The organism is Paraburkholderia nodosa DSM 21604, assembly GCF_000519185.1.
GTDB lineage: Bacteria > Pseudomonadota > Gammaproteobacteria > Burkholderiales > Burkholderiaceae > Paraburkholderia > Paraburkholderia nodosa.
Genome location: NZ_JAFA01000034.1, coordinates 1 through 55,995 on the forward strand (window position 1 = coordinate 1; position 55,995 = coordinate 55,995).

Consider the following 55,995-nt stretch of genomic DNA (forward strand, 5'->3'; position numbering starts at 1 on the left):
GTCGTCTTTCCTGAAGCCGCGCGCGGCACGGGGGAGGGTCACTACGCGTGGGACCTCGGCCCGAACAGCACGATGACCAACGCGAATGTCGATACTGTCGTGCAGGGCACGGAAGGTCGCAATCTGAAGCTGTCGTACAAGGGCGGCAGCAATGAGGTTACGGTGCCGCCGAATGTCCCGATCGTCACCTTCGTGCCGGCTGCTCGCTCCGATCTGGCGCCAGGCAAGCAAGTCTTCGTGGTTGCGAAACCAGCGTCACAGGGTACGTATGCCGCGCAGCGCCTGGTGGTCGAAAAGGACGGGGTCGTTCCGCCAATGTAAGAGGAAGCGTTCGGATTCTCCAGAAGTCCTTCGGAATCACGATCCACGTGCCGGACCGGGGCGCGGACACCCATCCCGGTCCGGCGCGTGGTGTCCTCTCTTCCCTGGCGCCAGCGGCGCGAGCGGGAAATTCCGCTGCCACCGAATGTAGTAGCAATGTCTATTGCCCAGTGCTTCACGAACGCGTGCGGAGTGCTTGCGATCAACAATCCTGATCACACGGCGATCATTCACGATCCTGAGGTGACACGCGCCAGCGCGCTGCTGACGCGCGTCTTCCCATCCCACAATGGCTACTACTTCGGCGGCACTACCTGACCGCGGATCTCGCCGTCCGGGTGGTCTTTCGTGTGGACATTGATGTATAGATCGCCCGCGGCGAATTCTTTCGCCTGATCTGGCGTCAGCGTGCTCTCGCCCTTGAGGGGGCCCTCAATGGGGGTACTGGTGCTACCCACTTTCGTCAGCCAGACGACAGCGTTGCCATTCTTTCCCGCTGGCCCGACGTGGAAGTGCGCCATCGTCACCGGACTCGAGAGGTCGCTGTACGTTACGTTCCAGGTGACCTGGCGTGTGTCGGGATCGTAAGTGAGCCTGGCGTCTCCTGTGCCCCTGGTTTGTACCGAAGGTACCTGCTCCGATCCGTTGAGCGGTACGGAGAATGACACGGGCGCGGCAAGCGCCACGTTAACCGCTCCGGCGCATGTGATGCCGGCAAGTGCGAGTATGGCGCGCCGTAACTGGAATGCACCCATCTGCTATCTCCTTTCGGCTACCCTCGGCCGGACGCCTGGCCATGCAAACCATCTGACACGAGAGATCAGCATTCAAAGGTGGGTCGTTGCCGAGAGCACTGGCACAGGGTTTGCCGGTCGACGGAGACTTCCGTACAACCGATGACACCCGGAGTCCGGCGAACGAACGGATTCGCAAACATGCAACACGCGGCGGGTTGCGCGGAGAGCTGGGCCACGTGCTGCGCATTACCACCTGCCGCGCTCAGTAACCACCGCCTGACGAATTGGTCGAAGTGCTTGACGCGCCATTGCCGCCTTGATTCATATCGCCGCTCGCGGCCACGGATCCAGAAACCGCGGCCATTCCGAGGCAAACGAGACATACAAGGACAATCCGAAGCCGCTTCATGATGATTTCCTCCTGAGGAAGCTCGTTGGATGTTCCGCTGAGGGGTATCCAGCGAGGCATGAGTTGCGCAATTACCGACGACGCCGAACGTCGCATGCGGCGCGGACGCGTCACGCGGTTCATCGCGAACGCATGCGCCTGCACAATCATAAACGCGGCGCACGGACGCCTTATTCCTTACGCGCAACAACGATGCCCGTTTGGTTGAAGGGCCGCACCAATGCGGATAGATCAACCGGCGTCGGCGCATGGCTTCTTCTTGCCGTCTTTCGAGCTTTTTGCTGACTCACCGGGCGATCTACGGCGCCACGACAAGCGCAGTATGCATTCCCGCTGCATAGTGTCCCGGCTTGTTGCAGATCAGCGCGTAGTGGCCGGGCGCGAGCTTGAACGACACGCGCTTGCTCTTGCCCGGCGCGATGTCTTCGACTTCGCCGATCTTTTTCAGCTTGCGCTCCAGCACCAGTCCCTTATTGACGGGGAGTGCATCGTCCGCGAGATCCGTCTTGAGCACGACGAGTTCATGTTCCATGTTGTTGTCCGCAGCATTCCTGACTTCAAGCGTGATGCGACCCGCCTTCACGTTGTGCGTTCCGAGCTGGATCGAGTTCGATAGCAATGTCGCGTTGACGGTTTGCTCCGCCCAGCTTGCATGCGATGTCATCCCGAGTGCGATCACACTGGCGAGGACGGTGATTCGGTAAGTGGCAGTCATGGCGGCCTCCTTTGCATCGGCGTATCACGTCTGGCTGGCGTCGAGCGATTGGCACATGTCATTCGGTGCGCACGCAATGGCCCTGCCTGTGAGAGGGCATGAACGCTTCCTGCGGCGCGATACGTGCAGTAAACGTGCGCGGTGGGAGGCATATTCCAGGAGGCCGTCGTCAGATCGCGCTCGTTGCCGTACACACCGCCGCGGCCGCGATGCCCTTCGTCATGACGGGACTGCGCGGGTGACACGGCAGCGTGATGGTTCAAGGATCCGCGCGTTCCTGCACAAATTCGGCATGGATCCTCAAGTGCACCTCGTCCCCGACAGCGCGCGACCACTTCGACAGCCCGAACGCCGCCCGGCTAAAGTGGCCGTCCGCGGAAAAAGCCAGCGTTTGGCGGGCGCCCGGTGGATCGTGCGGTTCTTCGTCGAACGCGACAGCGAGCGTGACCGGACGCGTCGTCGTGCGGATCGTCAGATCGCCCGTCAAGAGGCCGGTAAATGTACCGGTTCGGACAAAGCGGGTGCTGGCGAAGCGAATGGCCGGAAAATGCGCCACGTCCAGCATGTCGCCGCTTTCGACGAATCCGGCGACAAATGGTGTGTTCGATTCGAGGCTTGTCGCGTCGATCGTCACCAGGACGCGGCCCACGGCAAAGCCCTGGAATCCTTCAAGCTGGGCACCTATGCGGCTGAAGCGCAGCGTGAGGTTCGAGTGCCAGGCGTTCGCGACATCGAACGTGACACTCGAACGGCCTGGATCGAGTCGATACTGTGCCAGCGGCGCAGACGTGTCGATCGGATCGGCACTGGCCCCGGCAACTGCGCAGGCAGCGCAGACGCCGAACATTGCGATCGCGCTAACGCGCGCTTCGAGACGACGCATGGCCGCGACTCGTCGACGGATGGGGCTGCGATCGGGCACGCTTCTACCTCCACCGTTCGGGATGGCCGCCAAGCTCGCTGCAGACGTCGACAGCGATCTTGCGCAATTGACTCTCCGCCATCCGCCCGGAGAGCGCGTAGCTCATGTGGCCGTTTGCCCAGCTGAACGTGCGGCGATCGCCTGCGCGCAGGACGCGGATCGCCGTTTCGCGTTGCGAGGCCGGGCTCACATAAAGCGCAAGCCGCGCGCCGGCCGCGTCTTCGTACATGAATTGCGCGGCTGGCCCGGCTGCGCCCGGCAGCAGCCGCCCGCCCAGCAGTACATATCCGTACGCCCGTAGCGACGGCACGGAGAGCGGACGATTCAGGCGCTTCGAGAGCCAGTCGACGAGCGCCCCCTCACGCGCTGCCGTCACCTCGACCGGATGACGCCGCTCAGGCGCGTAGACCACGTAAGCGAGGTCGGCCTGCTCGGCGAATGTCATCGGCGGCGATGGCGGCGCAACAGGCGACGAAATTATGCCTGCAAGCCCTGCGAGTGCGGCTCCGGCGGCGAGCGCGCTTATGGCGAAAGCCGTGCGACGCCGCCAGTTCATGCGCGTGCGTAGCACGATGCACGACGTGGTCGCTTGCGCGGCAGAATCAGCGAACAGCACACGCAAGGCGGCCCGCTGCGCGCGATAGCGGCCGAGGAGTTTCGCAGCACGCTGGTCCACGGCCAATCGGGCCCCCAGCGCCTGGCGTTCAGCTTCCGTCAACTCGTTGTCGACGAATGCCGAGAGTGCACGCAACTCAGCCTGGCTGAAGCCCGACGTTGCAGTGGGATCGAGGTCGTCTCTCATTGGATTAACAGAACGCTGTCAACGACGCAGCGCTGTGGAGTTGTGTGCTGCGAATATGGAGGACAACGGGAAAACGTTCCGCATGCGCCCATTATTCCGCGATTCGTGAAGGCAAAATTTTCCGCAAAGTGATCGGCACTCGACGACCGGCAGGGCACTTTATGCAGGGAGTGCCGCGAAAAGCAATCGAGGTTGAGTCACCCTTCAGTAGATTAGGACATCTTATATAACCAGAGAGGGAACACGAGGGACGACACTCCAGTTTGGGTTGCTTCTCATCTGCCCCTGCAGAGCTCGCGTTGATACCCGCTTGCCGCTTGCGGCATCCGGGTTTACCTCGAATCGATAAATTCAAATCATTCGAATGATTCGATTGACATGGATAAAACGCGGTTCTAGACTGCCTTCATCGCGGGACCCAACCTGCGCGCCATCAACAGGAGATATCAATGCCGAATTTCATCAAGCACATCGCGTTCAAGGTCGAGGACGTCGAGAAGGAGCGTGCGTTCTACGAGAACGTGTTTGGCTACAAGCACGTCAACACCGTGCGCCGCAAGGGCGTGAACGGCGATCACATCTCGCATCACCTGAGTGACGGTTACATGGACCTGACCCTGATCCATTACGAGTCGTCGAATTCGGACGAAGCGGATTTCGCTGGCCCGGCGCCGTGCATTCATCACATCGGCATGGAAGTCGAAGACCTCGACGCCTTCATCGAACAGATCAAGGCCAATGGCGGCCAGATTCTCACCGAGCCCGGGCATTTGCCGGTCAAGTTCCGCTCGCCGAATGGCCCCGTCGCCGAGGTCGTGCCGATGCAGCGTTGGGAGAAGGACACGCTCGCGGCTGGCGTGCACGGCGAGGTGCTCGAATAGCAGCGGTTTTCCGGCGTGCTGGCTCGCGTCACAATGGCACTGAAGTCAGCACGTAGCCACAACGACGCGTCCTCAAGAAAGGGCGTGCGGGCTTTGCATGGGACAGGACTCGAGCACTGAAGCGCCAGGTCCCATCGACAGGAGACAAACGATGGCATCCACCCGTTCCACGAAACGGTTGAGCGCCACGAACGGTGTATTGTTCGTGCTGTGCATCATGTCGTTCCTGATGTACGTGGACCGCACCAATATTTCCACGGCAGCACTCTCGATCCGGCGCGATCTCCAACTGAGCAACGTCCAGCTCGGGCTCGTGTTTTCCGCGTTCGCGCTGACTTACGCGGTCGCGATGATCCCAGGCGGCTTCATCGGCGACAGGCTCGGGGCGCGCAAAATGCTCGCGATTTGCGGCGTACTCTGGGGCGTCGGCACGTTGCTCACGGGTTTCGCCGGCGGCTTTTTCACGCTGCTGTTGGCACGCTTCGTCGTTGGCATCGGCGAAAGCCCAATCGTTCCAGCCTCCGCGCGCGCGCTCACCGCGTGGATGAAGCCCGATCAACGCGGCTTTGCGCAAGGCGTCACGCATGCCTGCGCGCGTCTTGGTAACGCCTCGACGCCCGTTCTCGTCGCCGCCCTTATCGGCGCATTTTCATGGCATGCGGCATTTGTGATTCTCGGTGTGGCGAGTCTGGCGTGGGTCGTGCTCTGGATCTGGTATTACCGTGATAATCCCGCCGATCATCCCGCCATTACGGCCGAGGAAATCGCGCGGCTACCTGTCAAGGTCGGCAAAGCGCGCGTGCCGATGCGCTGGAAACCGCTGTTGCGCGCGCTTTGGCCCGCGACACTCGTGAGTTTTTGCCACGGTTGGATCCTGTGGTTCTTCCTGAACTGGATGCCGTCGTTTTTCGCGCAGGCCTATCATCTGAACGTCCGCCATTCAGCGATCTTCAGCTCCGGCATTTTTCTGAGCGGCGTGGTCGGTACGACGCTCGGCGGGACGCTGAGCGATTGGCTGCTCAAACGTACCGGCAATATCCGGCGTTCGCGGCAGACAGTGATCACAATCGGCTTTCTCGCACCGATCGTGTTCTTCGTGCCGATGTTTCTGCATCCATCGGCGACGGCCGCCGGCCTTTCGCTTGCCACCGCGCTGTTTCTCTCCGAACTCGTGACGGCGCCACTGTGGGCCGTAGCAATGGACCTCGCGCCGAATCACGCAGCCACGTCGAGCAGCATCATGAATACGGGGCTCGGCATCGCGGCGTCGGTTTCGCCGCCGCTTGTCGGCTGGCTTGTCGATGCGACGCACACGTGGCAGCCGGTGTTCGCGCTTTCGATGTTCTTCCTCGCGCTCGGGCCGATTGCCGCGAACTGGATTCGTCCTGACCGTCCGTACCTCGGTGAACCAGGGGCCGCAAACACGGGGCACGAGCCGGTCACACTCTCTCCGCAGATGGATGCGTCGTGACACGGTTATCCTGGCGACGGCGGGCTCCTAGTCCTGCAGTCCGCGAGTGTTGCGATAGACACACTGGCTCGATTCGACGTAGCGCACGCGGTATTCGACCGGCTTGTCTTTGAATGTGTAGGCAGTGCGCTCGATGCGCAGCACGGGCGTGCCGGCCCGCACCTTGAGCGCGAGCGCGATCGCCTCGTCGGCGATCGCGCCGCCGAGGTCTTCGACCACGCGCACGACGGAAATGCCGAAATTCTCCTGATAGAAGCCGTAGATCGATCCACGACGCGCGGCGAAAGCCTCGGCGCTCAGACCCGGGAAGACTTCCAGCGGCATCCATAGATGATCGAGCATCACAGGCACGCCGTCGCGCAGGCGCAGGTTCTGGACGCTCGCGAGCCGCGCGCCGCGTTCGAGATTCAGGACTGACGCGAGGGCGGGCGTTGCGCGTTCCTTGCCGAAGTGCAGCAATTGGGCAGTGACGTGCACGGGGTTGCCGCTATGATCGACGAAGTTGAAATATTGATCGAACGCGTGTTCGTCGGCGAATTTCGCGACGATCGTGCCGCGCCCCGCGCGCCGGATCAGCAGGCGCTCAGCCACCAGTTCCTCGACCGCGCGCCTGATAGTGCCGATGCCGACGCCAAACGCCTCGGCCAACTGCGGCTCGGTGGGGATTTTCTCACCGGCCGCCCATTCGCCGGTGCGTAGATGCTCGAGAATGCCTGCGCGGACGATTTCATACAGCGGCTGGTCGCCTGAGTTGCGAATTCCTGGCATGGGCTTGGTGGAAGAGGGCTTGGGTCGATGAGCGCGCTGCGGGCTGGGCGCGCGCGTAAATGTCGGAAGGATACAGGATTGGAGCGGCGGCCCCAAATCGGGCGGCGCCATTGGAGCCATCTCCTGAAAATAAGCTGCCTTCCGATCTCCCTCGTTCCTGCCAACCTACTTTGCACCGGAGCCGAACGATCAGCGTTTAACGCTGCTCAAGCTACACCGGTGCGAAAAGCCGATGCGCATGGATGCCGAGACCCGTAGCCACGCTGGCCAACCTGTCCCCGAACACTCGTTGCGCGCCAGGAAACTGCGCGGCAATCGCATCGGTCAGGAATGACAGGCCAGTAGAGCCGCCGGTGAAGAATACCGCGGTGACGTCGCCGGGCGCGACGCCGGCAAGACGGACCGTTTCGCGCGCGGCCGCGACGATCTGATCGCGCTCGACAGACCCCGCTTCGGTCAGGCCTGTGTCGTCGAAAGCAAATTCGAGTTCCGGCTCCACGAGATCCAGTTCGATGACGGTTTGCCCGCCGCCGGCCACGGCAATCTTTGCTGTTTCCGCCCGCGCCGCGAGCAGGTGGCCGAGGCGTCCGCGTCGAGCCGCGATTCGTAGTCGAAGGCGGCGGCGATTGGCTCGTACTGGAAATGGATGTCGTCGAAACCGACCGACCGCGCTGCCTCTTCGAGCTGCCGTTGCGCGAGCGCATCGGCGCGTGGGTCGCCGTCCACGAAGAACACCGGCCGACCGAGCACCGCGCGCCTGAGTGGGCCGTCTGCCTCGCGTTCCGCATGACGCTTCAGCCAGGACAGGAACAGCGCGATCACTTCGAGGTAGCTGACCGCCGAGCCATTGCCGATGTCTGTGCTCGCTTCGGCAAGCGGGGAGCCGAGGATGCTCTTGATCGAACGCATCAGCCTGCCATCGAAGCCATCGATGTAAGCCGAAATCGCGCGGCGACCGAACGCCTGCGAATGGTCGTCGACGTTGAAGAACACGGCGGTAGGCAGCGTTGTGTGGCCGTCTTCGACGTCGGCGAGGCGCATGCCGGCGCTCGTCGCGACGGCTACTGCGGAATTCGACGTGCCGAAGTCGATCGCGCAGAAACTCATGATCCTGTATCCGTAGCGTGTTGATAGCGCCGTAGACCAGCATGGTGACTCGACCACCAGGCAAGTGCTCGCACTTTTCCTGCTCGTTAATTTGGATTGCGAAATTATCCAGCCGCGCGCCGAAATCTTTGTGGCGCGGTTGGATCAATATGATTAGTCGATGTCGGCCCTGACCTTGCGTTCATCTACTTCGCCGCCGGTCTTGGCCATAGAGTCAAACGCCTGCAGCATTCGCTGCTTACCCTTTGACACATGGCTGAAGCTCGTGTCGTAGCTCAGGTCGACGTTGCGTGACTTCAGGGCGTTCACTATTTGCCGATGCTCTTCGTTGGACTCCAGCAATGCACCGCGCTGAACGAGTCCATGCACGCGGAAGAGATGGAACTCCTTCACGAAAGCACGATAAACCTTGATGAGACGGGAGTTGCCAGTCGAGCGAACGATGAAATCGTGAAACTCCTGGTTCATGTGATCGAACCGGGCGAAGTCACCCTTTTCAGCGGCCTCCTGCATCTCATCGACGTAGCCGTCGAGCTGCTTTTCCATCGACGTCGTCAGAACCGGAGCGAGGAGGGAGGCAGACAACGCGGTGAGTCCCGCGCGCAGGTCATAAACCTCGATTGCGTCGTCGCGAGTCACACGCTGGATAAAAACGCCGCGCTGCGGAATCAAATAGACGAGCCCAAGTTCGGCCAGCGTCCGACACGCCTCACGCACGGGACCTCGACTCACACCGAGTTTGTCGGCGACGGCTTTTTCGTTGAGTCGCTGGCCAGGCTTTAGCTCACCGCTCAGAATCATTCTCTCGATCTCGTGCTGCACAACGCCCGTCAACGTGTGCGCCCGGAAATCGGCGAGAGAGACAGTACCTGAAGAGTTTTCGATATCCATAGGCGGAGTTTATGGGCGCACATGGAAAATGTCAACACTTTACTTTTCTGCCTGTCTTGCTTGAGCTGGCTTCCCACACCAGGCAGGACAAGCCCGACGGGCGGCCCCCGCGCGTCGCAGCGGTGATCGCCCCTGCAGTGTGGCGATGCAAAGCTCCGCTCGGTGTTGCCGGATGCTACGTGTCCAGGTGGGCACGTAGCATTGGCCAGTTACGGGCGCGGTGCAGAGGCGTCGATCATTGACCTGTTACGCCACATTAAAACTTCGTTGTGTACCCCAACATAAGGACAATCTGATTCGGCGTGCTCGAACTTGAATTGAGGTCGCCAACCGTGCCGCCAGCGGCAACAAGGCTATTGCCGTCTTCGCTAAACGTAGTGCCATGCGCGTGCGAATACGCGCCGATCGCATAAATCAGGGTGCGTTTGGACAAGGAATACTCCGCACCCAACGCGACGTTGTTATAGGTTGCCGAGGAACCGCCACTCGATTTTGTGTATGTGTACCCAGCCAACATTGCGAATGCCGGGGTCATCTGGTAGGCGAGCGACGTCGCCGCTGTATTGAACGTCTGCGTTCGATTGAATGCCGCATAGGTCACGTAGGGCTTCCACTGGGCGTTGCTATAACGAGCGTTGACGGTGAATTTGCCGAACTCATACTGCGTTGCGGCGTGGACGATCATCCGCGAACCGACAAACGGCGTGTCGCCGAAAAGTGGCGTGACTGAGCTGTTCTGAGTCTGGTCCGCCGTGCCTGCGCCGCCCGGTCCATCATTACGCGCATAGACATAACCCGCCGCGGCGCCAAAGCCCCCGTTTGTATAGGCCACGGATGCGGACGATGAACCTTGCGACGTGAAATCGCCTGCTACGCCGCCTAATGCATACATCAACTCGAACTGAAGGCCGCGATAGGTTGGGCTGGCATATTTGATCGAGTTTTGAAGACGAAAGGAATTATCGTTGTTGTCGGCGTCGCCCGGCGTGGTAAATGCCGGGCCATAGTTGTCGGCCGTCAGCGGCTGGACAAGATCGACGGTCGTATCCAGTTGTCGGCCCATCGTCAGGGTCCCGAGGCTGTCGCTAGCCAACCCAACCCAGGCTTGTTTCCCGAATAGCCGCCCGCCCTGGCTCGATTTTCCCGTATTGATGTTGAAGCCGCTTTCCAGTCTGAAAATCGCCTTCAAACCGCCGCCGAGGTCCTCCTTGCCCTGTATCCCCCACTTGTTGGAAGTCAGATTTGCGGCCTGCAATTCAACCAGGGAATGATTTCCGACATTGTTGTAGTAGGTTAGCGCATCGTCGAGTTCTCCATACAGCGTGACAGTGCTTTGCGCGTGAGCGCACGGAGCAAGTGTCAGCGCTGGAACAACGGTCGCAATGCCTGCCCAAATTTTCTGGCGGTCCATTGTGTCTCCTGTATATGTTTTGTATTACTAAATGTCATGCTGAAAATTATGCGGGTTCGAAAACGGCAACCTTGTTACTCGAATCCAGATACACGAAGATCCGGTGTGTGCGAGGATCGACCGTCAAGGTATGCGTGTCCTTTTCCGCGGGCAGGTGATCCACAACCTGGTTCGTGTCGAGGTCGATGACTTCTAGTTGGCCGGATTTGTCCCCAAGGAAAATGCGTCGCGCGCTTACGTCTATCGCGATCTGATCGATATTGCCGCCGTCAAACGGGATGCTGGAAACGAGCTTTCCATCAGGGTCGGCAACGAGGATCTTTTTGTCGCGGCTGCCGATGATGAGGTGTTTGCCCTGGGTGTCGTAGACCATCGGCTTGGCCTCTTTCTTGAGGTTGAAGTCCCAGACGGCTTCTACTTTTTGCGTTTTCGGATCGATCACGTCGACGACGTTGTCAACGGGTTGATAGACGCGAGAGAGACTCGGCACAAATAGATTGACGTCAGGTCCATGTTTCGCAGGATTGGGCGTCAGCGCGATGTCGCCGATTTTCTTGAAGGGCGGTCGATCCATGAATACCGACTCGGTATCGCTGTCGTCATTGCCCACGTAGACGCGACCGGCATGAGTGTCAACGCTCACACCGTCGGAGCCCTTGCCGCCTGTGTCGACGCTTGCCACTTGTTTGTAGGACGTCTTGTCGATCACTACCAGCTTGTTCGCTGTCGCGTCAGCGACGAACGCGTAACGGTCGTTCAATGCAATGCCGTTACCGTCTTCTATGCCACCAATAGTGGCTTTCACTTTGAGATCGTTTGCGTCAATGACCACCACGGAATGATTAGGTCCTTGCGCCAACCAAACCTTATTGAAAGCTGGGTCGTACACGACCCAATCGCCGTGGCCGCCTTTGCCAGGCAGTTCGATGGTCTTCACGAGTTTGTAGTGCGATTGCCCCTCTGCCTTCGCAATTCCAGACAAGGTACAAGCCGCTACGACGGCAAAAAATCCCATCCGCAAGAAAGGTCGCATGCTGTCTCCAATGTTCTCCAAACGTCGAATCAGAGCGATCCCGTCTCGGCATCGGTGATTCGTGTCTTTTTTCACGGCTAACCAGATGGCCCACACCAATTAATTCGTACTACGAATTCAGGCAGTATTTGCTGCACGAAACAGCGTTGCTGGGGGCACCTGAACCCGAACAACTCCCTCAAGTTTCGATGCGGCAATGTAAAATGCGATACGCTAACTGTCAACATTTTTCTTTTTTCAGGGCGCGTCACCCTTTGGTGCAGGTAGTGGGGTGGGCGGACAAGGCTTTTAGGCAGGCGAAGATCGCAGGCCTGATATGTCACTTTTTAGCGGCCAGCCCACCGGATGGGCGACCGCGCGAGAACTCGCGTGATGAGTTAGCCAATACGTCGCACAGTGACGAGCGCGTCCTGATCAGGGCTTGGGCGTCCAGGCACTCGACGACGCACCGCATCGCTTGGGGAAGACCCTATGGTCAAATGAAAAGTGTTGACAGTTTTCATTCGGCAATTAGAATTTGCACATGGACACTGAACTGAATGCTTCCTCCGTCACCGTTGCCGAGTTTCGTGCACATACGCTCACGGGCGTCGTGCAGCGCGAAATCGAACGGATGATTCTGAGTGGCGAACTCGCGCCAGGACAACGTCTGAACGAAAAAGTTGTTGCGGACAAGCTTGCAGTGAGTCGCGGTCCAGTGCGCGAAGCTTGTCGTGCCCTTGCCGAACTCGGTCTCGTCTATCTCGTTCCGAATCGCGGCGTATTCATCAAGCGCGTGACGCGTGATGACGCCATCGAGGTCTACGACCTGCGTACTGGTTTGACTGCACTGTCGGCTTCGCTGCTTGCGCCGATGCTGACGCAAGCGATGATCGACCAACTGGAACGCTACGTCGACGATATGCAGGACGCGGCTGAGAAGGGCGACTTCGCGCGCTTCGATCCGCTCAACCTCGAATTCCATGACTACATCGTGCGCTCGACTGGCAACTCCCGGTTGATCAGGCTGTATCGTGGTTGCGTCAAGGAGTTTCATCTGTTTCGCGTTCACGGGCTGGTGCAGCGCGGCGCGCTGCTGGAGTCGAATGTGGAGCATCGTGAGATTGTGGCCGCGCTCAAGGCAAAAGACGCCGAGCTGAGCTACCGCACGAGCTTTGGCCACGTCTCGCGGGGCAAGGAGCGCATGCTCGTTTCGCTCGACGGCATGACGAAGAACGCCGAAGGCGGCAGCGAGGCAGTCGGCGAAGTCGCTTAGCAGTTGGACTGCGCGCCGCCGTTCAGAGGGGCGCACACTGAGCGGATTGGAAGGTCCCTGGATGGAGCGCGGACCCGGTCATTTGCTTCGTAGTACAAAAGAGAAATTCTATGCATGCCCGGGTTACGAATCGGACATGTCAACGCACCAGGATCGCTACTTTTCATCTCTTATGCTTGAGCTATCGTTAGCATGCCAAAACACTGATCGTAGCCGCGCATTGCTCGACGGCCGCGTGCGGATCGAGGGCTGCCGGATCAACTTTATCGACGGCCCGGCGGAAGCGCTGTTTCAGCGCGCTTTTCGCCACGAAGAATTCGATATTTCCGAGTTGTCGCTCGGTACGCACATCCTCACGACGTCGCGTGGTCAGAGCCGCTATATCGGCATTCCAGTGTTCCTGTCGCGTTCGTTCCGACATTCGGCGATCTATGTGCGCAGCGACCGCGGCATCGATTCCCCCAACGCGCTCAAGGGACGCCGGATCGGCGTGCCCGATTTTCAGCAAACCGCGGGCATCTGGGTGCGGGGCATGCTTGCCGACGAATACGGCTTCGACCGGCGCGATGTGACGTGGGTGATAGGCGGACTCGAGCAGACCGGTCGACAGGCGCGCATGCCGGTGAATCTGCCACCCGAGTTGAGCATCGAACCGGTTGGCCTCGACCAGACGCTTGCCGCGTTGCTCGATGCGGGCGACATCGACGCCGTGGTCGCGCCGCGTCCACCGTCGTGCTTCGGCCGCAATGCGAAGGTGCAACGCCTGTTTGGCGATTTTCGCGCGGCGGAGGAAGCGTGGGCTCGCAAAACGGGGCTTTTCCCTCCGATGCACATGGTCGGCATTCGTCGCGCACTGGTCGAGCAGCACCCGTGGCTGCCCGTCAACGTTTTCCAGGCGTTTCGCAAGGCACACGAGATCGCGATGCAGGAGATCGTCATCACCGACACGCTGCGTGTGATGCATCCATGGATCGTGTCCGAAGTGGAGCGCGTGAAAGCGGTGATGGGCGACGACTACTGGCGCTACGGTATGGCCGGCAACCGGCACGACATCGACACGCTGCAGCGCTACGCGATCGATGATGGTCTGATCGCCGGGGCGGTACCGATTGAGCAGTTGTTTGCCGTCAGCACCTTTGACGGATTTAGTTTCTAGGGCCCCTCGTAGTACCTCTCGCAGCATGCATTACGCAAGACAACACAAAATTGGAGACGATCGATGACAAAGAGGTTTGCTTCATCTCGCGCCGTACTCGCAATGTGCACCGCGTTGCTGGGTTCGCAAGCGTTTCCGGCCCTCGCGGCCGACGCCTGGGAGCCGCACCGGCCGATCGAGATCGTGGTGCCGAGCGCGGCGGGGGGTGGCCTCGACCTCGTGGCGCGCACGCTGCAGAACGCCATCGTGCAGGAAAAGCTGTCGAGCAAGCCGGTCACGGTACTGAACCGTCCTGGCGGCAGCGGCACGGTCGGTCTCGCATACATCAACAATCACCACGGCGACGGTCACTACGTCAGCGTTCAGGCGTTGCCGCTCGTCACCAACCAGATCACCGGTCTCTCGAAAGTCGGCCTCGGCGACGTGACGCCGCTCGGCATGTTCGTGACTGAACAGGTGGTGTTTTCCGTGCCCGCATCGTCGCCGATCAAGACCGGCAAGGATCTCATCGCGATGCTCAAGCAGAACCCTCAAAACGTGACGATCGGCGTATCGAGTTCGCCTGGCGGGCAGAGCCACGACGCGGCAGCGCTCGTGGTCAAGGCGGCCGGTCAGGACCCGAAGAAGTTGAAGATTGTGTTCTTCGATTCGGGCGGCGAAGCGGTGACCTCGCTGATGGGCGGCCACGTGACCGTGACGGCGACGCCGGCCGGCACGGTGGTCGGACCGAGCCAGTCGGGCAGGACGCGCATGATCGCGATTGCCGGCGGAGAGCGCGAAGGCGGTGCGCTCGCCAACGTGCCGACCTGGAAGGAGCAGGGGCTCGACGTGGACTTCACCACCTGGCGTGTGCTGGTCGGACCGAAGGGCATGAGTGCCGACGAGATCGCATGGTGGGACAACGTGTTGCAGAAAGCGACCTCGTCGCCCGAATGGGTCGAGGCGGTCAAACGCAACGAATGGACGGCTGCGTATCGCAACAGCGCGCAGACCAAGCAGTTTCTCGACGATGAAGCCGGACGCCTCGGCCCGCTCATGGATGAGTTGGGTCTCGCGCGGAACTAGTCGCCTGGGAATGGACTGGCCGGCTCGCCGGCCGGTTGGGCAGTCGGGCCCGGCTGCCGCCGATTTCGGTTTTATCTTTTCATCGCTGTAAATATAGACCTGGAGAACCCTATGTCCCGCATCGTTCACCTCGCCGTCAAAGTCGACGACCTCGAGGAGGCCACCCGTTTCTATACCGAGGTGTTCGGCTTCACGGAAGTCAAGACAGGCCGTAATCGCCAGCATATCTCCCGTCACATGACCGACGGCCATATCGACTTCACGCTGATGAAGTACGACAGCGAAGATTCGCACGAGGCGCAACTGGCCGGTCCTGGCCCGCGTCTGCATCACTGGGGCGTGACGGTCGACGACCAGGAGGTGACCGCCGAAAAGATTCGCCAGTACGGCGGCGAAATTCTCTCGGCCAAGGGCGAAGGTGCGCTGAAGTTCCGCGCACCCGACGGCACGATCGCCGAGGTGGTGAAGCCCGGTCGCTACAACGAGAAGTAAGTCGGACGACGCCGGGACGAACCGCGCCATGATGGCAGGGCTCGTCTCCGGCACCCGCGCCGCGCGCTGCGCGGTCGTAGAACTGGAGGAGACATGAAAACTATCAAGGGCGACGTAGGCCTCGCTGTTTGCGTGATCGCCTTGGCGGTGGGCTATCTGGTGCTCAACATGCAGCTGCCGGAAGTCAGACTGAGCGATCCGCTCGGCCCGAAAGCTTTCCCCGCACTCGTCGGCGCGGGACTGATCGCGTCGGCATTGCTGTTGCTGCTCGAAACGCGTAGCAAGCGCAAGACGCGGCCCAATAGCGAGGCGCGCAAAGTTGCCGCGCACGTCGAACCGGCACCCAAGGTTCAGCCGATGGTGCTGATCGGGATGATCGTCTGGGCGCTCATCTATTACACGTGCTTCGAGCCGGTCGGCTATCTGATCTCGACGAGCGTGTTCCTCCTCGGTCTGCTCAGCTACTTCAACCGCAAGCGTCACCTGACGAATGTGATCGTGGCCGTCGGCGTGGCGCTGGCGTTCGACCTCGTATTTTCCAAGCTTCTCGGCGTTCCGATGCCGACGGGTTTACTGTCATTCTGAGGCCCGTATGATGGATAGTCTGCAAGGCATTCTGCATGGATTGTCGATCGCCGCAACGCCGACCCATTTGCTCTACACGCTGATCGGTGTCTTCATCGGCACGATGATCAGCCACTTGCCGGGAATCGGGCCGTCGGCCGGCATCGCGCTGCTGATTCCGGTGACGTTCGGCATGGACCCGACTTCGGCGTTGATGATGCTGACCGGGATTTACTACGGCTGCATGTATGGCGGCGCGGTGACCGCGATCCTGCTCAACACGCCCGGCGACGCCGCGGCGGTGATGACGGTGCTCGACGGTTATCCGCTAGCACGAAAGGGGCGCGCGGCCGCCACGCTCGCAATCGCCGCGACCAGCTCGTTCATCGCCGGCATGATCGGCGTCACGCTGCTGTCGTTCGTGGCGGCGCCGCTCGCGGCCGTCGCGCTGCATTTCGGTCCGACTGAATACTTCGCGCTGATCTGCTTCGCGCTCTCGACGGCGAGTGCGCTCACGGGCGAGTCGCTTGCGAAGGGCATGATTTCGGTGTTCCTCGGTCTTGGACTCGCCACGGTCGGGATCGATCTGCAAAGCGGCCTACCGCGCTTCACGCTCGGCTTCACCGAACTGCAGGACCGCATCAACTTCCTCGTCGTGGTGGTCGGCCTGTTCGCGATCTCGGAAGTGGGCCGCATGGTCGAGGGGACGCTCGGCGGTACGCTGCACACCGTGCGTGTGGAGGGCAAGCTGTGGTTCTCGCGCGACGAGTGGCGACGCGCACGTCCGGCGGCCCTGCGCGGCACGTTTGTCGGCTTTCTGTGCGGCGCCGCGCCGGGTCTCGGCGGCACGCTCGCGTCGATGCTCTCGTATGTACTCGAAAAGAAAATTTCCAGGCATCCCGAAGAATTCGGCCACGGCGCTATCGAAGGCGTAGCCGCACCGGAGGCGGCAACGAATGCGGACACCTGTGGCGCGTTCGTCCACCTGCTGGCGCTTGGCGTGCCGGGTTCCGGCTCGACCGCGGTGATCATGGGCGCGTTCATCATGTACGGCATCCAGCCTGGACCGCTGCTGTTCCATACGCAGCCGGACCTCGTTTGGGGGCTGATCGCGAGCATGTACATCGGCAATATCATGCTGCTGCTTTTGAACCTGCCACTCGTCGGTATCCTGTCGCGCATCCTGTACGTGCCGCCGGGCGTGCTCTTGAGCCTGATTCTCGTGATCGCATCGGCCGGCGTGTACTCGTTCAACAGCGACACCTTCGACCTGTACATGGCGCTCGGCTTCGGCGTGCTTGGATACGCGTTCCGCAAGCTCGACATTCCGAAGGCGCCGTTGTTGTTCGGGTTGATTCTCGGCCACACGCTCGAGCAATCGTTCCGCCAGGCGTTGACCATCTCGAACGGGGACCCGACCGTGTTCGTGCGCAGCCCGATCGCAGCAGGCTTGCTGCTGTGCGCGTGCATCAGCGTAGGCGCATCGATCTGGAGTCGGCGGCAGCCGCCGAAGGCGTTTCAGGAGACGCAGGAGCAATTGTCGGACCACCAGCTCGCCGAGGAACGCCATTGAGTATCGGCGCGGCGTTCGGCAAACGCCGATCGGAGTCCTGATGAAAATGCAAACTGGCCGCCCGGTGCACGACGTCTCCTGCGTGGACATTGCCGGGCTGTTTGCCCGTGTCGGCCTGACGAGTTTTGGCGGAGGGCTGTCCGCGTGGCTTTACCGCGAGGTGGTGACGCAGCGCGGCTGGCTCGATGAAGGGGAGTTCCTCAGCGCGATGACACTCGGGCAGATTCTGCCCGGCTCCAACGTGGTGAACCTTTCCGTGTATGTCGGCTACCGGATGTGTGGCGTGCCGGGCAGCGTGGTGGCGGTCGTCGCGCTGCTCCTGCCACCGATGATCGTGATCGTACTTGTCACGAGCGTGTTTAGCGCATGGATACAGGGTTCGGCGGTCCACGAGTTTCTTGAGGGCGTCGCGGCGGCGGCGGTCGGCATGACGGCCTCGGTCGGCGTGCGCTCGGCCAAAGCTGCCACGGATGCGCGGCGCTGGCCGCTCGTGCTGATCGTCGCCGTTTTCGTTGCGGTCGGCCTGCTGCGTTGGCCGCTCGTGCCGGTGGCAGTCGCCGCAGGCACGGCGGGCGTGCTGCTTTCGCGAAGGACCGCGCCGGATGCGTGACAACATCTATCTTCAACTGATCGCGGTGTTCGCGCCGCTATCGCTCCTGTCTATCGGCGGCGGACAGAGTGTCATCGCCGATATCAACCAGCAGGCCGTCGCGATCCATAGCTGGTTGACGCAGCGCGAATTCGTCGACCTGTTCGCCATCTCGCGCGCGGCGCCCGGTCCCGGCTCCTTGCTGGCCACGTTGATCGGCTGGAAGGAGGCAGGATGGACCGGGGCGTTCGTTGCGTCGCTCGCGCTCTTTGTGCCGTCGTCGTTGCTCGCGTTCGCTGCGACGCTCTTGTGGCGTCGACACGATCGCCACCCGTGGCATCGGCGCGTTCAAACGGGACTCGCGCCAGTCGCGACCGGACTCATCATGGCAAGCTCGCTGGCCGTGTTGCGTGCGGCGGCGTCGACCTGGTCAGTCTGGGTTCTGGCGCTCGCTGCATTGGCTGTGTTCATGTCGCGCTCACGAATCAATCCTCTGTTCGTGCTCTTCGCTGCAGGCATGTTGAACGTCCTGCTGGGCAAAATCAATTGACGGAAATTGCATGCAACTCTATGGAAGACGCAGCTCGATCAACGTGCAGAAGGTGCTCTGGTGCTTGGGCGAGCTTGGGCTTGTGCAAGACGTTGACTATCGGTGCATTGACGCGGGATTGCAGTTCGGTGTCGTCGATACGGCTGCGTACCGGGCCCTCAATCCGAATGGACTCGTGCCAACACTTATCGACGGCGAACAGGTGATCTGGGAGTCGAACACGATATTGCGCTACCTCGCGAAGACGCGCGGCGCCGACCACCTGCTGCCGCTCACCGCTGCCGGCTGCTCGGAGGTCGAACGTTGGATGGACTGGCAACTGGGCAGTTTATGGGCGACGTTGCGCGTAGCGTTCCTCGGGCTGACGCGCACGCCGGAGCCGCAACGCGACTATGGCGCCATTCGCACCTCGTTTGGCGAGTCGGCGCGCCTTCTCCGTATTGCGGACGAGCAACTCCAGACGCGCGAATACCTCGCGCTCGACCGATTCACGCTCGCCGATCTCGTGATCGCGCTGGTCACGCACCGGTGGTACGGACTGAACGATCGTTTCCACGCGTTACTGTCCGCGCAGCCGGAGATGCCTTCGCTTGCTCGCTGGCTGGACGCTCAGCGTATGCGGCCTGGGTTCGCGGTTGCGCTGGGATAATTGGCCCGCATCCTGGTATTCACCAGTTCAATCAATTTCAGCCAGATAATCGTCGGCGTTGCCTTGCCAAAGTGGCATGCGCACGAATACCACGCTGTTCACCAGGTGAGTGTTTTCGGACGACCCATGACCAACGGTCAGGACGAACCGGAAGGTTTGAGCGTCATAGGTAGCCGAGGCATGCCAGCGCCAAACGATTTCACCCAAGGCAACCCAGATTCCACCGGTCGGCCGAAACATCACATACATTCGGTAAGTTTCGTCAACGGTCACGCCAAGCTTGCTCAACATTGACCCACTACTACCCAGGGCGCTTGCAGGCGAGTCTTCGCTGGTCAGCGTATATGAACCGGCAGCCGTAATTTTAAGGGGCCCCTCATAGTCCCTTCCATTATAAGTAAAGGGGTAAACGAACTCGCGGTCGATAATGTCGCCCGGTGAAGCCTTCGGGGGCAGGGGGGCACCAGTTTGATTCGTTCCGGTGCGATTGGCCGTGAAGATCTGCGCCATGGCCAATTGCCCTTGCCGAAAACCCATAGCCGGAAAGTCAACTTGCGCGGTAAAGGCAATGCCGTCTTCGTTTGGGCCTGCACAGCCAAATGAAAGCGTCGAAATCCCGCTCTCGGGATCGCTTTGCCGGCGCAATTTGAACAAGATGCGGCTTGCATGGGTGTCGGCGGAATAGCTTACCAGTGTGGGGGTCCATATCGTCGCAACAACTGTTTTGGTAGCGGGCTGACCGTTGACATTGGCTGTTACGACAATCGTAACGATTCCCGCTGTCGCCCAGTAAAAGGAGGCCGTGTCGGCGCCGGCAGCAAGCGGTGTGACCACGCCCTGGCGATCGTTTGCAACGTAGTTGCCGACGAGAGCAGTCGCGGGCGTTACGACTAGCGCCAGCCCGGTGATCATGGCACCGGACACATTGGAGGAACTGACCGTCCAGTTCTCCCTGCCGCCAATCGCCGCAGTGTAGCCTTGTGCGTTCACCGGGCCAGAAGCATTCCGGATACTAAGTTCGGGGGCCGCCATCCCAATGTGCGGCAATGGTTGCGGCTGCAACTGCATGGGGGAACCACAAAGTGTGCACTGGCCAGGACCGTGGCTGGTAAAGGAGCAGGACGGGGCTTTCGTGCAAATATACATGCGGTCACCTCTAATAGCCGGAGATTTGCATACTAGTTTCGGTGAAATACGTCCCTTCCAGAATCTTCACATGCCAATGTAACGGACCCATTATTCTATGGGACTACGAATTTATCAATGTCCGTCACTTTCGTGCCCGTGAACCACTTCGAAAAAATGCTGAATGACTCGAAGTCCAACAGCCGCGGCCACGATCACCCTCTGAACCGAGGCTAAGTAAAATACGGACCAAATACGCGAGTGCGGTGCTAGGCATGAAACGGCAAGCTCTTTCTATGCTTCAGTAAGCGTTCGATACCCTCGAGAGGATTATCGAAGGGTGACGATGGTAGGCTTATTGGTCAAATGCAGACAATATTTTTTAGCAAAGAGAAGTATAAAGAGCGAACTTTTCATTCATTCACTTGTAGCACCTGTCTGCGCGAGCGCGCAGACAGGTGCTAGACAGGGGCATGCTAGCAATTCGATCGCTTCAGGCTCCTATGCACTTCGAGCGCGCTTCGCTCTACCCAGTTGTGCTGGAGCAGACCGTCGTCACGGACATGCAGAACTGCAGTGCCAGTCATATCGATCGGCGACCCGCACGGATCGGACCCCATGAAACCATTATTTTTCCCGGTTACACGCCAGCGACTGACGACCCGGTCACCGGCCGCATTTTGAAACGTCTCGATGACCTCGAATCTGAAGTCGTCGATGCTCGCGAGGAACGCTGTCACCCACTTCTTGAATTCAGCGCGTGAACTGATCAGCACGCCACCCGACGTGATGCCGAAGTCCTCGGACACCAGTTCGTCCACGGCGTCGGGGTTGCGCGACTGCCAAACCTGCCGCCAAAAATTATCGACAATTTCGATTGAGTTCCGCTTGCCCATCTCTATACCCCCTAAAGCTATGACCTTGATGCATTCCGGGATCTTCGAATCACCTGAAGATCGGCTGCGAGGACGCATTGTGCGGCGTTGCGAACAAGAAGACAAACGACTAATATCGATACCATCTAGCTGATATTCGAATAGATGAAGGTATGACTCTCGATCTGGATTTGTTACGCGCGTTCGTCGCAGTAGCGGAGTCAGGCAGCTTCACCGCAGCTGCCGGTGTCGTCGGACGTTCGCAATCCGCAGTGAGCCAGAAGGTGTTGCGGCTCGAAGACGCATTGAATATGCGTGTTTTCGAGCGCACCAGCCGCTCGCTGAAACTGACCCACGAAGGCGAGCGCGTGCTGGCCGCAGGACGGCGTTTTCTCGCGCAGTACGAAGACTTCATGCGCGAGCTGCGAGAACCCGTGCAGCCGAGGCGCTTGCGACTGGGCGTATCCGAAAACCTGGTGCAATCGCAATTGCCGCTCATTCTCGCGCGCTTCACGGAGCGCTTCCCGTCTGTTCAACTCGAGCTGACCACGGGGTCGAGCAACGGGCTCATTGAAAGCCACGAAGCGGGGCTTCTCGATGTGGTGTTTGCAAGGCGCAAGCGCGAGGGCTCGGCTCTTCGCGGGCGGGTGATCTGGCGCGAACCCCTGGTCTGGCTCGCCGCGAAAGGCTATCGAAACGACCCGTCGCGCCCAGCGCGCCTCATCATGATGCCGCCGCCGTGTGCCTATCGCGAAGTGATGACCGACACGCTGGACGCCGCTCGCCGCGAATGGACAGTTGCGTGTACGGCCAGCAATCTGATCGGCGTGCAGGCCGCGGTTGCCGGAGGATTGGGCGTGACGGTGCTGGGCAGATCCTTCCTGCGAAGCGGTATGAAGGTTCTGCCTGCATCCGCGCAATGGCCGGCGTTACCCGCATCCGAAGTTGCGGTCATCGGCGAGGATCCAGCGACACAGTTCGTCGTGGAGCCGCTGGTTTCCATGTTCGTCGAGGTGTTGACGGCAGGGTCGTCTGTAACATCGGACGAAGAGACTGGGGCGGTGAATATGCCTGTTTGAAAGCAATTCATACTTTGCGCTTCAACTTCTGGCTGTATCGACACCGCGTCCCACCAACCTGAAGCACAATCAGCTACGCCGGCATAGCCTGCTTGCGGAATTGATCGCCCCCCGACCAATCGCACAAGCATCGCACTACATCTCCCTCGGCAGATCGATTTCAAAAATCGCCCCACCTTCAGGCGACGCCTCATACCTGACGTCGCCCTGATGCGCCATCGCAATTGCCCGCACAACCGACAGGCCCAGCCCGGTCCCCCCTGATACGCGTGAGCGGGAGGCCTCCGCGCGCGTGAACGGATCGAACGCATGCGGCGCGAAGTCCGCGCTCAGTCCCGGGCCTGCATCCTCGATGCGAATCAGGACGCGCTCATCCGTGGTCCGCACGGCAATACGCAAATAGCCTGGCCGCGCATAGCGGCGCGCGTTGTCGAGCAGCGCGAGCACCGCCTGGCGTATGCGCGCCGCGTCGCAGTGCACGACGACCGGCGCAAGTGTCAACTCCACCTCGAGATCTGCGCTCTCCAGCACGTTGCGCATCGACTCGACCGCGCGTCGGACCTCGAGGCTCACGTCGGTCGGCGCGAGCAGCATGTCGAGCCGGCCGCTGTCCTGCAGCGTGACCACACGCAGATCGTCGACGAGGCGGCTCAGGCCTTCGACATGCAGCAGCAGATTGCGCAACTGCGCTTCGTCCGGGGAGAACACGCCATCGATCATGCCTTGCAAGCGGCCTTGCAGGATCGTGAGCGGAGTGCGTAGTTCGTGCGCGATCGCCGCGTTCCACGCGGCCATGTTGCCCACCATGTCTTCCAGCTTCATGGCCATCGAATTGAAGTCGTCGACCATGCGCGCCGTCTCGCCGAGCGAGCGATCGCCCGGAATCGCGCGCGCCGAGAGGTCACCCGTGGCGATGCGGCGCGCACCCTCTGCGAGCGAATTGAGCGGCGCGAGAATGCGGCGTGCGAGCCGCAATGCGATCAGTACAGCGACGATGAGCCCGCACAGCGCCACCACGGCGAAAATCAGATAGTCGGGCGCCTGCGGCAACAGCGAGTCGGGCGGCCCGGGTGGCGGTGGTTCGAACGCGAACATCAGGTCATAGAAGATGAACGAGCCGACGAACACGATCAGCGTCGTGATCACCGACACGAGGCCTGTCGTGAGCACGATCTGCTTGCCAAGCTTGCTGCGCCGGCTCACTATGCGCTCCCGAACCGGTAACCGACGCCGCGGACCACCGTGATCGCGTCGCTCCTGCCGGCCTGCTCGAGCTTTTTGCGCAGGTTGCTCATGTGGCTGTCAACGGTGCGCTCGAGCGCGTCGCTGCCCGGCAGACAGGCGTCCACGAGTTCGCTGCGGCTGAACACCCGGTTGGGCGATTTCATCATGTGGGCGAGGATGCGGAACTCGGTGAGCGTGAGCGCAAGCGATGTGCTGCCGCCGTTCGTGTGGACACTTGCCTGGTAGCTTTCCGTGTCGATCTCGAGCGTGCCGGCACGCAGCACACGTTGCGCACGCAGGCCGCTCGTGCGGCGCAATACGGCGTGCACGCGCGCCACCACTTCGACGGGATTGAAGGGCTTGACGATGTAGTCGTCAGCGCCGAGGCGAAGGCCCTGCAGGCGGTCGATGTCTTCGTCGAGCGCCGTCAGCATGATGACCGGCGTGTTGCCGCGGCGGCTCAGTTCGGCGAGTACCGCCCAGCCGTCACGGCGCGGCATCTTCACGTCGAGCAGCACGAGATCGGGCTTGATCGAGGGTTGAATGTCGATGGCGACCTGGCCATCGGCAGCCCGGTAGGTGCGGAACCCTTCGCGCACGAGATAGGCATCGAGAATCTCGGCGATCTCGGGTTCGTCTTCGACGATCAGGATCAGCGCGTTCGTCATGGCAGCGATCTTGGGCAAACACATTTGAGCCAGCCATGTTCTCACATCCGCGCGGGCGCTCCGACTATCTCCACGATATCTCCACGAATTCTCCACATGGCGTGGAAGGCGAAGGCGCACGATTTCGCGGTATCGAATTTACTCCAGGGATATCTGGCATGCGTTTTCTGAAAAGAGGGTCCGCCGTCGAGGCGGAGCGCTGGTTCGGGCCCGGCGGGCATCCGCGCGTCGTGCTACGCACCGGCGGCTGGGCGGTGGCAACGCCCGAGGGCTGGCGCGAGGTCAAGTCCGGCGACTGGATCCTCACCGACGACACCGGCAACTCGTGGCCGATGAGCGACGCGCAGTTCAAGTCCCTCTACGTGCCGGCGTGAGCGCCGCCCGCGCGACTGTGCGCCGTCCTCAGGCACGGCAACGCAACAGCGAGTCCGCCCTTGCGGCGGCTCGCCCGATATCAGGTGTGCAATCCACAATGAAGCATACGAGCATCGGTCTCGCGGCCGCGACCGCGATGATCTTGAGCGCCTGCGGCGCGAAGACAGAGACGCCGCGAAGCGAGGCCGCCGCCGGCTTGCCTGTGAGCGTGATCGAGCTGCGGGCCCAGGCGGTTCCCCTCACGACCGAGCTGCCCGGTCGGGTCGTTGCGTCCGAGGAAGCGGAGGTGCGTCCGCAGGTGGGCGGCATCATCCAGCGCAGGCTGTTCGTCGAGGGTGGCGAGGTCAAGGCCGGGCAGCCGCTCTATCAACTCGACCCCGCGCCGTACCGCGCCGCGTACGACAGTGCGCGTGCGGCCCTGCAAAAGGCCCAGGCGGCAGTGCCGGGGGCCCGCGCGACGGCCGATCGCGACCGCGAGCTGGTCAAACTCAACGCGATCAGCAAGCAGGATTACGAGTCGGCAATCGACACGCTCGCACAGGCGCAGGCGAGCGTGGCCGCTGCGCACGCCGCATTGGAGACCGCGCGTATCAACCTCGACTACACGACGATACGCGCGCCGATTTCGGGGCGTATCGACAAGTCCGCGCTCACGCCTGGTGCGCTGGTTACGGCCGGCCAGAGCACTGCGCTGACCACGATTCATCAGATCGATCCCGTCAACATCGACGTCACACAGTCGAGCGCGAGCCTGCTCGACCTGCGCGCCGCGATCGCGGCCGGGCGCATTCACGCGGCCGGCGACCATATCCCGGTGCGCGTGCGGCTCGAAAACGGCGCGCTGTATCCGCTCGCCGGGCAACTGGCCTTCGCGGAGTCGAGCGTCAGTACGACGACCGGCACCTACACGATGCGCGCGATGCTGCGCAATCCGTCGCGGCTGTTGCTGCCCGGCATGTACGTGCGCGCAATTGTCGAGGAAGGGACCGTGCCGCACGGCTTCCTGATCCCGCAGCGCGCCGTGAGCCGTAACGCGCGCGGCGAGCCGACTGCGCTCTTCGTGGTCGGCAAGCGCGTGGTCGAGCGCACTTTTGCGGGCGCGCGTGAGGTGGGCAACGATTTGCTCGTGCCAGGCGGGGTGCAGGACGGCGATCTGCTGATCGTCGAGGGCAGCCAGCAGGTGCGCGCCGGCGATGCCGTGAGTGCCGCCCAGGTCGCGCTGAATCCGGCCACGGGCGAAGTCGCGCCGCAGGTGGATGCCGCCGCCGCGAACGGCGTTAGCGCCGAAGCGGAGCACGGAGGCTGAGGCATGTCCGCATTTTTCATCCGGCGCCCCGTGTTCGCGTGGGTGATTGCCATTGTCGTGATGCTGGGCGGGCTGCTCGCGCTTCGCACGCTGCCCGTCGCACAGTATCCCGAGATCGCGCCGCCCACGATCTCGATCGCCGCGACCTATCCGGGCGCGGACGCCGCCACTGTCGAAAACTCCGTCACCCGCGTGATCGAGCAGGGCATGACCGGGCTCGACCATCTCCAGTACATGAACGCCTCGTCCGATTCGACGGGGCAGGTCGAGATCCGCCTGACCTTCACCAACGCCGCGAATGCGGACGTCGCGCAGATGCAGGTGCAGAACAAGCTGCAGCTCGTCACCTCGCAACTGCCGTCGATCGTGCAGAGCACGGGCCTCACGGTCACGAAGTCATCTGCGAGCTTTCTGATGGTGATCGGTTTCGTCTCGACGGACGGGCGTCTTTCCGCGACCGATCTCGACGACTACGTCGACAGCACGCTCAACGACGTGATCAAGCGGGTGCCGGGCGTGGGCAACACGCAGCTCTTCGGCTCCGGCTACGCAATGCGCATCTGGCTCGATCCGGACCGCCTCGCGCAGCACGCGCTAATGCCGGGCGACATCGAAACGGCGATCAAGGCGCAGAACACCCAGGTCTCGGCGGGCCAGCTCGGCGCGCAGCCCGCGCGCCCGGGCCAGCAGTTCAACGCGACGGTCACGGCGCAGAGCCGCCTGCGCACGCCGGAGCAGTTCGGCGCGATCATCGTGAAGAGCGCGACCGATGGCGCGGTCGTGCGTCTGCGCGACGTCGCGCGCATCGAAACGGGCGCGCAGAGCTATACCGACGCCTCGCAGTACAACGGCATGCCCGCTTCGGGCCTGGGCCTGAATCTCGCCACGAGTGCGAACGCGATCGCCACCGCGAAGGCGGTGAGGGCAGCAATCGATCAGCTCGGCAGCACGCTGCCGGCCGGCGTGAAGGTCGTCTATCCGTACGACACGACGCCGTTCGTGCAACTGTCGATTCACGAGGTGCTCAAGACGCTCGTCGAGGCGATCGTGCTCGTCTTCGTCGTGATGCTGGTGTTCCTGCAGAATTTGCGCGCAACGCTGATTCCTGCGCTCGCGATTCCGGTCGTGCTGCTCGGCACGCTCGGCGTGCTCGCCGCGTTTGGCTACTCGATCAACACGCTGACGATGTTTGCGATGGTACTCGCGATCGGCCTGCTCGTCGACGATGCCATCGTCGTCGTGGAGAACGTCGAACGCGTCATGAGCGAAGAAGGACTCTCGCCGCGCGAGGCGACCCTGCGTTCGATGAAGGAGATCACCGGCGCGCTGATAGGCATCGCGACCGTGCTTTCTGCCGTGTTCGTGCCGATGGCATTTTTCTCGGGCTCGACCGGCGTGATCTACCGGCAGTTCTCGGTGACCATCGTGACGGCCATGCTGCTGTCGGTGCTGGTCGCGCTCGTGCTCACGCCCGCGCTGTGCGCGTCGCTGCTCAAGCCGTCTGCGGGCCACGCCGCGACGCGCGGTTTCTTCGGCTGGTTCAACCGCCATTTCGAACGCGGTGCGCATGCATATCGCGGCACGGTCGGGCACGTGCTCGTGCGCGGCCGGCGCTTTCTCGTGCTGTTCGGCGTGCTCACGCTCGCGATGTTCTGGATGTTCGGCCGGCTGCCCAGCGCGTTCCTGCCGGGTGAGGATCAGGGCATTCTGGTCACGACCGTGCAGTTGCCGGCCGGCGCGATGCAGGACCGCACCGAACGCGTGCTCGCGCAAGTGAAGGACTACTACCTGAAGCAGGAAGGCGACGCGGTGGAAGGCGTGATGACCGTGGCCGGGTTCGGCTTCGGCGGCTCGGGGCAGAACGTGGGCATGGCCTTTGTCCGCCTCAAGGACTTCGAACAGCGGCGTGGCGAGCATCTGGGTTCGGCACAGGTGGCCGCACGCGCCAATGCCGCGTTCGCGACGATCCGCGACGCGCAGGTCTACGCGTTGCAGCCGCCGGCGATCGAGGGCATGGGCACGTCCACCGGCTTCGACTTCTTCCTGGAGGACACCAACGGTGCGGGGCACGCGAGCCTGCTGGCGACGCGCGACCGTCTGCTGGCGGCCGCGGCGAAAAGCACGAAGCTCGCCAATACGCGCCCGAACGGTCAGGACGATACACCTCAGTACGCGGTCGATATCGATCAGGCCAGGGCCAGCGCACTCGGCATCACGCTCTCGGACATCAACACGACGCTGTCGGTCGCGTGGGCCAGCGACTATGTCAACGACTACGTCGATCGCGGTCGCGTCAAGAAGGTTTATCTGCAATCGGATGCAGATTTCCGCATGCAGCCGCGCGACCTCGAGCGTTGGCAGGTGCGCAACGCGAGCAGCACGATGGTGCCGTTCTCGTCATTCGCGAGCGGCCACTGGACCTACGGGCCCGCACGGCTCGAACGCTACAACGGCATGGCCGCCGTCGAAATCCAGGGCGAAGCGGCGCCCGGCGTGAGCTCTGGCGCGGCCATGAGCGAGATCGACCGTCTCGTGGCGGGACTGCCGCACGGCTATCACCACGAATGGACCGGACTCTCCTACCAGGAGCGGCTCTCGGGCGATCAGGCCGCGGCGCTCTACGCGGTCTCGGTCCTGGTGGTGTTCCTCTGCCTGGCTGCGCTCTATGAAAGCTGGTCGATTCCCTTCGCGGTGATGCTCGCGGTGCCGATCGGCATTGTCGGGGCGCTGCTGGCGGCGCTGCTCGCGGGGCAAGCCAACGATGTCTATTTCAAGGTCGGCCTGCTGACGACCATCGGTCTCGCGGCCAAGAACGCCATCCTCATCGTCGAGTTCGCGCTGGAACGCGAGGCGGCAGGCGCGAGCCTGCTGGAGGCGACGCTCGACGCCGCAAAGCAGCGTCTGCGGCCGATCTTGATGACCTCGTTCGCGTTCATTCTCGGCGTCGCGCCGCTCGCGGTGGCGACCGGTGCGGGCTCCGGCGCGCAGAACGCGATCGGCATCGGCGTGATGGGCGGGATGATCGCCTCGACGGCGCTCGGCGTGTTCTTCGTGCCGCTGCTGTTCGTGAGCGTGCGCGCGGCAGTCAAGTTGCGGCGGCGCGCCGGCGACGAGGGCAGCCAGTGAGCGCGCGGGCACAGATACGCGGGGCAATCATGAACAGGCAGGCAATGAAGAATCGTAGGGATGAGGTGCACGCGCGCGTTGCCCAGCCGCGTGTCGGCGCGCAAGCGGTACGCTCGGCGCTCGGGGCGTTCGTCGCGAGCGCGTTGCTCGCCGGCTGCGTGGTCGGTCCGGACTATCACGCACCCGCGCTCGCGGTGCCGGCACGATGGCCGGCGGCGCCCATGGCGGATGGGCACAGCGCGGTCGCCGAATCGCCCGCGCAGCTCGCTCAATGGTGGCAGCGGCTCGGCGACCCGCAGCTCGATCGGCTGATCGAGGAGGCAGTGGCGGGCAACCTCGATGTCGCGAGCGCGCGCGCGAAGCTGCGCGAGGCGCGCGCGATTTACCGTCAGGCCGGCGCGGCGCTTTGGCCGTCGCTGACTGGCTCGGGGTCCGCGAAACGCGCCGGCAGCGGCGCGCAGACGGCCAGTTCGAGTACGACGTCGGGCAGTGCCACATCCAGTTCGACGCTGACGAGCACGGGCAGCCCGTACTCGGCCTTCCAGGCGGGCTTCGACGCAAGTTGGGAGCTCGACCTGTTCGGCGCAAACCGGCGTGCCACCGAAGCCGCGAAGTACGGTCTCGACGCGGCAGGCTGGAGTGTGCGCTCGACGCAGCTCACACTGATCGGCGATGTCGCGACCTACTACGTGACGGCACGCGGCTATCAGGCGCGGCTTGCACTGGCGCGCGACACAGTTGCCTCGCAGCAGGAGACGGCTCGGCTCACGCACGCGCGCTTCGAGGCGGGCGCTGCGTCGGCGCTCGACGCAGCGAATGCGCAGGGACTTGCGCAGACGACGCTGGCTACCATCCCGGCGCTCGAAAGCGCATACGCGCAGGCCGTGCACAGCCTCTCCGTGCTGACGGGGCAGGCGCCAGACGCGTTGGACTCACGCATGGCGCAGACCACGCCGATTCCGGTACCGCGCTTGCCGATTCCTGCCGGCGTACCCGCCGACGTGCTGCTTGCGCGTCCCGACGTCCGGCTCGCCGAGCGCCAGTACGCGCAGTACACCGCGAAGGTCGGACAGGCCGAGGCGGCACGTTATCCGGGCGTGAGCCTGACTGGCAGCGTGGCGACCTCGGGTACGCAGTTCGGCGATCTCGGGCGGCGTTCGACGATCGGCTGGTCGATCGGGCCAACGCTAAGCCTGCCGCTCTTCAATGCGGGCAAGCTCAAGGCGGCGGTGGAGGTCGCCGAAGCCCAGCGCGACCAGTATTTCGTCGCCTACCGGCTCGCGGTCCTCAATGCGCTCAAGGACGTCGAAAACGCGAGCGTCGCGCTGTCGCGCGAGAGTGCGCGCGTCGAGGCGCTGCGTGCTTCCGCAGCTTCGTATCGCGAGGCATCGACGCTCGCGCACGCGCTGTACGGCGCGGGGTCGACCGGCTTCCTCGACGTGCTGATCGCGGAGCGTTCGCTGTATTCGGCACAGGACTCGCTGATCCAGAGCGAGGTGCTTGTCACGACCCAGTATGTTGCGCTGAACAAGGCGCTGGGCGGCGGTTGGGACGGCGCGGCCGACGTTGATGCGCAATGAGCACGATATTGAATACGAACAGGGAAGCGATGCGAGACTTTACGGGCGACGAGGCCGTGCTGCTGGTTCACGGGCTAGGTGGAACGCGCAACGATCTTGGCAACCTGAGAAGGAAGCTTGCGACTGAAGGCAGACAGATTTACGACTTGCTCCTGCCCGGCCACGGTGGAAGGCCCGACGATCTGCGAGACATCGATTGCGAGGTCTGGATCGACGCCGTGCAGCGCAAGGTGTCGGAGCTCCGGCGCGACTACACGACAGTGCACGTCCTCGGCCTCTGCATGGGCGCGCTGCTCGCACTCGAAACGGCGAAGCGCGGCCTGATTGGCGCCAACGGGCGGGACCGGCTCGTGCTGCTCGCGCCGCCTGTCTTTCTCGACGGCTGGTCGCTGCCCTGGTATCGGGCGATCCGGCATGTCGTCTATCGCATCCCGCTGCTTGCACAAGCGATCCGGATTCGCGAGTCCTTTCCGTTCGGCGTCAAGAACCGGCGCGTGCGCGGCCTGGTGGAGCGCAAGCTGCGGTGCGACGAGAGCTTCCACTATTCGTGGGTGCCCTTGCGCTCGATCCGCGAACTCGATCGGCTGCGTACGCGAGCGCTCGTCGATATCGAACGCGTCGCGTGTCCGACTTTGATCGTCCACTCAATCGATGATGAATTGACCAGCGTTCGGTCGGCGCAATATCTGCGCGACCGCATCAATAGCGGACGCAACGCACCGCCGGCACAGCTCCGAATTCTTTCGGACAGCTATCACATGATCTGCATCGACAATGAGCGCGACCACGTCGCAGGCCATGTCAAGGCGTTCCTCACGCCAGTGCGGGCGTAGGCGGGAGCCGCGCGGGAATCGCCTGGCGAGGTCAGATGAATGGTGGCGGCAGGTATGCCGCCGTGGCGCAACAGTCTTGTGCGCTGGGACTATGCGCGCCCGGATGCGCTGGACAGGATCCGTGCGATGTTGTGCTCGATTTGCCTGTTCATCTCTGCGATCAAGGCCTGGCGACGACGAAAGGCCGAGCGCTTGTTCGATGGGACTTCCGTGATTTCGCGATGTCTTGGCACGCGTGGCAGCTCGAATAGCCCGTCGATTTCGACTCCGCCGAGCTCACGCCAGAAGGCATCGTAGTCTGCCACGAATACATGGGCCTCGGCACGGGAGATGTGTGCGTGGCGGGCGATCGCTGTCAGCCGCGCGATGCCCAGACTGCGACCTAGCGCGCAGACCGCTTCGATCACAGCTGCCTTGGGGCGCAAGCCATCGCCAGTGCGGGTTGCGGCGCGCACGCGGGCGCGCTGAGTCCCTGAGGGCCCTTGTAGCCCTCCGATAAACAGTTCAACGTGTGTGTTTGCTCGCTCGACAAGCGTCACGGTTGCCCACGCGAGATCGATGCCGTCGGCGGCGTCGCGGAAAGCGATGGTCAGCAGGCCTTCGCGTCGACAGCGCGTCACCTTGCGCAGCTCGACGCAGAACGTGTCATGCTGTGCAAGCACGTAGGATTCCTCTTCGATATACAGGCGACGTAGAAACTCCGCGTCCAACAAACGAGACGAGAGCGTGAAGTGGTCTCGAAGCGCCGCTGCACGCACGGTTGCAGACGCGCGGATATCGCCGAAGCTGTGAAACGGCCACTCGGCGACCCGACGGTCCCGACGAACCAGGTCGGCGAGCAACGGATTGCCCGCGAGCGCAGCGAACCAGTGGCGCGCGGCGCGAGGATGCGCGACGGCGTAAAGCCATATTCGGGCACGCCGAAAGTGCACGCCGAAGCTGGAGCCGGGGATGGCTTCGCGCATCAGGGCTTGCATGAATTTGACGGTGTTGCTGGGTTCGAATGAGGGCAAGGTTGGTCTTCCATGTACCCCCGACGCGCGTCTCACTTATGGCGTCGTCACACGTGATCGCGCAACGACGATCTTTGGTGAGCACAGGACATGTGCCCACACCCGCATATAGAGAAAGTCCGTGTAGCGGACCAGCGGACCGACGCGGCGCAGCCGGGTTGCGATGAGCAGGTTTGCAGGAGCTGCGAGGGGATTTCGCCGCGCTGGTGGTAGCACCGCGATCCACGTCGGGGATGGTGCAGCGAATGTCTCAAGCCTTCGTTGAGATTTGGCTGAGATTCGATGGAGGCGTGCAGCTGCAGTCCACCCGGGGTCTATCTGCAGCGGATGCACGGTTACGGCAACAAACTGGCAATCCCCTTCGGCAATACGCGAACGCAACCGTCCGGCCGAACCGGAGAGGACGGTGGGTCAAAAGCGCTGAATCATCCCCAGCGCAGTCTGGCTATTTCCCCGCCCGATGCCGCGCTGGTTCACCTCAGTCCCCAGGTTGGCGGGGTTGTCGGTAGCGTGGTAATTCAGCTGGCCGTAGAAGTCACGTGACGACGCCCGCCATGCAATCCGCATTCGCTACAAACGCTTGCATAGTTGCCTGAGGCAAGTAATAATTTGCCTCAGGCAACTATGGGGTGACGCATGTCCAGCCGAGAGCAACTTATCGCCCGCGCCGAATTCGTCCGGCGATTCAACCGCTTCTACACTCGCCAGATCGGGGTGCTTCACGAGCACCTGCTGGAAAGTGAATTTTCTCTGACCGAAGTCCGCATTCTGTATGAGCTCGCCCACAGGGACGGGCTCACGACCTCGGACCTTTGCCGGGAACTCGGGCTGAACGCCGGGTACATGAGCCGTGTCATCGCCGGCTTCGAAAAAAAGGGGCTGGTCGTCAAGCAGCGATCGGAGACGGATGCGCGGGTCAGTGAACTGGCTCTCACCGCGCCTGGCCGCGACACGTTCGAACCGCTGAACGTAGCGTCCCGGAACGAGGTCATGGCAATGCTCGAGCGCCTGACGGACGCCGAACAGCAGGAACTCGTCGATGCCATGGCGCAGGTCCACGGTTTGTTGGGCGAATCGACCGCAAGCTATGTTTTGAGAGATCCCCGGCCCGGCGATATGGGATGGATCGTCCATAAGCAGGCCGTGCTCTACGCGCAAGAGTACGGCTGGAACGCAGAGTTCGAAGCCTTGGTCGCGGAGATTGTTGCCAGGTACATCCGTGACTACGATGCCACCTCGGAGCGCTGCTGGATCGCCGAGAGGGACGGCAAGCCGGTGGGCTCAGTCTTCGTGGTTCGTCATGACGCGGAAACCGCGAAGCTCCGGCTGCTGTATGTCGACGCCAGCGCACGCGGGATGGGAATCGGCAATCGGCTGGTTGACGAATGTCTGCGATTTGCGCGCTCCGCCCGTTATAAGCGCATGGTCCTGTGGACCAACAGCGTCTTGACGGACGCGCGGCGAATCTACGAGAAGGCAGGCTTTCAACTTGTGGAAGAGGAGCCGCACCACAGCTTCGGCAAGGACTTGACTGGCCAGATCTGGGCCCGTGATCTGTGAGCGCCAAGGCGTCGGCCACCCTTGCCGCGGCGACCACCGGAATCCTGGTCGGCGCGGCGATGGTATCCACTCGGGCAGTGTCTGAAGACGCTTCGCCCGCCACGTTAGCGTTTCTCCGCTATTTCATCGGCATGGGCGTGCTCGCAGCACCCGTCTGGCTCGGCGCGCGCCCTCGCTTCGCATGGCGAGATGCGTTCGCTATCAGCCTGCTAGGGATATTCCAGTTTGCCGTGCTCATTGTGCTGCTCAACCATGCCTTAGCCATCCTTCCTGCCGCAACGTGCGCGCTCGTCTTTTCGACCATGCCGCTCTTCACAATGACGTTAGCTGTAGCAAGTCGTAGCGAAGCATTCAGCCTGCACAAATTGTTTGGTCTCCTGATCGCGCTCGCCGGTGTGGCGGTCTTGCTGCGTGCACCGTTTGCCCACCCAGGATCGGTGGACATGGGTGCGCTAAGCGCGCTGATCGGTGCCACGTTGATCGGCGCCGTGTGCAGCCTTCTATATCGGCCGCTTCTGAAGCGCTATCCGGCGTTGCCGACGAGCGCGCTGGCCATGAGCGCAGCCGTGGTGTTTCTTGTCGGCCTTTGCTGGATAACGGCCCAACCGTTGATGCCCACTCTCTCCATGACGCAATGGGAGAACGTCGGCTTTATAGGCCTGTCGAGCGGTGTCGGGTACTTCTGCTGGTTGTGGGCATTGACCAGGCTTGATGCAAGCCGCGTCGTCGCTTTTCAGGCACTTGGCCCTGTCACTGCGGCTGTTGTTGAAGTCGTCGTGACACGTCAATGGCCAACTTCAACCCTTGTCATTGCAGTCGCTCTCGTGGTCAGTGGGCTTCTCGTCAGCCAATGGCGCAAACCAGAACGAGAAATCGCGCATTCGGTCGCTGACGCGTAGCTGCTAATTCAGTCATGTGAATAGGGCGATTGATATAGTCGACTCTAAATGGTCGATAAAAGAACTTAAATCGAATATGGAATTCCTATGAGGATTCCTCCAGAATGACCTCTGGCCTCGCAAAGCCAGCGCCGGGGTGTTTGCTCAATGTCGCGAATTGCACGAAGCCATGCCGCTTCTGTCGCATCACCACAACATCCAAAAGTTATTCAGCAGCGACTTACGCGCCTGCCAGGTACCGTCGTTTATGGAATTTGAATGGAATATGACAAAGAACGGGAATACTTCGTTCTATCAAGTATTCCATGGAATCATTTCTGCCGAACACCCAGGATTCGTACACTTCACGGGCACTGCTCACTTCATTTCGCTGATATCTGGAGTCGCCCGTGAAAAAGATCCGCCTGACTCTCGCTGCTTCCGGTCTGGTTGCCGCAGCGACCGTGCATGCGCAAAGTTCCGTTACGCTTTACGGCCTTATCGACGCCGGTCTGATGTATACGAACAACGTAAAGAAAGGGACGGCGCAAGGCGCACTCTGGCAGGCCACGAGCGGAAACATCAACGGTAGCCGCTGGGGGTTGCGCGGCGCCGAGGATCTCGGCGGCGGGCTCAAAGCCGTGTTCGTACTCGAAAACGGCTTCAATGTGCAAAACGGCAAGCTTGGTCAGGACAGCAGACTGTTTGGGCGCCAGGCGTATGTCGGCCTATCGTCCGGCCAGTTCGGCACGCTCACGCTCGGCCGTCAATACGATTCTCTCGTCGACTTCGTGTCGCCCCTGTCCGGCACCGCGGGTACGTTCGGCGATACCGGCTTCGCTCATCCGTTCGACAACGACAACCTGAACCACTCACTGCGGATGAACAATGCGGTGAAGTACGCGAGCGCCAACTATGCCGGATTCCAGTTCGGCGGTCTGTATGCGTTCTCGAACAACACGCAGTTCGCCGTCAACAGAGCCTACAGTGCGGGCGCGAGCTATACCTGGGGCCCGTTGAACGTGGCTGCCGGTTATCTGCAGATCAATGGATCAACCGGTACTTCGGCAAGCAGTTCAGGTGCAGTGGATATTGGCGAATCGACGGCAAACGGCACGGGTGGCTTCGTGCTCGGGGCAGACGTCCAGCGCACAGTGGGTGCCGGCATCAACTACACGTTCGGGCCGGCCGCGGTTGGTTTCGTCTATACGCACAGCCAGTATCAGGGCACGACGTCATTCGGCCAGACCAACGTGAACAACAGCGGCACGATGCGATTCGACAACTATGAACTGAACGGAAGGTACACGTTCACGCCTGCGTTCCACATCGGCATTGCGTACACATACACCGATGGTAGCGTAGGCAACGGCAGCAACACAGCCTTTGGCTCGGACCCGAAGTGGAATCAGGTGAATCTGCAGGCCGTGTACATGTTCTCCAAGCGCACGGACGTCTACGCCGAAGCGATGTACCAGCACGTTTCGGGTCACCAGTACGTCGCGTTCATCAACACCGCAGGCGGCGCATCGTCAACGGGGAATCAGGTCGTGGCAACGGTGGGCTTCCGCACGCGGTTCTAACCTTCCTTTGGGCGCAGCGGTCCGGCGCCGTTCGGACATTGGAAGGTCCACGTCACATCGTTCCGCTGCCGCTGCCAGTACCGCCAGTGCCGGAAGAGGGGGCGGACGTCGCCGTAAGCGGATGCGCGGCGCCCGCCGCCGACAGCAGCGAGACGGCGGTTGGATCGGGCATGCCATTCGCGTCGATCGCACCTGCTGCCGCCAGCGTGCCCAGATCGCTATCGACACCTGCCTGGCCAACCGTAAAGGATGTCGTGAGAAATGCCGGTGCCGACAGCGTGACCGCATAGTGCTGCTGCAGACTCGTGACGACTGCGGATTGCGCGGCCTGCACGTCGGACGAGTTGCCCAGCACCTGCTGGTACTGCGAGTTGGTCGGAAAGCCCGCTATCAAACCACTCTCGTTCGTGCCGAGTTGCGAAGCGAGGTAGACAAGCATCAGCTCGGTCTCCGGCGTCGTATTGAAGGTGCCCCCGGCAAACGCCACCGAATGCAGGCTCACGCTGCCGGAGCTTACGGTGAGGATGCAGGGAGGCGTGGCATTGAAGGTGATCGCGTAGTGTCCACCGCCGTCGGACAGGGCGGACCCCGAGCCCTGAGCGCAACTGAGGTTGACCGTCGCGCTGGCGATCGCTGTGCCGGTGGCGGCCGTGCCGGAGATAGTGACGTTCGGCGTCACGGTTGTGCCGCCGCAGCCATTGAGGCCAATGCATGAGTTTCCGCCGCAGGCGGCAAGCGTTGCGAGCGAAGCGACGCAAATTGCCGCCCGCGCCGGGCGAACGAAGCACGCGTGGTGAGCGTTCATGGTTGCCCGCCGTTGCCGTCATTCACGCTCCGGATGGCGCAGTCGCGAATGATGCCGGCCATAAGACATGTAGATCAGCATGCCGATCAGCAGCCAGACGATCAGCCGTACCCACGTGATGAGCGGCAGTCCCACCATCAGCAACACGCAAAACGCGATGCCGAGAATGGGGACAATCGGCACGCCGGGCGCGCGGAATGGACGGCTCGCGTCGGAGTCGCTGCGCCGCAGGTACATGACTGCGCCGCACACGAGCACGAACGCGAACAGCGTGCCGATGCTGACCATCTCGCCTAGTACGCCGATCGGCGTGAGGGCCGCCACGATGGCGACGATCGTGCCGATCATGATCTGGCTTCGATGCGGCGTGTGCAGCCGCGGATGGACGGTGGAGAACAGATGGGGAAGCAGTCTGTCCTCCGACATCGTGAAGAAGATCCGGCTCTGCCCATAGAGCAGCACGAGTATCACGGTGGTCAGCCCGGTTAGCGCACCGATCTTGATCAGTATGGAGAACCAGGTGAAGCCGATAGCGTCGACGCCCTTGGCGATCGGATCGGGTACGTTCAGTTCTGCGTATGGAACGAGTCCGGTGAGCACGGCGGCCACCAGGATATAGAGCAAGGTGCAGATGACGAGCGAGCCGAGGATCCCGATCGGCATGTCGCGCTGAGGCTGTTTCGCCTCCTGTGCAGCGGTCGATACCGCATCGAAGCCGATGAAGGCGAAGAACACGACCGCTGAGCCACGCAGAATGCCGCTCGCCCCGAAGCTGCCGAACGCGCCGGTGTTGGGGGGGACGAAGGGATGCCAGTTGGCGGGATGCACGAAGAACACGCCGATGACGATGAAGGCCACCACGACCGTCAGCTTGACTGCGACCATCACGTTGTTGATGCGTGCCGACTCGCGCGTGCCGAGCACCAGCATCGTAGTGAGAATCGCGATGATCAGCACGGCGGGGAGATTGATGATGCCGGCGACAGTCGAGCCGTCAGGCAACGGGACTGTCGTGCCGGGTGCGGCGGCAAGCGTAGGCGGGATGCTGATTCCGACGTTGCGCAACAGGCTGACGATATACCCTGACCAGCCGACGGCGACCGTCGCGGCGCCCATGGCGTACTCGAGAATCAGGTCCCAGCCGATGATCCACGCAAACACTTCGCCAAGCGTCGCATAGGTATACGTGTAAGTGCTGCCGCATACGGGGAGCATGGCGGCCAGTTCGGAGTAGCAGAGGCCGACAAACGCACAGGCAATGCCGCCCAGCACGAAGGACAGGATGATGCCCGGTCCGGCAAATTGTGCCGCCGCCGTGCCAGTGAGGACGAAAATACCCGCGCCGATAATGGCGCCGATTCCCATCGCCGTGATGCTGGGCGCCCCCAGGGTCTTCGACAGCGCGCGACCGCCTTCGGTATCGGCGCTTCCTACTATGTCGGCGACGGACTTGCGCGCCGTGTAGCTCGTGTCAGCCATGATAGGTTGTCCCATTCAACAGTGACTGGAAACGACTCGATTCGGCTTGCCTTACTTCTTTAGAATAGACACAGGCGCGAGTGGGCGAAGGGTAAGTTTTCAGTTAACCGAACGACGACGACCGGCTTGCGTGGGCAGAGATGTTTCGGAACGCTTCATGCGCATCGGCAAGATGTGGGATCCGGACAATGCGCCACGCGTATCGCGGGATTCGTCGGCATCATTGATGGTCCGCCGTCCAGGCAAAGCCCATGCTCGCGCGGGCAGTTCAGCCGGACGGCGGCCAGGAGAAGTGGAATGGGCAACGACAAACCGTCGCCGCGGCGCGCGACATACGAGAAAGGGATCCGGATCGGCGAGTACGGATGGTTCGGCCGGCTGGCGGCCGTCGTCGTGAGCACAATCGTGCTGGTGGTGGCAGCGATGCTGTCGTTGGTGCTGCTCGCCGTGCTGTTCGGCGTGGGCGCGATTGTCGTCTGCTATCTCTGGTGGAAGATCCGCGCGCTGCGCCGGCAGGCGCGCGAGTTCGGCGACGACGGCCGGACCGTCGACGTCGAGGTCGTGCACAAGGACTCGCACGGCGACGATATCGCGAAACGCTGACCCGTGGGGCCCGCGCGAGTACCTTCAGCGTACGCGTAAACGACAGTAGGAATCGTGTTTGCGCGAATTATAAATACACAAGGCCGCGCAAGATATATCAAACGATTTCGGCCAATCGTAAGCATTCGACTTCCGCCACGCCGACTTACGCGTGTCGGTCCAGCATGCGTGCGCATTGCTGGGCAATCCGCGTGAAAGCCTTGCATCTCTCGAGTTCGCCGTTCTTCAAAGGACACGGCGCGAGACTCCGCTTCCGCCATGTTCGCCACGGTTAGGAGATTCTACGATGAAGACTCAAAATATAGGAATGCTACTGATTGTCGGTGCGAGTGGTATGTTCGCCGGCGGTATCGCGCACAGCGATCCGCACGGCCCGCAAGCCATCCAGCGGGGCGCGGGCTTCATCAGGAGCTTTCAGATTATTGCTTCCGAACCGGCGTTTGGCGGTGCGACGCCTGCGGGCGCGGCTGGACCATATGAGGTCATCACCGCCGTCGTGCACGGCGCCCTCGATCCGCGCTCTCCGCTCAACGCGGGCATTGTCAACATCAGGAACGCGCCTGTCGGCGTCGATGGTTACGTCGACTATTGGACCGATGTCGTGATCCTGCGTCCGCAAAGCGCGGCGAGCGCCACGCGCGTGCTCTTCTATGACGTCGTGAATCGCGGCAACAAGCTCGCCGACGGGTCCTTCATTGGTGGAGGCGCGCTCGATACCGGCGCACCCCCGCCGTCTACATTCCCGTCGCTGCTGCGCCATGGCTATACGATTCTCTGGAGCGGCTGGCAAGGCGACATTCCGCTCAACGGTACGAGTACGCTGGCCGGCACGGGGCTGGTCGGCACGAGGTTCCCCGTGGCCACCAACAAGGACGGTTCGCCGATGACGGCGCTGTCCCGCGAAGAGTTCATTCCCGACTATGCGGGAGGCGATCCGGCGACGATTCCGCTCACGTACCCGCCCGCCGATCTCAACGACACGGGCAGCGTCACCTTCACCGCGCGGCAATCGTGGCTATCGGCCTACGGCAGCATTCCGGGCGGCGTGCAAACCTACACGGCGCCTTCGGCGAAAGTGAGTACGTGGAGCTATATCAGCACGCCGAACAATGTCTATGAAGGGAATGACTCGGTCAAGTTCACGCCGCCCGCGTCGGTGCCGGGTCCCAACGGCAGGACTGTCCCGCCTGATGCCGGGACGATCTACAGCTTCGTTTACAAGGCCGCGGCGCCGACGATCGACGGCATCGGCTTTGCGGCGCTGCGCGATCTCGTTTCATGGCTGCGCTACGACAGGGCCGATGCGCGAGGCGTACAGAATCCGCTCAACGATCTGAAGGATGCGGCGTGTGCCGCGTCGAGATGTTCCAGAGATACGAACTTCGACGTCGCGATCGGGGAGGGCATTTCGCAGTCGGGCCGCTTCATCAAGGACTTTCTCTATCAGGGGTTCAACGAGGACAAGCGCGGAAGGATCGTTTTCGACGGACTATTCCCGATCATTTCCGCTGCCCGCCGCACGTGGACCAACGCGGCGTTCGCACAGCCGGGACGGTGGTCGAAACAGCATGAAGACCACTTCATGCCGGGTTTCCAGTTCCCCTTCACCTACGCGGTCACGACCGATCCGGTCAGCGGCGCGACCGATGGACTGCTGAAGCGTTGCGAGGCCTCCGGTACGTGTCCGAAGATCATGCAACTCGACGGCGCATTTGAATGGTGGGGCGGCGCCGCGTCGCTGGTCGTCACGGATGGACGGGGCAACGACATCCACTTGCCGCCGAACGTGCGTTACTACCTCGTGCCGGGCACGCAGCACGGCGGCGGTAGCGGCGTGACCACGGGTAACTTCACGGTGCCGGCCACAGGCAGTCTGTGTCAGTTGCCGGGCTCGCCCGTGGAGGAAACGCCCGTCGAGCGCGCGTTGATTCCCGCGCTGGTCGCGTGGGCCGGCAGGGGCGCGGAGCCGCCCGCCTCGCAATATCCGACCGTGGCATCTGGCAATCTGGTCGCGCCGACGCAAGCGGCGACGGGCTTCCCTAATCTCGAGAGCGTGACCGTGCCGAGCGGCCCCGCCGCGACGCCGACAGCGCTCAGTCTCACGTTCAACGGCGAATACAATCAGGTCTTCGTGACCGACTACAGCAAGGCCGTGCCGGTCGTGAACACTGCACAGCCCTATACGATTCTCGTGCCCAAGGTCGACGCTAACGGCAACGAAACCACGGGGGTACTCGTGTCGGACGTGAGCGTACCGCTCGCGACCTACACCGGGTGGAACTATCGCGGTGCGGGCCACGCGATCGGCGAAGGCTGCATCTCCAACGGCGCGGCGATTCCGTTCGCGGTGAACGCGTCCGCGCAGTCAGGCGGCGTCGATAGCCGCGCCACATTGAACGCGCTCTATAGCGGCAGCCGCTCGCGCTATCAGGCGGCGGTTGCGACGGCGGCGAATGCACTCGTCAAGCAAGGCTACTTGCTGCAGGACGATGCGACGAACGTCTTCATCAGCAACGCAGCGCAGATTTCTCCGACCCTGCTGCCGAATCCTTGAACCGCGACCCGGCGTCGTCGCGTAGCGCAAGCGAGTTGCAACACGCGCGGCGACGCTCCTTATCGTCGCTTGGGTCTCTACTGCACCGTAATGGTCGCCTTCATATACGGGTGGATGCCGCAGAACACCTTGTACACCCCCGGCTTGTCGAACTTGAACTGATACGTGTCGTTCTGGTCGAGCGCGGCGGAGTGAAAGACGCCGGCATCGTTGACGACCGTATGTGGTTCGCCGTCCATATTTTTCCAGGTCACCGTGGTGCCTGCCTTCACGGTGAGCGCCATGGGCGAAAACATGAAATTCTTGATGTCGATTTCATTGGGCTCTTGCGCTTGCGCGGCAGGCGCACCCAGCGACGCCCCCGCCACGAGCATCCCGATCCCGTAGAAGAGGGCGAACGCGCGACGATAGTGATTGGAGAGCATGGCTCGGATCCTTGTTCAATGAGCGAGACGCGCGGTCAGGCGAGGGACGTGTCGGAAAGCGTCGCCGCGAGGGGATGGCGCGTGATCCGGATGCTGGTCACGCCAAGCATCTTCGGCAACTGATCGCTTGCCACCTTGAGCGGCCCGGGTCCGGGACCGTCGCCGGCTGTCGGTTGCGGATAGGCGGTCGAGCGTGCCGTGTGGAACGTGATATTGCCTTCCACCTTGGAAACGATCTGATGTATATGGCCATTGAGCACGGTCACCGAGCCGAAGCGCTTTAGATAATCCATGGCCTGGCCCGCATCGCCGGTGCCCCATCCCCATGGTTCGTAGATCGTCCACATCGGCATGTGCGTAAACACGACGATCGGCGTGCTCGACGTGCGGCCCTTCAGATCGTTTTCCAGCCAGGCGAGCTGGTCCTCGCCCAGGTTGCCCAGCCCGTTCGGCTTGAAATGCATCACGTTGACGAGCGCGATGAAGTGCACGCCATTGTGGTCGAAGCTGTAATAGCCCCGGTTGTCCGATGCCTTGCCGAAACGCTTGAAGTATTCGCCTTGCGGTCCATCGGTCACATCGTGTTCGCCGGGCGTCGTGTGCAACTCGGTAATGTCGAGACCGGACAGCAATTGCGCCGCCAGATCGAATTCCTCAGGTTTGGAGAGATGGGTGATATCGCCCGTGTGAATCGCGAGGGCGGGTTTGACGGGCATCGCGTTCACATAGTCGATGGTCTGTTTGAGCGTGCCCGCGACATCGGGATTGGCTTCCTTGTTGAAGCCAATATGCGAGTCGCTGATCTGCAGAAAGAGCGGCACGCCGGCGTTTTCTTTGCTGCTCGCCGCCAGCGCCAGCTCCACGGGCGTGAGGACGCCTCCGGCCAGAACGAACACGGTGCCGGCGCCACCGAAGGCGAGGCATTTCAGGGCGCTGCGGCGTGACGGTTGGGAAGGAAGATCTGACGACATGATGTCCTCTCGCGTGGGTTCGGGAAGTCGACCGCCGGTGCAATACTGAGCGCCTCCAGGGCGGGCTTCACGTGCAATACCGCGAGAGCCGCTGTTTTATTCCCAGATTTTTTTCGCGAGTCGAGCGCGGGAATAACCGGCGTGGGTTCGCGGTATGGCAGGCGTGGCACACGAAATGGTGGAAACACATATGGACTACGTCGACACGACCCGTCGCCGCGCGAGCGAAGCGAGAATCAACGTTCAATTTTTTCTGCGCCGGCTGCAACTCACGTCGGGCCTCGTGATGCTGACGTATCTCTTTCTGCATCTGGTCAATCACGCGCTCGGCATCTGGTCGCTCGAGCTTGCCGGACGCGGTCTCGTACTCGCGCTGCGGCTTTGGCGCAGTACGCCTGGCACGATCGCGCTGTATGGCGCCGCATCGATGCATTTTGTGCTGGCGCTGCACACGATATACGGGCGGCGCCATTGGGCACTGCCGCCCGCGGAATGGATCCGCCTGTGGGCAGGGCTCAGCCTGCCGCTCCTGCTGATCCGCCATGCGGTGACGACCCGGCTCGCGTCTTCGCTCTATGGTTTCGAACCGAACTACGAGCGCGTCATTGTCGTGCTGCTCACGAGCGGCACGCAGGGACTGCAACTCGCGCTGTTAGCGCCTGGCTGGATACACGGATGCCTCGGGCTGTGGTTCCGGTTGCGCCACCATGCATGGGCGCGTCGCATGCGGGTCGCGCTGCTGATTCTCTTTGTCCTGTTGCCGCTGCTTTCCGCAGCGGGCTTCGTCCACATGATGCGAGCCGTCGAGGGGAAGAGTCACCTGCTTCCGCCGGTCGATGCCGCGCTCGTCGTCCATCAAGCCGCCCTCAATGGCGCACGTCACGATCTCGTCACGCTCTATCTCGCGCTGATTGCCGGCACGCTGATCCTGGGCCAGTTGCGCAACGCGCTGGAGCGCCGCAAGCTGCGGAGAGACTCGCTGGCCGCTAGTTTGCTGGCCCGCAGTGCATCGTGCGAACAGAATGTCCAGGAATGACTTCGATGTCGAATTTGTTCCGATACGAAGGCGAAAACTTTATATTCAGCGCATGCGGAGAAGGGCGAATATACGGGTTCCAGACGTTGACGAGAGCGGGGGACGCTTCGTCAGCGAGTCGCGAGCATCCGGGAGGAGACATGTCCGCAGTTTGTGCGATCCACAGGGATTTGCGTTCCGAGACGTTGAGTTCGGTCGCTGCGCGATTCAAAGGCAGGACGGTGCGCCTGTGTTCAGGCGGGCCGTTAATGACGGTGAACCAGGTCGTGCCGACGGCATTCGGTCCGCAGCTTTCCTGTGCATGGTTCGAGTCGCCCGACTCGACGAAGCTGGTGCGGGCCGTGTTCAGTACCGATGCGGTTCAGTTCGCTTCAGCGTAGTCGGAAACTCAGACGCTGTAACCCGAATTGCGCATCAGCTGGCGCGACACGTCACCGCCCGCGCCTTGCGCATCGAACTGCTCGCGGAGCTTAGTGTCTGCCTTGCGGGTCACGCCGCGGTGCATGGCCACGATGATCGCGAAGCAAGCGATTAGAAAGATCGGTAAGGTAAGCATTATGTTGCTCCTGGCTGATCAGATCCGACCGGATATCTGTCGGTCTGCGTTGAGGCGCATGGCCCGGGCCGGAGCGGGCCAACCTGGCCGGGCCAATGGCGTTCACCGCCAGCGGCCAGAACGTTCACGATTTATCATTCGTGACGTGAGATGCCAAAATACACAGATAACCCGTAACGAGGCGATGACCCGCCGGCCGCTCGGGATGATCCGCCCCTCTTTGCCGGGCCGCACGCCCGCGCATCGAAGATGGCCGGAGACTCTTGAGACCAGGACGCCGAATCCCATCTACCTGTCGTGAACCAGCGTATCCGCCCCCCCTTGCCGCCTGAATGGCCGTTTCCGCCGTATCGCGACGTCTCCGGCCGCGCGTTCGGCGATCTCGTCGCGCTTCAATATCGCGGCGCCGGCATGTGGCTCTGGCGGTGCCGGTGCGGCGCCCACGTCACGGCCGCGCTGGATGCGGTGGAGGGCGGCCAGACGCGGGATTGCGGCTGCGGTGAGCAGCGTCGCGTGTGGCGGTCCCGGCCGGGTTCGCCTGCGCTGAAGGGCGGTGAGGTGTTCGGCCAGCTGACGACGGATCGCTATGCCGGCGATGGCAAGTGGGTTTGCCGGTGCGACTGCGGCAATGAGGTGACCGTGAGCGCCGGGCGCCTGCGGCTGGGCCAGGCGCGCTCGTGTGGCCGCTGCCTGGGCGCTTTAACCGGCTGAGAGATGCGCGCTCGTCACGACTTGACCGGAACCCCGTAAGCGCTGACGATGCGCGCGTCCTGCTCGGCCGCCGAAAACAGCTCCCATTCGAGACCGTTCACGTCGACGCTGCTCGAATAGCCGGTTGCCGCGTCGTCTTCGAATCCAACGTGGCGCAACATTCCCGCTTGCGCCGGTTTTTCGTTGATCGAAAAGTTGAGGAGATCGGTGCGCCACATCGCGTACTGGCCTGGCACGACAGCTGACGGTGGTTGTCCGAGCAGCTGGCTATAGTCTGCGATCGAGGCTTCGAGGTTCGAAACGGCCAGTGCGATATGAAAGCGCTTCATGAGGGGCTCCGTGACTGTTCGGCACATCGTAAGCCGCGCGCAGCCGCATAAACAGTTCAGCAACCATTCTGGTATGCGGACTACTCGTCATTCTCCCGCCAGGCGAGCTACCGCTTCGCCCTCGCTTTCTCGCTCCAGAAAAGCCGCCACTGCCGACGCCTCCATCGGGCGCGAACAGTAGTAGCCCTGAATGAGCGTGGCCCCGAGCGCCGCGACCGTTTGCAGTTCGGCCGCTGTTTCCACGCCTTCGACGATGCAGTCGAGCGACATTTGCCGGCTGAGGTTGAGCAGCGTGCGGACCACGGTGAACGCCGTCGTGCGCTCCTTGAGACCGCTCACGAACATCCTGTCGATCTTCAGGCGTGTGAGTGGAAGTTTGCACAGGTACGAGAGGCTCGAATAGCCGGTGCCAAAATCGTCGACCGACAAACCGCAGCCCAGCGCGCGCAGCACCTTGGCCGCTTTCTGGACCTGGTCGAAGTCCTTGGCCATCGCGGTTTCGGTGATCTCGAAGTCGAGTCGCGCCGGGTCGATGCCGCTGCTGACAATGCACCGGGCCAACTCTTTCACCGCGGACTCACTGGCGAAATCATGCGCGGAGAGGTTGAAGGACAAGCGGATATGCGCCGGCCATTGCTTCGCGCAGGCCAGGGCCTTGATAAACAGCGCGAGGGTCAAGCCGTTGATGACGCCGTTGCGTTCCGCGGCAGGAATGAATTCATCGGGCGGGACCGTGCCGAGCAACGCGCTGCGCCAGCGCGCCAGGGCTTCGAAACCAACGGTGCGCTGGCGCTCGAGTGAGTAGATCGGCTGGAACGCGAGATAAAGTTCGCTGGCGAGATCGGGGGAGCGCAGCGCCTGGGCAATCTGCGACTCGCGAATGATGGCGTTGCGGTGCGTCTCCGAAAAGATGGTCACCGAGCCGCGCGAGCGGCGCTTGCCTTCGTAAAGCGCGTAGTCTGCCGTTTCGAACAAATCCGCCTTGTTTCGTGAAATGTGCGGATAGGTGGAGAAGCCGATCGTCGCCCCGAGCCGAACGGAAATCTCGCCGACCTGTACGGGACAGTGAAAAACGTCGCAGATGGTGCGGCCGAGTTGCGAGAGGCCGGCGTCCGTGCAGTCGTCCGTGACGATGACGCCGAATTCGTCGCCGCCCAGCCTCGCGATCGTGATCGTGCCGCGCGCCGCTCTGGCGAGGCGCGACGCGACTTCGGCCAGCACGTGGTCGCCCAGGGAGTGGCCGTGAATGTCGTTGACGGACTTGAAGCCGTCGAGATCGACGAGGCCTACCGCGAGCCGCCCGCCCGATGCCATGGCAGCATCGAAATGCTTGTCGAGCGAGGCGAAAAAGGCCCGCCGGTTGGGCAGATTCGTGAGACTGTCGATATTCGCGAGGCGCTTGTTTTCGCGTTGCGTGGCCACGAGATCCGCGAAGTTCTTGAATTGCGTGAAGGCAACGACCAGCATCGCCAGCGAAACCAGTGAGGTATCGATCGCGATCGCCTGGAATACGCCATTTCCCGAACTCAGGAATGTCACGACGAGTGCGCCGTTGACAATGGCGGTGACGGTGAACGCTGCCTTGATGACGTTCATCAGGCAGAAGATGACGCCGACGACCGTGATGGCCATGTAAAAGGCGACATGAAGCTTGAATGCCGCGCCGCCGTGAGGCAACAGGGACAGCGACCATGCCGTGAACGAGATGGAGAAGACCCAGGCGAGCCTGCCGGAATTGCGCACGATCGTAGCCGCATCTTCCGCACTGACATGGATCCTGGAGAGCCGCAACCAGGAGAGCACGCGAACGAAGCAAAATCCCGTGAGCACGAGCGGACAGATCACGCCCTGCCAGGCGGGAAGCTCGTTCTCGTGGGGCAGCACCATGCCCCACGTGTTGACGACCAGCAGCCCATACATCATGGGAAGCTGATAGATCATCACGCGCAACTGCGCCAGCTTCAGGGCCGCGCTGTTTCCGGCGAGGAAAGTGCGCCGAATCGTTCCCCAATACTGGGCCAGAACGTTGAACATGGTCTTGCGAGTCGGTGCGGTCCCGTTGCAACTGCCGGGAACGAAATGTAATACCTCCGTTTACGACCGCTCGCATGATTTCTGGAGGCAACGCGCGCGCTTTTCATTGCCGATGTCGCGGTCCCTATTTTTCATCAGGCTTTCAACTCGACTGCGTGGGTTCGCGCCTTTCGTTTCTTCAGCGACGCGACGACCTCGTCGACCATCGGATGGTGACGATGCGTGTTCCACAGCAGCGCAGCGGTGACCACCGAAATCTTTTCTTTCAGCGGCCGCACGACCACATTGCCGGGCGCAAGCTTGCGCATCGACGACGGCACGAGCGCCACGCCCTGGCCGCAGCCGACATAGGCAACTTGCGAAGTGACGGAGCGCACCTCGTGCGTGATGTGCGGCGTCAGGCCGTGCGAGCGGCAAACCGAAGTCAGGAAGTCGAAATACACCGGGCTGACCTGTCGCGACGACAGCACCAGTTGCTCGCCGGCTAGCGCCTGCAGCCGCACGCGGGGCAGGGCGGCCAGCGGATGGTCCTTCGGCAGCGCCACGGCCAGCCGGTCCTCGGCCAGCGGCATGGTGGCGATGCCGCTTCCCACCTCGCCGTCGATGCGCACGAACGCGAGATCGAGTTCGCCGGCTTCGAGCATCTGAATGGCGTCGACGCTATCGATTTCCTTGACGAGCACGGTCAGTTGCGGATGCGCGCGTTTGAGCGCATCCAGCACGGGCGGCACCGTTTCGAGCATCGCGGAGGTGATGGCCCCGACATGCAACACCCCCGACTGACCGGCGGCGACCTCGCGCACGACCCGCTCCAGCCGCTCGACCTGCCCGGCGAATTGCCGAACGGCCGGCAGGATCGCAGCGCCGGCCGGACTCAGTTGCGTGCCCTGCCGCGACCGGTAAAACAGTTCCAGCTTGAGCGACTGCTCGAGCACCTTGATCTGTTCCGTGAGCGGCGGCTGCGACATGTTCAGCCGCTGGGCGGCGCGCCCGAAATGCTGTTCCTCGGCAACTGCGAGGAACATCCATAGCTGCCGTATCAGCCTGAAGTCGATCGTATTGTTCATGGTGCGCGCATTTCCCGGTGGCCGATTGCTGTTCCGGAAATCGTATCACCGAGATACGAAATGCGAAATTTACCTATCAGCGGATCCACGCGAGGATTGCCGGACTTTCCAACGGAGCCGAGTGTGATGACCACGCCTTCCTTCCTCGATCGACTTGCGTCACTGGACACCAACACGGTTTCCGATGCACTCGACTTTCTCGGCCTGCCCGGTGCAACTTATGGCCTGCGTCCGCTTTGGGACTGCCCGAAGATCGTCGGCCGCGCCAGGACCATCTTGCTCGGGCCGAAGCAGGACGCCAAACCCGGCGTGCATCTTATCTCGCCTGTCGTCGACGCGGTCACGACGAACGATCGCGTGCTGGTGATCGCGGGCGGCGTGGAGGGCGTTTCCTGCTGGGGCGACATCCTCGCCAACGCCGCCACGGCGAAGCGGATTCGCGGCTCGGTCATCGACGGCGTGAGCCGCGATATCGACGGCAGCGAAGCGATCGGCTACCCGGTCTACGGCCGGGGCGTCACGATGATCAGCGCGCGCAATCGCGTGGTCCAGATCGACTCGGGCAAACCGGTGCAAATGGCGGGTGTCACCGTGCATGAAAACGACTATGTGATTGCGGATCGATGCGGCACGGTGTTCGTTCCCGAAGGCCATATCGAAGCGGTGTTGGCGCTGGGCGAGCGGATCGCGCGCCGCCAGGACGGTATGGTGGCGGCGGTGCGCGCCGGGCGCCCGGTTGCAGACGTCATGCATGACAAGGAATTCGAGGCGATTGCAATTCGATGAGCGACGCAAAACTCCCCGTATTGAACCGCTTCCTCGCGGCGGCGAAGCCTTCGGCCACTTACAAGGTCATGGACCGTGTGGCCGCACGGCGCGCGAGCGGCGCGGCCGTGATTTCGCTCAGCGCCGGCGAGCCGGATTTCGACACCCCCCAGCACGTATGCGAAGCCGGCATCGCCGCCATTCGAGCGGGCCATACGCGTTATACGCAAGTCGCAGGGCTGCGGGCCTTGCGTGAAGCGATCGCCGGAAAGTATCAGCGTGAAAACCGGCTCGACGTGGACTGGCGCGATACGCTCGTATGCAGCGGCGGAAAGCAGGTGATCTTCAACGCACTCGCCGCGACGCTCAATGAGGACGACGAAGTCATCGTCCCCGCACCGTATTGGGTGAGCTACCCCGAGATCGTGCAGTTGTGCGGCGCCCGCGCCGTGATCGTGCCATGCGGCGCGCAAAGTGGCTTCAAGCTGACCGCGGATGCGCTGGACGCCGCGATTACGCCACGTACACGCTGGCTGATTCTGAATTCGCCATCCAATCCGACCGGCGCGGTTTACAGCCGTGCCGAGCTGCAGCAGCTTGCGCAAGTGCTGCTCGCCCATCCGCAGGTGCTCGTGCTTTCCGACGATATTTACGAGCATCTGATTTTCGACGGCCTCGAATTTTTCACGCTTGCCCAGGTCGAACCCCGGTTGCGCGAGCGCGTGCTGACGATGAACGGCGTTTCCAAGGCGTATGCGATGACGGGCTGGCGCATCGGCTTTTGTACCGGCCCGCGCTGGCTCATCGACGCGATGGAAAAACTGCAGGGCCAGCAGACGTCCGGGGCATCGACTATTTCGCAGCATGCCGCGCTGGCGGCGCTAAGCGGGCCGCAGGATTTCGTCGAGCGCTCGCGCGGCATATTTCAGCAACGGCGCGATCTCGTGGTCGAACAACTGAACAAGGCGCCGGGCATGCGCTGCGAGGCGCCACAGGGCGCGTTCTACGCCTTTGCCTCGTGCGCTGGCCTGATCGGCAAGACGACGCGAGGAGGCGCATATCTCAAGGATGACGAAGCAGTGGCCAATGCGCTGCTCGACGAAACCGGTGTGGCAACGGTGCACGGCAGCGCGTTCGGGCTGGGCCCCTATATTCGTATTGCCTATGCGCTGGACGATGTGTCGTTGCGGCACGCTTGCGCCGCCATCCAGAATTTTTGCCACACGCTTGCGGAGTGACCACGATGCCTCAGGAATTTACCCGTTCGGTGTTGTCGTTCGATGTGGATGGCACGGCGCTCGAGCTTTCCGCCATCCATCGAGAAGGCGACAAGGCGCCCATCGTGTTCCTTCACGGGTTCGGGTCCACGAAAGAGGACTACGCGGATATCGTGCGTTACGCGGCGTTCGAAGGGCACCCGTTCGTCGCGTACGACGCCCCGGGCTGCGGCGAAACGCAGTGTGCCGATCTCTCGAAAGTCGGCATACCGTTTCTCGTCGAGACCGCGCTCGCCGCGCTCGAACAGGTCGGCTTTGGCCGCTTCCATCTCGTCGGACACTCCATGGGCGGCCTGACTGCGCTCATGCTTGCCCACCGGCACCCGGAGCGCGTACTCAGCTTCGTGGATATCGAAGGCAACCTCGCGCCCGAGGACTGCTTTCTCAGCAGGCAGATCGTGGAGTATCCGCGCGCGGACGCCGAGCGCTTCTTCAGCGATTTCATCGAGCGCACGCGCCATGCACCGGCTTATGCGAGTGCGCTCTATGCCGCGAGTTTGCGCTACAAGGTCAGAGCCGAGGCGGTAGGGCCGATTTTCCGCTCGATGGTCGATCTGTCCGATAACGGCGACTTGATGCGCAAATTCCTCGGTTTGCCGTTTCCGCGCATGTTCATGTACGGGCAGCAGAACGCTTCGCTTTCGTACCTCGATCACATTCGCGAGCAGGGCGTGGCGTTGGCGGAAATTGCGGATTGCGGGCACTTCCCCATGTATTCGAACCCGGTCGCAATGTGGCGGGCCATTGCCGGATTTCAGCGGCACGTTTGACGAACCGCGCGTTGCGTACGAAACGACCTTGCCGCTGTTACCTATGATGCGCGTTGGATAAACGCGGTCTTGCCAGCAGCAGAGCGGCCAGTCGCAATGCAATGAGGTCGGCGCAAACGTTTGACATCCCCAGCTATATGGGCGCCCCGCTGTTCGCTCGCTACCCCGGCCTAAAGTTCGCGCAGCCGTTGCCGAAATACCAGCCATGGCGCGCAAACATCCCGACTATCCCAACAAGCCTCCCATCTGGGCAGAGGCGCGCGCGCTCGAGGCGAGCATTCGCGCCATCCGCCGTGCGCAAGGCAAGAAGAACCCCGAGGACTTCCCGGCGGGAAGCCCCGAATGCACCGCTGCCATGGATGAGTTCGTGCGCGACGTCTGCCGCGCCCTCGAGATCGATATCAACACGCTCGGCAAGGACTCCGGCGACTTTTAACGCGCTGGTCGGCCGTTCGTATCCTTCACGCGCGGGAATGCGGTTTGCGCGCCCCGGAACGACCGATGACGAGTTCACGAGGTTGCGCGTGAAAACGACTCTTACGCTCGCGTTGTCGTCATGTCTCGGCGTGGCGTTGCTCACGACGCAGCCAGCACATGGCGCAGATCCCATCCCCACACCCGACGCCGCGCCGCCGTGCGGCAAGCTCGTGGGGACAAACGCCGCCGGCGGCTTCGCACTGCGCAGCGGCGAACCGGTCGATTTCGTATCCGCGGGCCAGGCCACGCACGGCACGCTGCTCGTTTTCAGCGATGGACCCGTATTTCGCGCGTACTGGCAACCCGAAGGCAGCGAAGAGAAGTACGCACTCGCCAACGCGGGGCCCGACAGCGTGCGCCTCGTTTCGACGCCTCCGCAGGGCACGCCGACCCGTGGCGCCCAGCCCGGCGTTGCCACGCAGCCGTTGCAAGTGCTTTCCTGTCCGAAGCTTTAATTCCGCTTGAATGCCGTTTCCGGTCCATATCCCACCATGTGAACCGTCCTTTCGTATCGCGCCGCGAGCGACTAGTCTTTAACGATTCCAAACGGACGAACGGTCCGGCCCGTGACTGGCGCACCGCGCCGCGCAGCCGGCCTCGAAGGAGACAGATATGGAGCTCGAAACCCGCACCATGGCGCGCGTGACGGCAAGGCTCGTGCCGTTCCTGATCGTTTGCTATTTCGTGGCGTATCTCGATCGGGTCAACGTCGGTTTTGCGGCACTGCAGATGAACAAGGCACTCGATCTTTCCGCGAGCGCTTTCGGCTTTGGCGCAGGGATCTTCTTCATTGCCTATTTCTTCTTCGAGGTGCCGTCGAACCTGCTGCTCGAGCGTTTCGGCGCAAGGCGCTGGATCGCGCGCATCATGTTCACGTGGGGCATTATCGCGGGCGCGATGGCATTCATTCCGGACCTCGCCCGCATCACCGGCATGTCGAACGCGCACGTATTCTATGGACTGCGTATCTTGCTCGGTATCGCCGAGGCGGGTTTCTTCCCCGGCATCATCTTTCTGCTTACGCTGTGGTTTCCCGCCAAATACCGCGCGCGCGTGGTGGGCTATTTCATGGCGGCCATTCCGTTGTCGACGGTGATTGGCGGCCCGGTTTCCGGCTCGCTGCTGTCGCTGGACGGCAGAGGGGGGCTGGCGGGCTGGCAGTGGGTCTACCTGATCGAGGCGATACCCGCGCTCGTGCTCTCAGTGTGCGTGCTGTTCTATCTGACCGACAAACCCGCCGACGCCCGCTGGCTCGCCGACGACGAGCGCCGCTGGCTCGTCGATCGCCAGGCGCAGGAGCGCCGTCATCGGGAGAAAGTGCGCACGTTCAGCGTGCTGGAGGCGCTCATCAATCCGCGCGTGCTGGCGGTCGCGCTGATCTATTTCGGTGCGAATGCAACCAATTACGGCCTGAGCTTCTTCCTGCCGCAGATCGTCAAGGCGTTCGGGCTAACGAATTTGCAGACGGGCTTCGTCACTGCGTTGCCCTACGCGGTGGGCGTGGTTTCGATGGTGCTGTGGAGTCGGCGTTCCGATCGCCGCCTGGAACGCAAGCGTCACGTCGCATTTGCGCTGGCCGTCGCGGCCGCCGGTATTGCGGCTGCCGCGGGACTCGACAATCCGGTGCTCAAGATGTTGGCGCTTTCCATCGCGGGCTTCGGCATCTTCGGTTGCCTGCCGGTAATCTGGACGCTGCCGGCCGCATTCCTTTCGGGCGCGGCGGCGGCCGGCGGCATTGCCGCCGTCAATTCGCTCGGCAATCTGGCGGGCTTTTTCGGCCCCTACGCAATGGGCTGGATCAAGGACAGCACGGGCGGCTTCGGCGCGGGCCTGCTATGTCTTGCGGGAGCCGGGCTCGTGGGAGCGGGCGCGGCGCTCGTCCTCCATCACAACCCGGCGCTCGAAACGCTCGACGATTCGCCTCAAGCCGAAACGCACGGGGAGGGCGGTGTGGTGAGGCCGTGAGCGGCGCCTATGCACGCGATTGGCTCATTTCAGGCGCGCCATCACAAGCGTCGTGACTTTTCGATAGACGCGCCTGGCCTGGGCCCATGCCAGCGCCAGCTCGATGAGCCGCCCGCGTGCATTGAGCACGACGATACGCGATTCGTGCCTCGTTTCGCGATCCGCCCAACGCACCTTATAGTCGCCGTGCAGCGGCCGAAAGTCGAAATCGCGGCCATGGGCCTGGGCCCATTGCGCGATATATTCGATCAGCAGGTTCCCCACCGAAAACACGCTGAACGCCTCGTCATAGGTGGTGATCAAATACTCGACGCTGTGCGCGCCGACGAGATTGACCGATGCCGCCACCGGCTGCCCGTTGACCTGCACATAGGCGACGAGCGGCAGAGTGGTCAGATCGGTTCGCTTTGCAAGTTCGATAAAGAAGTCGCGTACGCGGTCGTCCATCAAATAGGGCGATTCGATTCCGCGCTTGAGCGCCCAATGGCGTTTGTTGGCGAATAGCCACCTCAATACGCGCTCGGTGTCCTCGGCGCTGTTGCACCACCCAAAACTGACTTCGCCTTCGCGCCGCAACCGCTTCGCGCTAGAACGCAGCGCGGCGCGCAGCGTCGAGTGCCGCGTCGCGAGGAAATCGTTCCATGTGGGCGCGGCGCGCAGGTTGATCGAATAGCCGGGCATCACGCGCCAGCGCTGCGGCAGCGCGCGCTGCACCCAGGACTGCGGCGCGGCGTCGAGCGCTCGTTGCAGCGGGCTGCCGTTTTCGAGCATCGGGATGTGGAGCACGTCGGCGTGAATCCGCAAGACGGCCTGGACCGCCGCATCGTAAAGTTCCGCGCGCCGGGTGTCGGCGACCAGCGGGCCGCCGTATTCCTCGCCGCAGCCGCAGCCCAACGCCTCGGCCCTTCGCCACGCGCCTTTGCGAGTAATTGCAACGGGCCATAGCGCCAGAAGGTCACGAGCGTCGTGCACCGTCGCGACTTCGACCTTCGCGCCGCGCTTCAGCGCTGCCGCGACGGCAGCCTCGCAGTAGGCAAAGCTGATGAAAGGCGAATACGCCTCGGCTCCGGATAAAAGCGCACGCCACTGGGGCTCGAAGGCACGAAACGCATCGACGGTCTCGCACGTGCGCAACTCGTACCGGAAGGATGCGGCCGGCGACGACTCGTATATCGCCACGACGGAGGTCGGCACTTGCGTCTCCTGAATAAATTCGTGGTGCTTGTAATTCAGCCTTCAAGGGAAGTGCTGAGGCGGTCTTTGGTCGTAATGCGGCGATTGCGGTCCGCGAATGTGTCGGGGCGCGCGCCGCGCACGCTTTGCCAGACGACGACGTTCTCGTGGTCCTCGGGTCCGAAGCCGACTTCGTCGTGATCGTACGGAAAGACGCCGGCGAACCAGCGCCGCAACTGACGGGAGTCGTCGAAGACTTCGCCGCACACGGGGTTATCGTAGACGATGAAAAGATGCTCGACGGTGCCGCTCGCGAGGCCCGCTTCGAGTTTATCGAGTAACGACGCCATCAACTCGGGTCCGAATGGATTGAACAGAAAGACGACCACGTTGCCCGACGGCACCTTCAGAT

At 62.3% G+C, this 55,995-nt stretch carries 54 protein-coding genes and 2 pseudogenes (1 of these 56 only partly in view); 32 read left to right on the forward strand and 24 right to left on the reverse strand.

The features are described 5' to 3' along the window. Positions 1-321 (forward strand): annotated as a pseudogene (locus A3CW_RS0133925) (hypothetical protein); the annotation flags it as partial. A 296-nt stretch (positions 322-617) separates the two neighbouring features. On the opposite strand, the gene A3CW_RS0133935 reads toward A3CW_RS0133925, so the two are convergent. From A3CW_RS0133935 to A3CW_RS0133955, 4 genes are all read right to left on the reverse strand, one after another. Further along, positions 618-1,076 carry a CHRD domain-containing protein gene (locus tag A3CW_RS0133935; RefSeq protein ID WP_028207525.1) on the reverse strand — a complete coding sequence of 153 codons (459 nt, stop codon included), beginning with the start codon at positions 1,074-1,076 and terminating at the stop codon, positions 618-620. A 689-nt stretch (positions 1,077-1,765) separates the two neighbouring features. After that, a complete protein-coding gene (locus A3CW_RS0133945) occupies positions 1,766-2,182 on the reverse strand; it encodes a cupredoxin domain-containing protein (protein WP_028207527.1) in 417 nt (138 codons plus the stop codon). Between the two features lie 259 nt (positions 2,183-2,441). Then, complete coding sequence (locus A3CW_RS0133950; protein ID WP_035514780.1) at positions 2,442-3,065, reverse strand: YceI family protein; 624 nt, start codon at positions 3,063-3,065, stop codon at positions 2,442-2,444. A gap of 43 nt (positions 3,066-3,108) precedes the next feature. Further along, positions 3,109-3,906: an anti-sigma factor family protein gene (locus tag A3CW_RS0133955; RefSeq protein ID WP_028207529.1), complete on the reverse strand. Its 798-nt coding sequence runs from the start codon at positions 3,904-3,906 to the stop codon at positions 3,109-3,111. Between the two features lie 449 nt (positions 3,907-4,355). Between A3CW_RS0133955 and A3CW_RS0133960 the strand changes: the two genes are divergently transcribed. Next, on the forward strand, positions 4,356-4,787 hold the full coding sequence (locus A3CW_RS0133960; RefSeq protein ID WP_028207530.1) for a VOC family protein: 432 nt from the start codon (positions 4,356-4,358) through the stop codon (positions 4,785-4,787). A gap of 151 nt (positions 4,788-4,938) precedes the next feature. Further along, positions 4,939-6,258 (forward strand): MFS transporter, encoded by a 1,320-nt coding sequence (locus tag A3CW_RS0133965; RefSeq protein WP_028207531.1) that lies wholly within the window; start codon positions 4,939-4,941, stop codon positions 6,256-6,258. A gap of 27 nt (positions 6,259-6,285) precedes the next feature. Here the strand turns inward: A3CW_RS0133965 and A3CW_RS0133970 are convergent, their stop codons facing one another. The 5 genes and pseudogenes from A3CW_RS0133970 to A3CW_RS0133990 form a co-directional block, all read right to left on the reverse strand. Beyond that, positions 6,286-7,026: a GntR family transcriptional regulator gene (locus A3CW_RS0133970; protein ID WP_028207532.1), complete on the reverse strand. Its 741-nt coding sequence runs from the start codon at positions 7,024-7,026 to the stop codon at positions 6,286-6,288. A gap of 211 nt (positions 7,027-7,237) precedes the next feature. Continuing rightward, positions 7,238-8,133, reverse strand: a pseudogene (locus A3CW_RS48440) (Hsp70 family protein). A 153-nt stretch (positions 8,134-8,286) separates the two neighbouring features. Next, positions 8,287-9,024, reverse strand: coding sequence for a GntR family transcriptional regulator (locus tag A3CW_RS0133980; RefSeq protein ID WP_051481896.1), 738 nt, complete (start codon positions 9,022-9,024; stop codon positions 8,287-8,289). A 256-nt stretch (positions 9,025-9,280) separates the two neighbouring features. Then, a complete protein-coding gene (locus A3CW_RS0133985) occupies positions 9,281-10,435 on the reverse strand; it encodes a porin (RefSeq protein WP_028207534.1) in 1,155 nt (384 codons plus the stop codon). Between the two features lie 46 nt (positions 10,436-10,481). Then, a complete protein-coding gene (locus tag A3CW_RS0133990; RefSeq protein ID WP_154678109.1) occupies positions 10,482-11,468 on the reverse strand; it encodes a YncE family protein in 987 nt (328 codons plus the stop codon). A 523-nt stretch (positions 11,469-11,991) separates the two neighbouring features. Between A3CW_RS0133990 and A3CW_RS0133995 the strand changes: the two genes are divergently transcribed. The 9 genes from A3CW_RS0133995 (at position 11,992) to A3CW_RS0134035 (ending at position 19,361) form a co-directional block, all read left to right on the forward strand. Next, positions 11,992-12,723, forward strand: coding sequence for an FCD domain-containing protein (locus tag A3CW_RS0133995; RefSeq protein ID WP_051481903.1), 732 nt, complete (start codon positions 11,992-11,994; stop codon positions 12,721-12,723). A gap of 61 nt (positions 12,724-12,784) precedes the next feature. Next, entirely contained in the window at positions 12,785-13,879 is a 1,095-nt protein-coding gene (locus A3CW_RS0134000; RefSeq protein ID WP_245623821.1) for a substrate-binding domain-containing protein, read from the forward strand. Between the two features lie 63 nt (positions 13,880-13,942). Next, positions 13,943-14,944 (forward strand): tripartite tricarboxylate transporter substrate binding protein, encoded by a 1,002-nt coding sequence (locus tag A3CW_RS0134005; protein WP_028207538.1) that lies wholly within the window; start codon positions 13,943-13,945, stop codon positions 14,942-14,944. 111 nt (positions 14,945-15,055) lie between these two features. After that, a complete protein-coding gene (locus tag A3CW_RS0134010; protein ID WP_028207539.1) occupies positions 15,056-15,436 on the forward strand; it encodes a VOC family protein in 381 nt (126 codons plus the stop codon). Between the two features lie 93 nt (positions 15,437-15,529). Continuing rightward, on the forward strand, positions 15,530-16,021 hold the full coding sequence (locus A3CW_RS0134015; RefSeq protein ID WP_028207540.1) for a tripartite tricarboxylate transporter TctB family protein: 492 nt from the start codon (positions 15,530-15,532) through the stop codon (positions 16,019-16,021). 7 nt (positions 16,022-16,028) lie between these two features. Beyond that, complete coding sequence (locus A3CW_RS48445; protein ID WP_245623822.1) at positions 16,029-17,573, forward strand: tripartite tricarboxylate transporter permease; 1,545 nt, start codon at positions 16,029-16,031, stop codon at positions 17,571-17,573. A 40-nt stretch (positions 17,574-17,613) separates the two neighbouring features. Beyond that, positions 17,614-18,183, forward strand: a complete 570-nt coding sequence (locus A3CW_RS48450; protein ID WP_035514782.1) for a chromate transporter — start codon at positions 17,614-17,616, stop codon at positions 18,181-18,183. Continuing rightward, complete coding sequence (locus A3CW_RS0134030; RefSeq protein WP_028207541.1) at positions 18,176-18,712, forward strand: chromate transporter; 537 nt, start codon at positions 18,176-18,178, stop codon at positions 18,710-18,712. The genes A3CW_RS48450 and A3CW_RS0134030 overlap by 8 nt, the downstream gene beginning before the upstream one ends. A 10-nt stretch (positions 18,713-18,722) precedes the next feature. Beyond that, a complete protein-coding gene (locus tag A3CW_RS0134035; protein ID WP_028207542.1) occupies positions 18,723-19,361 on the forward strand; it encodes a glutathione S-transferase family protein in 639 nt (212 codons plus the stop codon). A gap of 27 nt (positions 19,362-19,388) precedes the next feature. On the opposite strand, the gene A3CW_RS0134040 is transcribed toward A3CW_RS0134035, so the two are convergent. Then, positions 19,389-20,429: a hypothetical protein gene (locus A3CW_RS0134040; protein WP_154678110.1), complete on the reverse strand. Its 1,041-nt coding sequence runs from the start codon at positions 20,427-20,429 to the stop codon at positions 19,389-19,391. Positions 20,430-20,962: 533 nt separating this feature from the next. Continuing rightward, positions 20,963-21,382, reverse strand: coding sequence for an ester cyclase (locus A3CW_RS0134050; protein ID WP_028207544.1), 420 nt, complete (start codon positions 21,380-21,382; stop codon positions 20,963-20,965). Between the two features lie 152 nt (positions 21,383-21,534). On the opposite strand from A3CW_RS0134050, the gene A3CW_RS0134055 reads away from it, so the two are divergent. Continuing rightward, positions 21,535-22,440, forward strand: coding sequence for a LysR family transcriptional regulator (locus tag A3CW_RS0134055; RefSeq protein ID WP_028207545.1), 906 nt, complete (start codon positions 21,535-21,537; stop codon positions 22,438-22,440). Between the two features lie 135 nt (positions 22,441-22,575). Here the strand turns inward: A3CW_RS0134055 and A3CW_RS0134060 are convergent, their stop codons facing one another. Together A3CW_RS0134060 and A3CW_RS0134065 are read right to left on the reverse strand one after the other, a co-directional pair. After that, on the reverse strand, positions 22,576-23,643 hold the full coding sequence (locus tag A3CW_RS0134060) for an ATP-binding protein (protein ID WP_028207546.1): 1,068 nt from the start codon (positions 23,641-23,643) through the stop codon (positions 22,576-22,578). Continuing rightward, positions 23,643-24,332, reverse strand: a complete 690-nt coding sequence (locus A3CW_RS0134065) for a response regulator (RefSeq protein WP_028207547.1) — start codon at positions 24,330-24,332, stop codon at positions 23,643-23,645. Before A3CW_RS0134065 ends, A3CW_RS0134060 begins: the two co-directional genes overlap by 1 nt. Before the next feature lie 35 nt (positions 24,333-24,367). Between A3CW_RS0134065 and A3CW_RS54035 the strand changes: the two genes are divergently transcribed. The 5 genes from A3CW_RS54035 to A3CW_RS48465 all read left to right on the forward strand — a co-directional run bounded on the left by A3CW_RS54035 (position 24,368) and on the right by A3CW_RS48465 (position 31,552). Then, entirely contained in the window at positions 24,368-24,706 is a 339-nt protein-coding gene (locus A3CW_RS54035) for a hypothetical protein (RefSeq protein ID WP_245623824.1), read from the forward strand. A 98-nt stretch (positions 24,707-24,804) separates the two neighbouring features. Next, positions 24,805-26,013: an efflux RND transporter periplasmic adaptor subunit gene (locus A3CW_RS48455; protein WP_063750890.1), complete on the forward strand. Its 1,209-nt coding sequence runs from the start codon at positions 24,805-24,807 to the stop codon at positions 26,011-26,013. A gap of 3 nt (positions 26,014-26,016) precedes the next feature. Further along, positions 26,017-29,139, forward strand: coding sequence for an efflux RND transporter permease subunit (locus A3CW_RS0134080; protein WP_028207549.1), 3,123 nt, complete (start codon positions 26,017-26,019; stop codon positions 29,137-29,139). A 44-nt stretch (positions 29,140-29,183) separates the two neighbouring features. Further along, complete coding sequence (locus tag A3CW_RS48460; RefSeq protein ID WP_051481897.1) at positions 29,184-30,719, forward strand: efflux transporter outer membrane subunit; 1,536 nt, start codon at positions 29,184-29,186, stop codon at positions 30,717-30,719. A gap of 8 nt (positions 30,720-30,727) precedes the next feature. Then, the gene (locus A3CW_RS48465) at positions 30,728-31,552 is read left to right on the forward strand and encodes an alpha/beta hydrolase (RefSeq protein ID WP_245623825.1); all 825 of its coding nucleotides are present in this window, start codon (positions 30,728-30,730) and stop codon (positions 31,550-31,552) included. Positions 31,553-31,641: 89 nt separating this feature from the next. On the opposite strand, the gene A3CW_RS50410 is transcribed toward A3CW_RS48465, so the two are convergent. Then, positions 31,642-32,565 (reverse strand): VirK/YbjX family protein, encoded by a 924-nt coding sequence (locus A3CW_RS50410; RefSeq protein ID WP_051481898.1) that lies wholly within the window; start codon positions 32,563-32,565, stop codon positions 31,642-31,644. Positions 32,566-33,201: 636 nt separating this feature from the next. Between A3CW_RS50410 and A3CW_RS0134105 the strand changes: the two genes are divergently transcribed. The 3 genes from A3CW_RS0134105 to A3CW_RS0134115 all read left to right on the forward strand — a co-directional run bounded on the left by A3CW_RS0134105 (position 33,202) and on the right by A3CW_RS0134115 (position 36,586). Continuing rightward, positions 33,202-34,125 (forward strand): bifunctional helix-turn-helix transcriptional regulator/GNAT family N-acetyltransferase, encoded by a 924-nt coding sequence (locus A3CW_RS0134105; RefSeq protein WP_028207550.1) that lies wholly within the window; start codon positions 33,202-33,204, stop codon positions 34,123-34,125. Continuing rightward, on the forward strand, positions 34,122-35,024 hold the full coding sequence (locus A3CW_RS48475) for a DMT family transporter (protein WP_051481899.1): 903 nt from the start codon (positions 34,122-34,124) through the stop codon (positions 35,022-35,024). The genes A3CW_RS0134105 and A3CW_RS48475 overlap by 4 nt, the downstream gene beginning before the upstream one ends. Before the next feature lie 389 nt (positions 35,025-35,413). Then, positions 35,414-36,586, forward strand: coding sequence for a porin (locus A3CW_RS0134115; RefSeq protein WP_028207551.1), 1,173 nt, complete (start codon positions 35,414-35,416; stop codon positions 36,584-36,586). Between the two features lie 52 nt (positions 36,587-36,638). Here A3CW_RS0134115 and A3CW_RS48480 read toward each other — a convergent pair whose 3' ends face one another. Further along, positions 36,639-37,391 (reverse strand): hypothetical protein, encoded by a 753-nt coding sequence (locus A3CW_RS48480; RefSeq protein ID WP_051481900.1) that lies wholly within the window; start codon positions 37,389-37,391, stop codon positions 36,639-36,641. Between the two features lie 18 nt (positions 37,392-37,409). Continuing rightward, the gene (locus A3CW_RS0134125) at positions 37,410-38,870 is read right to left on the reverse strand and encodes an amino acid permease (protein ID WP_028207552.1); all 1,461 of its coding nucleotides are present in this window, start codon (positions 38,868-38,870) and stop codon (positions 37,410-37,412) included. A 297-nt stretch (positions 38,871-39,167) separates the two neighbouring features. On the opposite strand from A3CW_RS0134125, the gene A3CW_RS0134130 reads away from it, so the two are divergent. Further along, entirely contained in the window at positions 39,168-39,473 is a 306-nt protein-coding gene (locus A3CW_RS0134130; RefSeq protein WP_028207553.1) for a hypothetical protein, read from the forward strand. A 286-nt stretch (positions 39,474-39,759) separates the two neighbouring features. Further along, positions 39,760-42,027 carry an alpha/beta hydrolase domain-containing protein gene (locus tag A3CW_RS0134135; RefSeq protein WP_028207554.1) on the forward strand — a complete coding sequence of 756 codons (2,268 nt, stop codon included), beginning with the start codon at positions 39,760-39,762 and terminating at the stop codon, positions 42,025-42,027. Positions 42,028-42,104: 77 nt separating this feature from the next. On the opposite strand, the gene A3CW_RS0134140 is transcribed toward A3CW_RS0134135, so the two are convergent. Together A3CW_RS0134140 and A3CW_RS0134145 are read right to left on the reverse strand one after the other, a co-directional pair. Further along, the gene (locus tag A3CW_RS0134140) at positions 42,105-42,452 is read right to left on the reverse strand and encodes a cupredoxin domain-containing protein (protein WP_028207555.1); all 348 of its coding nucleotides are present in this window, start codon (positions 42,450-42,452) and stop codon (positions 42,105-42,107) included. A 35-nt stretch (positions 42,453-42,487) separates the two neighbouring features. Then, positions 42,488-43,423 carry a metallophosphoesterase family protein gene (locus A3CW_RS0134145; RefSeq protein ID WP_028207556.1) on the reverse strand — a complete coding sequence of 312 codons (936 nt, stop codon included), beginning with the start codon at positions 43,421-43,423 and terminating at the stop codon, positions 42,488-42,490. Between the two features lie 190 nt (positions 43,424-43,613). Here A3CW_RS0134145 and A3CW_RS48485 point away from each other — a divergent pair, with 190 nt between their 5' ends. Then, positions 43,614-44,459 (forward strand): hypothetical protein, encoded by an 846-nt coding sequence (locus tag A3CW_RS48485; RefSeq protein ID WP_051481901.1) that lies wholly within the window; start codon positions 43,614-43,616, stop codon positions 44,457-44,459. 140 nt (positions 44,460-44,599) lie between these two features. Continuing rightward, positions 44,600-44,839 carry a DUF2158 domain-containing protein gene (locus tag A3CW_RS54340; protein ID WP_281175161.1) on the forward strand — a complete coding sequence of 80 codons (240 nt, stop codon included), beginning with the start codon at positions 44,600-44,602 and terminating at the stop codon, positions 44,837-44,839. Positions 44,840-44,847: 8 nt separating this feature from the next. On the opposite strand, the gene A3CW_RS53460 is transcribed toward A3CW_RS54340, so the two are convergent. Next, positions 44,848-45,015, reverse strand: coding sequence for a hypothetical protein (locus A3CW_RS53460; RefSeq protein WP_169739129.1), 168 nt, complete (start codon positions 45,013-45,015; stop codon positions 44,848-44,850). 297 nt (positions 45,016-45,312) lie between these two features. Here A3CW_RS53460 and A3CW_RS0134165 point away from each other — a divergent pair, with 297 nt between their 5' ends. Continuing rightward, positions 45,313-45,726, forward strand: coding sequence for a hypothetical protein (locus A3CW_RS0134165; protein WP_154678111.1), 414 nt, complete (start codon positions 45,313-45,315; stop codon positions 45,724-45,726). Positions 45,727-45,740: 14 nt separating this feature from the next. On the opposite strand, the gene A3CW_RS0134170 is transcribed toward A3CW_RS0134165, so the two are convergent. From A3CW_RS0134170 to A3CW_RS0134180, 3 genes are all read right to left on the reverse strand, one after another. Next, positions 45,741-46,055, reverse strand: a complete 315-nt coding sequence (locus A3CW_RS0134170) for a VOC family protein (RefSeq protein ID WP_028207558.1) — start codon at positions 46,053-46,055, stop codon at positions 45,741-45,743. Positions 46,056-46,142: 87 nt separating this feature from the next. Beyond that, positions 46,143-48,089 (reverse strand): putative bifunctional diguanylate cyclase/phosphodiesterase, encoded by a 1,947-nt coding sequence (locus tag A3CW_RS0134175; protein ID WP_063750891.1) that lies wholly within the window; start codon positions 48,087-48,089, stop codon positions 46,143-46,145. A 134-nt stretch (positions 48,090-48,223) separates the two neighbouring features. Continuing rightward, entirely contained in the window at positions 48,224-49,156 is a 933-nt protein-coding gene (locus A3CW_RS0134180; protein WP_028207560.1) for a LysR substrate-binding domain-containing protein, read from the reverse strand. A 126-nt stretch (positions 49,157-49,282) separates the two neighbouring features. On the opposite strand from A3CW_RS0134180, the gene A3CW_RS0134185 reads away from it, so the two are divergent. The 6 genes from A3CW_RS0134185 to A3CW_RS0134210 all read left to right on the forward strand — a co-directional run bounded on the left by A3CW_RS0134185 (position 49,283) and on the right by A3CW_RS0134210 (position 54,410). Beyond that, a complete protein-coding gene (locus tag A3CW_RS0134185; protein WP_028207561.1) occupies positions 49,283-49,942 on the forward strand; it encodes an RraA family protein in 660 nt (219 codons plus the stop codon). Further along, positions 49,939-51,159 carry a pyridoxal phosphate-dependent aminotransferase gene (locus A3CW_RS0134190; protein WP_028207562.1) on the forward strand — a complete coding sequence of 407 codons (1,221 nt, stop codon included), beginning with the start codon at positions 49,939-49,941 and terminating at the stop codon, positions 51,157-51,159. The genes A3CW_RS0134185 and A3CW_RS0134190 overlap by 4 nt, the downstream gene beginning before the upstream one ends. A gap of 5 nt (positions 51,160-51,164) precedes the next feature. After that, positions 51,165-51,968 (forward strand): alpha/beta fold hydrolase, encoded by an 804-nt coding sequence (locus tag A3CW_RS0134195; RefSeq protein WP_051481906.1) that lies wholly within the window; start codon positions 51,165-51,167, stop codon positions 51,966-51,968. 205 nt (positions 51,969-52,173) lie between these two features. Beyond that, positions 52,174-52,404: a hypothetical protein gene (locus A3CW_RS48490; RefSeq protein ID WP_035514788.1), complete on the forward strand. Its 231-nt coding sequence runs from the start codon at positions 52,174-52,176 to the stop codon at positions 52,402-52,404. Between the two features lie 88 nt (positions 52,405-52,492). Then, complete coding sequence (locus A3CW_RS48495) at positions 52,493-52,900, forward strand: hypothetical protein (protein ID WP_407669794.1); 408 nt, start codon at positions 52,493-52,495, stop codon at positions 52,898-52,900. A 157-nt stretch (positions 52,901-53,057) separates the two neighbouring features. Then, entirely contained in the window at positions 53,058-54,410 is a 1,353-nt protein-coding gene (locus tag A3CW_RS0134210; protein ID WP_028207565.1) for an MFS transporter, read from the forward strand. Positions 54,411-54,434: 24 nt separating this feature from the next. On the opposite strand, the gene A3CW_RS48500 is transcribed toward A3CW_RS0134210, so the two are convergent. Beyond that, entirely contained in the window at positions 54,435-55,604 is a 1,170-nt protein-coding gene (locus A3CW_RS48500) for a GNAT family N-acetyltransferase (protein ID WP_063750892.1), read from the reverse strand. 35 nt (positions 55,605-55,639) lie between these two features. After that, positions 55,640-55,995: the 3' portion of a class I SAM-dependent methyltransferase gene (locus A3CW_RS0134220; protein ID WP_154678112.1), read on the reverse strand. Its footprint extends 532 nt past the window's final position; the window shows 356 of its 888 coding nt (coding positions 533-888); the start codon falls outside the window, past its right edge; the stop codon is at positions 55,640-55,642.

What these genes read in the sequence shown, in the direction of transcription:
- A3CW_RS0133935 (WP_028207525.1), bottom strand. Translation starts at nt 1,076, where the DNA reads ATGGGTGCATTCCAGTTACGGCGCGCCATACTCGCACTTGCCGGCATC.
- A3CW_RS0133945 (WP_028207527.1), bottom strand. Translation starts at nt 2,182, where the DNA reads ATGACTGCCACTTACCGAATCACCGTCCTCGCCAGTGTGATCGCACTC.
- A3CW_RS0133950 (WP_035514780.1), bottom strand. Translation starts at nt 3,065, where the DNA reads ATGCGTCGTCTCGAAGCGCGCGTTAGCGCGATCGCAATGTTCGGCGTC.
- A3CW_RS0133955 (WP_028207529.1), bottom strand. Translation starts at nt 3,906, where the DNA reads ATGAGAGACGACCTCGATCCCACTGCAACGTCGGGCTTCAGCCAGGCT.
- A3CW_RS0133960 (WP_028207530.1), top strand. Translation starts at nt 4,356, where the DNA reads ATGCCGAATTTCATCAAGCACATCGCGTTCAAGGTCGAGGACGTCGAG.
- A3CW_RS0133965 (WP_028207531.1), top strand. Translation starts at nt 4,939, where the DNA reads ATGGCATCCACCCGTTCCACGAAACGGTTGAGCGCCACGAACGGTGTA.
- A3CW_RS0133970 (WP_028207532.1), bottom strand. Translation starts at nt 7,026, where the DNA reads ATGCCAGGAATTCGCAACTCAGGCGACCAGCCGCTGTATGAAATCGTC.
- A3CW_RS0133980 (WP_051481896.1), bottom strand. Translation starts at nt 9,024, where the DNA reads ATGGATATCGAAAACTCTTCAGGTACTGTCTCTCTCGCCGATTTCCGG.
- A3CW_RS0133985 (WP_028207534.1), bottom strand. Translation starts at nt 10,435, where the DNA reads ATGGACCGCCAGAAAATTTGGGCAGGCATTGCGACCGTTGTTCCAGCG.
- A3CW_RS0133990 (WP_154678109.1), bottom strand. Translation starts at nt 11,468, where the DNA reads ATGCGACCTTTCTTGCGGATGGGATTTTTTGCCGTCGTAGCGGCTTGT.
- A3CW_RS0133995 (WP_051481903.1), top strand. Translation starts at nt 11,992, where the DNA reads ATGGACACTGAACTGAATGCTTCCTCCGTCACCGTTGCCGAGTTTCGT.
- A3CW_RS0134000 (WP_245623821.1), top strand. Translation starts at nt 12,785, where the DNA reads ATGGAGCGCGGACCCGGTCATTTGCTTCGTAGTACAAAAGAGAAATTC.
- A3CW_RS0134005 (WP_028207538.1), top strand. Translation starts at nt 13,943, where the DNA reads ATGACAAAGAGGTTTGCTTCATCTCGCGCCGTACTCGCAATGTGCACC.
- A3CW_RS0134010 (WP_028207539.1), top strand. Translation starts at nt 15,056, where the DNA reads ATGTCCCGCATCGTTCACCTCGCCGTCAAAGTCGACGACCTCGAGGAG.
- A3CW_RS0134015 (WP_028207540.1), top strand. Translation starts at nt 15,530, where the DNA reads ATGAAAACTATCAAGGGCGACGTAGGCCTCGCTGTTTGCGTGATCGCC.
- A3CW_RS48445 (WP_245623822.1), top strand. Translation starts at nt 16,029, where the DNA reads ATGATGGATAGTCTGCAAGGCATTCTGCATGGATTGTCGATCGCCGCA.
- A3CW_RS48450 (WP_035514782.1), top strand. Translation starts at nt 17,614, where the DNA reads ATGAAAATGCAAACTGGCCGCCCGGTGCACGACGTCTCCTGCGTGGAC.
- A3CW_RS0134030 (WP_028207541.1), top strand. Translation starts at nt 18,176, where the DNA reads ATGCGTGACAACATCTATCTTCAACTGATCGCGGTGTTCGCGCCGCTA.
- A3CW_RS0134035 (WP_028207542.1), top strand. Translation starts at nt 18,723, where the DNA reads ATGCAACTCTATGGAAGACGCAGCTCGATCAACGTGCAGAAGGTGCTC.
- A3CW_RS0134040 (WP_154678110.1), bottom strand. Translation starts at nt 20,429, where the DNA reads ATGCAGTTGCAGCCGCAACCATTGCCGCACATTGGGATGGCGGCCCCC.
- A3CW_RS0134050 (WP_028207544.1), bottom strand. Translation starts at nt 21,382, where the DNA reads ATGGGCAAGCGGAACTCAATCGAAATTGTCGATAATTTTTGGCGGCAG.
- A3CW_RS0134055 (WP_028207545.1), top strand. Translation starts at nt 21,535, where the DNA reads ATGACTCTCGATCTGGATTTGTTACGCGCGTTCGTCGCAGTAGCGGAG.
- A3CW_RS0134065 (WP_028207547.1), bottom strand. Translation starts at nt 24,332, where the DNA reads ATGACGAACGCGCTGATCCTGATCGTCGAAGACGAACCCGAGATCGCC.
- A3CW_RS54035 (WP_245623824.1), top strand. Translation starts at nt 24,368, where the DNA reads ATGTTCTCACATCCGCGCGGGCGCTCCGACTATCTCCACGATATCTCC.
- A3CW_RS48455 (WP_063750890.1), top strand. Translation starts at nt 24,805, where the DNA reads ATGAAGCATACGAGCATCGGTCTCGCGGCCGCGACCGCGATGATCTTG.
- A3CW_RS0134080 (WP_028207549.1), top strand. Translation starts at nt 26,017, where the DNA reads ATGTCCGCATTTTTCATCCGGCGCCCCGTGTTCGCGTGGGTGATTGCC.
- A3CW_RS48460 (WP_051481897.1), top strand. Translation starts at nt 29,184, where the DNA reads ATGAAGAATCGTAGGGATGAGGTGCACGCGCGCGTTGCCCAGCCGCGT.
- A3CW_RS0134105 (WP_028207550.1), top strand. Translation starts at nt 33,202, where the DNA reads ATGTCCAGCCGAGAGCAACTTATCGCCCGCGCCGAATTCGTCCGGCGA.
- A3CW_RS48480 (WP_051481900.1), bottom strand. Translation starts at nt 37,391, where the DNA reads ATGAACGCTCACCACGCGTGCTTCGTTCGCCCGGCGCGGGCGGCAATT.
- A3CW_RS0134125 (WP_028207552.1), bottom strand. Translation starts at nt 38,870, where the DNA reads ATGGCTGACACGAGCTACACGGCGCGCAAGTCCGTCGCCGACATAGTA.
- A3CW_RS0134130 (WP_028207553.1), top strand. Translation starts at nt 39,168, where the DNA reads ATGGGCAACGACAAACCGTCGCCGCGGCGCGCGACATACGAGAAAGGG.
- A3CW_RS0134135 (WP_028207554.1), top strand. Translation starts at nt 39,760, where the DNA reads ATGAAGACTCAAAATATAGGAATGCTACTGATTGTCGGTGCGAGTGGT.
- A3CW_RS0134140 (WP_028207555.1), bottom strand. Translation starts at nt 42,452, where the DNA reads ATGCTCTCCAATCACTATCGTCGCGCGTTCGCCCTCTTCTACGGGATC.
- A3CW_RS0134145 (WP_028207556.1), bottom strand. Translation starts at nt 43,423, where the DNA reads ATGTCGTCAGATCTTCCTTCCCAACCGTCACGCCGCAGCGCCCTGAAA.
- A3CW_RS48485 (WP_051481901.1), top strand. Translation starts at nt 43,614, where the DNA reads ATGGACTACGTCGACACGACCCGTCGCCGCGCGAGCGAAGCGAGAATC.
- A3CW_RS54340 (WP_281175161.1), top strand. Translation starts at nt 44,600, where the DNA reads ATGTCCGCAGTTTGTGCGATCCACAGGGATTTGCGTTCCGAGACGTTG.
- A3CW_RS53460 (WP_169739129.1), bottom strand. Translation starts at nt 45,015, where the DNA reads ATGCTTACCTTACCGATCTTTCTAATCGCTTGCTTCGCGATCATCGTG.
- A3CW_RS0134170 (WP_028207558.1), bottom strand. Translation starts at nt 46,055, where the DNA reads ATGAAGCGCTTTCATATCGCACTGGCCGTTTCGAACCTCGAAGCCTCG.
- A3CW_RS0134175 (WP_063750891.1), bottom strand. Translation starts at nt 48,089, where the DNA reads ATGTTCAACGTTCTGGCCCAGTATTGGGGAACGATTCGGCGCACTTTC.
- A3CW_RS0134180 (WP_028207560.1), bottom strand. Translation starts at nt 49,156, where the DNA reads ATGAACAATACGATCGACTTCAGGCTGATACGGCAGCTATGGATGTTC.
- A3CW_RS0134185 (WP_028207561.1), top strand. Translation starts at nt 49,283, where the DNA reads ATGACCACGCCTTCCTTCCTCGATCGACTTGCGTCACTGGACACCAAC.
- A3CW_RS0134190 (WP_028207562.1), top strand. Translation starts at nt 49,939, where the DNA reads ATGAGCGACGCAAAACTCCCCGTATTGAACCGCTTCCTCGCGGCGGCG.
- A3CW_RS0134195 (WP_051481906.1), top strand. Translation starts at nt 51,165, where the DNA reads ATGCCTCAGGAATTTACCCGTTCGGTGTTGTCGTTCGATGTGGATGGC.
- A3CW_RS48490 (WP_035514788.1), top strand. Translation starts at nt 52,174, where the DNA reads ATGGCGCGCAAACATCCCGACTATCCCAACAAGCCTCCCATCTGGGCA.
- A3CW_RS0134210 (WP_028207565.1), top strand. Translation starts at nt 53,058, where the DNA reads ATGGAGCTCGAAACCCGCACCATGGCGCGCGTGACGGCAAGGCTCGTG.